Genomic DNA, 54,650 nt, shown 5'->3' with positions numbered 1-54,650 from the left:
GGTCTATAACCTGCATTTGCTCACGGGAAAGATTTCCGAGCCGGGCAACAGCCCGTTTTCGCTGACGGGACAGCCGTCGGCCTGCGGCACGGCCCGCGAGGTCGGCACGTTTTGCGCACCGCCTGCCGGCCGACATGGTCGTCACCAATCCCGAGCATCGCAAGCATGCCGAGGAAATCTGGAAGGTGCCGGAGGGGCTGCTGCCGGACAAGCCCGGTTATCACGCCGTCGAGCAGGACCGCATGCTGCATGACGGGAAGCTGAATTTCTACTGGGTGCAGGTCAACAACAACGTCCAGGCAGCCCCGAACACCAGCAACGAGACCTACAAGGGCTATCGCAACCCGGACAATTTCATCGTCGTCTCGGATGCCTATCCGACAGTGACAGCCATGAGCGCCGATTTGATTCTGCCGGCGGCCATGTGGGTGGAGAAGGAGGGTGCCTACGGCAATGCCGAGCGGCGCACGCATGTCTGGCACCAGCTGGTCAATGCGCCGGGCGATGCTCGCTCCGATCTCTGGCAGCTGGTGGAATTTTCCAAGCGCTTTACCACCGACGAGGTCTGGCCCGCCGACATCCTCGACAAGAACCCGGACTACAAGGGCAAGACGCTCTACCAGGTGCTCTACCAGAACGGAAATGTGGACGAATTCCCGCTGACGGACGTCTCGCCAGACTATGAGAACCGCGAGGCCAAGGCCTTCGGTTTCTACATCCAGAAGGGTCTGTTCGAGGAATATGCCCATTTCGGCCGCGGGCATGGACATGATCTGGCACCCTACGACATGTACCATCAGGTGCGCGGCATGCGCTGGCCCGTCGTCGACGGCAAGGAGACGCGGTGGCGCTACCGCGAAGGTTACGACCCCTACGTCAAGCCGGGCGAGGGGCTGAAGTTCTACGGGCAGAAGGACGGCCGCGCGGTCATCCTGGCGGTGCCTTACGAGCCGCCCGCCGAGTCGCCCGATGACGAGTTCAATTTCTGGCTCGTGACGGGCCGTGTTCTTGAACATTGGCATTCCGGCTCGATGACGATGCGTGTTCCCGAGCTCTACCGAGCCTTTCCCGGTGCGCGCTGCTTCATGAACGGCGACGACGCCAGGAAGCTGGGCTTCAACCAGGGGGCGGAGGTGCGCATCCAGTCACGGCGCGGCGAGATCATCAGCCGCGTGGAAATCCGCGGGCGCAATCGCATGCCGCATGGCGTGATCTTCGTGCCGTGGTTCGACGCCAGCCAGCTGATCAACAAGGTCACGCTCGACGCCACCGACCCCATCTCCAAGCAGACGGATTTCAAAAAATGCGCAGTCAAGCTTCTTCCGGTCGCCTAATCTCCAGGCGCGCTCGGGCGATCGCGGCCGTCGCCCTTCTCCTGCTCACCGGCACCGTCACGCTCGCGCAGATGGTGCCCTCGTTGTCCGGCAACGAGAATCCGATGGAGAGCAAGGAGGCGAAGCCCGTACCCAAATGGGTGATCGATGACATGAGGAAGATGCGGAACTATCCGGACCAGCCTCCGATCATCCCGCATTCGATCGAGGGCTACCAGCTGACGGTGAACGCCAATCGCTGTCTCTCCTGCCATCGGCGCGAGTTGACGGAAGGCTCCGGTGCGCCGATGATCAGCGTCACCCATTACATGACCCGCGAAGGGCAGATGCTCGCCGATGTCTCGCCGCGGCGATATTTCTGCACCGCCTGCCACGTGCCGCAGGCGGATGCGAAGCCGCTGGTGCCGAACACCTTCAAGGATATGAGCGAGCTGGGCTTCAAGCCTGCGGGAAGCGAGCAATGATCGGCAGGATCAAAACGATAGTCCTGTGGTGCTGGCGCCTGTTGCGCTCGCCGGCAACGACACTCAGCCTGGCATTCCTGACGCTCGGCGGCTTTGTCGGCGGGGTCATGTTCTGGGGTGCCTTCAATACTGCGCTCGAAGTGACCAATACCGAGGCCTTCTGCACCGGCTGCCATGAAATGAAAACGAACGTCTATGAGGAGCTGAGCCGCACCGTTCACTTCTCGAACCGTTCGGGCGTTCGCGCCACGTGCCCGGACTGCCACGTGCCGCACCAGTGGACCGACAAGATCGCGCGCAAGATGCAGGCTTCGAAGGAAGTCTGGGGCAAGATATTCGGGACGATCAACACGCGCGAAAAATTCCTCGACAAGCGGCTGGAACTCGCCGAGCACGAATGGGCGCGGCTGAAGGCCAATGACAGCCTGGAATGCCGCAACTGCCACTCGATGGGCGCCATGGACCTGACGAAACAGACCGTGCGCGCCGCCGAGATCCACACGCGATACCTGCTGCCGGGCAAGGCGACCTGCATCGATTGCCACAAGGGAATCGCGCATGAGCTTCCGAACATGGAAGGCGTCGATCCGGGCTGGAAGGTCCCGGCGGAGCTGATGGGCAGGAATGCCGATCCCGGCTGGCATGAGCGGGCCAAGCTCGCGGCCTATCTCGGCACGGCCGATGCGGTGGCCATCGACAACTGACGGCTGCGGCGCCTCTGCCTGGTGTCGCATGAAGGGCAGGGCATGCGTGTGAAGGTCCGCAGCTCCAAGCCTCTGAAAGCGGCAGGCTTCCGGGGCTTGGAACGTTTGCCGGGGCATCCGCGTTTTCGCCGTCATGATGTACGTGCAGCCCGTTCCTTCGCCGCTTGTCTCCCCGCGGGTCGGCAAGATCGTTCAGACCGGCCGCGAGCAGATCCATATGCTCGAAAGCGGCAGCGCGGGTGCGGATCCCGTCGTGCTGCTGCATGGTTGCGGCAGTATCGCCGAGGAGGTGATGATGCCGTTTTCGGGCAGCGGCCTCCATATCATCGCGCCCGACAGGCCGGGTTATGGTTTCAGCGCGGCACTGCCTGCCGGCGAGCGCGGGCCGCTTGGCCAGTCCTTCTGGCTGGAGCGTTTGCTGGAGGCGCTGGCGTTTGAGCGTGTGGTGCTCGCTGCCCACTCGATCGGCTGCGCGGCGGCCCTGCATCTGGCCGCCCGCCGGCCGGATCTGCTGAAAGGCCTGTTTCTCATCTCGCCCTGCTGCCGGCCCGTTCCCTTCAAGCCGCTGATCGTGCTGCGCAGCGCCGTCGCTCCCTTCGTCGGCCCCGTCATCCGCCAGCATGTGATTGCCCGCTGGTCGTCCTATTTCCTCGAGCGCGGCCTGCGCACCTCGTCCCATCCCAATCCCGTCGCCGCAGGGCTTTTCGCGCTGCCGGCCATGCATGTGGTCAATGCCGCCTCGATCGCCACCATGGCCGAGGAACTGTGGGCCTTCAACGGCGACATGCAGCCGCTCCGGAGCCTGCCGGCCGATCTGCCGGTTTCCGTTCTCTTCGGCCGTGAGGACCGGATCATCGGACCGCGCTGGCATCTCGACTGGCTTCAGGAGAGGCATCCGGCGGCCCGGGTCGAACTGCTGGATGGCATCGGCCATATGCCGCATCATGTCGCCTCCGATCTGGCGGTGACGATGCTGGGCGATCTTGCAGGCAAGACGCCGGGCGATCTTGCGGACAAGACGTCGGGCGAAACCAGTGAGGGGAGCCAGTCCACAATCGCGGTCGCCTAAGGGCGTCGCGCAAAAAAAAAGCCCGCCTGGCTAAGGCGAGCCGAAAGTTGCTGCCCTTGTCGGGCATGGGGAAGTCAAGCGGTGGTAAGGGCCTCGCTGGATCGGGCCTCCGGAACTGCGGGCCGCGGAGCAGTGTTCTCGCCGGCGCGGCGGGCCAGCTGCCGGCTGGCGGTATCGAGCAGGGTTGCGAAGGCGGCAAGGCTGATCCTGTCGGCGCGCAGCATCTGGCGGATCAGCGGATCCCTCAGCATATCCGATGCGGTCATCTCATTCATAGCTGGTCCTCCTTGTCCGAACCTATGGTAGGCGTTGTTTGTAAAGAATACATGTCAAGGTGGTGACAAAAGCAAGGCGGAGGCGGCGAACCTTCGAAGGCGGTCGTGGTCATCGTCATCGCTGTTCTCCTTGACCTCCCTGGCAAGATGACGCGCGAGCAGGCGCGAATTCGACATCCGGTGCCAATTTTCGCCATCGGTCATGCTGCAGAATGGGCGTCAGTGCGGGCGCCAAGCCGGCTCGCGGTGCCTACGGCTCTGGCCGGATGGGCGTTTTGACGGTGGTGAGCCTGTCGCGGTATAGAAGACGGGTCTTCCGAAAATCCCTTCGGGGTTTTCGTTCCGCCGGCAAGGCCGCGGCCGCCATCTGCCGTCGGCCTCGCAGAATTTCCAACCGAGGGAGACGGGCATGAGCAGGTTGAACAGCAGTGCGTTGGCTCTGGCAGGTGCGGTGCTTGTGATGAGCCTTTCGCCGGCATTTGCCGAGGACAAGGCGGCGGTAATCTATCGCTGCGATGACGGCGAAGGCGCCACCGCAAGCTTCGTGACCGAGCCGAGCGCGGTGCTGCTGACCACGGGCGGGAAGAGCTTCCGTCTGCCGCAGGGCATGTCCGGTTCCGGCGCGCGTTACACCGACGGCACCGTGCTGTTCTGGATCAAGGGCAACGATGCGCAGCTGGAGGCGCCCGGGCGATCCACCAGCTGCCACGTGCAGTAAGCCGGCGCCTTCGGGCCGGTTGCATCGAGAGGCCTGATTTCGCGACAAGCGGAACTTTTGCGGCTGCGCATTGTTCGTTTCGTGGCGCCTCAATCAGGAGAAACAATCATGAAGCCTTTTCTCATCGCCGGTCTTGCCATGCTCATCGCATCGCCCGTGCTTGCGCAGACAGCCGCAGAGAAAACCGGTGTCAATTCCGCCCTCGGGGTTGCACCGAAGACAGAGGATTTCGTTGCGGAGGCGGCGACATCGGACATGTTCGAGATCGATTCCAGCAAGCTTGCCATCGCGCGCTCGGACGCAGCGACCAAGGCTTTCGCCGAGCAGATGGTGAAGGATCATCAGAAGACGTCGCAGGAGCTGAAGGCGCTGGTCTCCGGCGGCAAGGTGCAGGCGAAGATCCCGCAGACGATGACATCGGCCCAGAAGGAGATGCTCGACAAGCTCAGCAGCCTGCAGGGCGAGGATTTCACCAAGCAGTATCATGCCGACCAGGAGGAGGCGCATGAGGATGCCGTCGATCTCTTCAAGCGCTACGGCGATGAAGGCGACAATCCGGATCTGAAGGCCTGGGCCGCAAAGACCCGGCCGGCGCTCGAGCATCACCTGCAGATGGCTAAGGACCTGAACAAGTAGGCCATTCGGTCGCCGGCAGCGCGCTGCGGTGCTTTTCAGGTCAGGCACCCGGGCATCGCAGGCGGCCGCACTACGTCAAAACGCGCTCTTCAGCGCCTCCATCACCACTCTCACGGCGGGCACGTCCCTGATCTCGGCGTGAACCACCAGCCAGATCTCCCGCGTCAGTGCGTTTTCGTCCCCGATGCGCTGAAGGCCGTCCGCATCCGTGACAGCAAAATCCGGCAGCAGCACCACGCCGCCGCCGAGCCTTGCGGCGGCGGCCTGAAATTCCAGCACCGAAGAGCGGATTGCGATCGGACGGCCGGCGGCGAGTTCGGTCAGGCGCAATTGCTGCGGCGAGGCGTTCATGCCCTCGTCATAGCCGATGAAGGTCCATTGCGCCTCCGGCACGCTGTCGAGATAGCTCTTCGCGGCATAGAGGTGGAAGGCCATGTCGCCGAGCCTGGTGATGGCATAATCGCCATCTTCGGGGCGTGACATGCGCACGGCAATATCGGCCTCGCGGCGGTTCAGCGAGGCGAGGCGTTTTTCGCCGACAAGCGTGATCTCCACGCCCGGATGCTCGCGCCTGAGGGCGGCGACGGGTTTTGCCAGCAGCACGCTCGAGAGCGCCGGCGGGGCGCTGATCCTCACATGGCCGCGCGTCTCCGTGGCGCTTGCGCGGCCGAGCTGCTCGATGACAGCCATCTGCTGGGCCACGAGGGCCGCATGTTTCGCAACCTGCTCGCCATCGCCGGTCAGGATGATGCGCCGACCGCGGCGGTCGACGAGCTTGCGGCCGAGATTTTTCTCGAGCGCAGCAATGCGCCGGCTGATCGTCGCGTGCTCGACGCCGATCTGCCTTGCCGCGCCGAGAAAGGTTCCCGCCTGCGCCAGCGCCAGGAAATGCCTGAGATCATCCCAGTCTATATGTGTGAATTCCTTCCCAGTCATTGTGCGACGATAGGGAATTTTCACACACAGGGCTAGCGGCTAGTTTGCCCCCATCCGCAAACCCCATGAAGGAGAATGACCGATGCCCGACCAGATCGTCCTGCTCGACGCCCCCGGCGATGTCACCCGGTTCCGGCTGCAGGATCAGCCGCCACAAAGTCCCGGCGCCGGCGAGATCAGGATCCGCCATCAGGCCGTCGGCACCAATTTTCTCGATGTCTATCACCGCAAGGGGATCTATGCGCTGCCTTCCTATCCCGCCGTCATCGGCGTGGAGGCGGCCGGCGTGGTCGAGGAGATCGGCCCTGATGTCTCCGGCTTCCGGCCGGGTGAGCGCGTCGCCTATGCCGGCCCGCCTGCCGGCGCCTATGCCTCCACCCGCATCGTCGCGACGGAGAGGGTGATGGCGCTTCCCGACGCCGTCTCCGCAAAGGTCGCCGCAAGCTCGATGCTCAAGGGCATGACGGCCTATATGCTGCTGAGGAAAGTCACCGATGTCGGGCAGGGCAGCACCGTGCTTGTCCACGCCGCTGCCGGCGGGCTCGGCAGCATCCTGGTGCGGTGGGCGAAATCGCTCGGCGCCACCGTCATCGGCTCTGTCAGCTCGCCGGAAAAGGCTGCCCTTGCCGCTTCCTATGGCGCCGATCACCTGATCGTCGGGCGAGGGGCCGATATCGTGGCAGAGGTCAAGCGGCTGACCGGCGGGAACGGCGTCGATGCCGCCTATGACGGCATCGGCGGCGATATGCTGCTGCAAACCATCCGCGCCGTGCGCCCCTTCGGCACCGCCGTTACCATCGGACAGGCCGCAGGTCCCATCCCGCCCGTTGCGGTCGAGGAGCTGCGGCCCGGCAAATCGCTCTCGCATCCGAGCATCATGGCCTGGTGCGCCGATCCCGGCCGATATCGCGAGGCTGCGGAAGCTGCGATCGCCGCCATGGGACGGGGCATCGTCTGCGAGATATCAGCCGAATATGCGCTGGCGGAGGTGGCCCGCGCGCATGAGGAGATGGAAAGCGGGCGGTCGGCCGGGAGTATTCTTCTGCTGCCGTGATCGGGCTGGGGCAGGAGGCTGCCGCGGCTGATGGCGCTGTTTTGAGGCGACGAAAAACCCCACCCCGACCCCTCCCGACAAGGAGGAGGGGCTTAACGTGCGGCAGCTGCTTCTCCACGCAACGTTGCGGAAGAGGCGAGGCGGTACGCCCGGGCTTAGCCCCTCCCACCTGTGGGGAGGGGTTTTTCATGGACACCTGCCGCACCGCGCCTTGCGCGCCGCCGATCCATAGGCTATATACTGAACCACATGGTTCAGTATTCACAAACCCGTCTCGATACCTCGTTTGCCGCGCTGTCGGACGCCACAAGGCGCGGCATTCTGGAGCAGCTCGGGCGTGCAGACGCGTCGATCACGGACCTTGCCGAGACGTTCCGCATGACGCTGACCGGCATGAAGAAGCATGTCGGCGTTCTGGAGCGGGCGGGGCTCGTCATCACACAGAAGGTCGGGCGCGTGCGCACCTGCAAGCTCGGTGTGCGCCGTCTGGAGGAAGAGGCGGCATGGCTCGAGAGCTACCGCCAGCTCTGGGACGCACGCTTCGATGCATTGGACAAGCTTGTCGAGGAACTGAAACAGAAGGAGAAGGACGATGGAGAGTAAGCCTACCCCCATGAAGAACCCCACGACGGTGGAACGGACGTCCGAGCGTGAACTCGTCGTGAGGCGAACCTTCAACGGCCCGGCACATATCCTGTTTCAAGCGTGGACCAAGCCCGAGCTGTTCATGCGGTGGTGGGCGCCGAAGTCGATGGGCGTGCCCATGCTTTCCTGCGAGATGGATGTGCGCGTCGGAGGCGGCTACCGTATTGCGTTTGGCCACGATGCCGCGAGCGCGATGGAATTCTTCGGCAAATATCTCGACGTGATACCGAACGCGCGCCTGGTCTGGACGAATGAGGAAAGCGATGACGCTGCCGTGACCACGGTGACCTTCGAGGAAAAAGACGGCAAGACGCTGCTGGTCCTGCGCGAAGTCTATCCCTCGAAGGAAGCCTTCGAGGCCAATTCCGGGGCGGAGGGCGGGCTGCCCGAACAGTTCGAACAGCTGGACGAGCTGCTTCTTACCCTCGGTGCGGAAGGGGCGTAAATCGCCGGTTTCCCAGACCGGCCGCCTGGCGCGGCCGGTCCCGGTGCCGCAAGGCGCGGCCATGCCGGCAAGGCGGACTAGAGGCGGCTTGCGAAATTTCCCAGGAGCGCCAGACCTTCCGGCCACTCGCCGAGGTCGCTTTGGCCGTTGATATGGCCCGCCGCTCCGATCACCTTCAGTTCGCTTCCCCATTGCTCTGCCCGCCTCTCGGCATAGGGCAGCGAGCCATAGGGATCATCGGTGCTTGCCACGATGAGCGACGGAAATCGAAACCGCTTGCCGGGTACGTCGGCAAAGCCTGCCGCCTGTGACGGAAAGGCCGGAGAGGCCGGATCCGGCACCGCCACCAGCATTGCGCCCTTTACCGGAAGATCGGACACGTCATGCCAATGAGCGACGAGCAGGCAGGCGAGGCTGTGAGCCACGAGTAGAGGTGGCGTTTGCGCCGCACGCACGGCCTCTTCCAGCGCCGCAATCCAGTCGGAAAGATCAGGCTCGTCCCAGCTCGCAGGGCTGAAGCGGCGGATGGAGGGATCGGTATTCTCCCAATGGCTCTGCCAATGGGTCGTTCCGGAATTGCCGATGCCCGGCAGATGGATGATCGCGGTCATGCTTCGCCTTTCGTGGTTATCGCGCGAACATGACCGTTTACTCAGATTGGATAAATTGGCATTCATCGGAAAAACCCGCGGCAAACCGATGGATTCAAAGTCGATGGCGAAATATTTCGATAGTCGTGCCGAGCTCGATCCAACCGATATTGCCATGATCGAAATTCTGCAGGGCGACGGGCGCATCAGCGTTTCCGAACTTGGAAGAAAAGTCGGCCTCTCGCAGCCGGCAACATCGGAGCGCCTGAAGCGGCTTGAAGAACGCGGCATCGTCAGCGGCTACAGGGCTGTCGTCGATCCGGCTTCGGTCGGGCTAGGAATGATGGCGATCATCCGCCTGCGCACCACGCACGAACATATCAAGACCTGCCTGAAGCAGTTTTCCGAAATGCCCGAGGTCATCGAGGTTCTCCGGCTGACGGGCGAGGACTGCTTCCATCTGAAGGTCATCGTGCCGTCGCCGGCCGAGCTCGAAGGCATCGTCGATGCCGTTGCCCGCTATGGCTCGGTCAACACTGCGATCGTGTTACGCAGCGAGCCTCCCAAACGGATCGGGCGCGAGCTCATCATTAAGGGCTGATTTCGCGATCATCGCGACAGGGGTGCCATGGGATTTTCTCCCTGGCTCAAACAGCGGCGTCGTATCGCAGCGCGATACGACCAACTCGCCGTTCGTCTCTTTGTTCTCATCACGCTCGAAAGCATGATGATCCGGCTTGCATGACGAATGCGTCACGACAGCCTAATTAGATCGCACCGTCTTGCTCGCGATCAGCATCACAAGCTCTTCGGAGGCATCGGCAAGGGCCAGTGCCAATTCAGCTGCCGACCATCCGTGTTTCTGCAGATTGCCGAGCATTGCCATCATTGCGATTTCGACTTCCTTGCGGCAGTTCGAAGTCACTTTCAATTCGACGTAGTTCTGGTTTTCCGTAGTGATCATCTTAGCCTCCGTTTGCCCATGACCGGGCAGCTCGCATCAGAATTCTCAAGGTTCGATAGAATGGGGTTGCGCGTCAGCGTCAGGCTCATACGCATAGACTCAAGCGCCTGAGCTTGCGCGCAACCCCTCACTTCGCCTCACATGGCCTTGCCAGCGATCGCCTCGATCCTCCCCCAGTCGAGTGATCAAGGAAGACTCCGTAGCCGGTTATAAGTATTCTTTTTGACGGCTGCGGGTTGTGTGACGAAGAGTTTCCGCAATGGCCGAAGCCTATGCAGAACGCGCACGAATATTTCCCGGGCAGTTCATGACTGCCTCTTCATATCCTTGTGTTTTTACTTGGGTTCTTGCCGCTTCACCTGGAGCTGCTCCGTCCCTGTCGGGCGCTGTCAGGTGAAATATTCCGGTCTATTCCGTCTCCATCAGGGAATTGACCGTGCTTATTTAAATACAGCCATGGGGCGCAATTGTCGTTATCCGCCCGTCCTGAAAATTATCGTTGCGTACATTTCTGCTCCAAAGGGATTATGATAAACAACTTAAAGGGGTGACCGCGCGCCGATTCCCGGCCAGGGCGGTTTCCGGTGGCGATCTTGCTGTAAATAAGCGATTGTTCATTTTCGATTTCAACGGCCCGGTCGGATCGGTTGGCACGCTGGAGGGATTGGATGGCTACGGGTTCTGGATCTGGAGATGACCCCGCTGCGGGGCAGGCGTGGCCGGCCCATCTGGAGCGGCGGCGGTGGCCGCGCGAGCCGGCCGCGGAGAAGGAGCTGCGTGCGGATGTCGCGCCTGCGCTGGTACCCTTGCGTTTCTCGACGAAAGATCTGCCGGCGAAAGACCAGTTCCAGGCTTGGCGCGCGCATATGGCGCCGCTCGTGGATGTGCGTCTGCCGGACGGAAAATCGCCCGAGGATGGGTTTCTTGCCGAACAGACCGGCTGGCATCTCGGCAGCATGCTGATCGTGCAGCAGCATACACAGGCGCATGGCTATATCCGCGATCAATCCATGCTGCGTTCAAGCCCGATCGACCACTGGAATGTCGGCCTGCTTCGCAGCGGCCGGATCTGGACCGAGGTCAGCCGTCACGTCACGGAAACGGCTGCCGGCGAGGTGTTTTTCAGATCTCTCGGTTATCCCTATCGCGGGCGCATGACCGATAGCGTCGCCGTGCTCGTCTTCCTGCCCTATGAACTGCTGGCCGTCGATGCAAGCATCCTCCAGGGCGCCAACAACACGCTTCTGTCCGGCAGCCTGGCTGAATTGCTCGTCAGTTATATCGCCGGCCTGGAAACGAAGCTCAGCAGCCTGACGACCGGGGAGGTGCCGCGCATCATCCAGACGATCGCCGACATGGTCGTCGCATGTGCTGCCGCGTCCATGAGGTCGGATGCGGGGCAGATGCAGACCGGCATGGGAATAATGGAGCGGGCGCATCGCTACATTCATCTCAACCTGCAATCGGAGAATCTGACGCCCGACGCCATCTGCCGCGCCGTGGGCATCTCGCGCACACGGCTCTACCAGCTGTTCGAAGCGAGCGGCGGAGTGCTGAACTATATCCGCAAGCGGCGGCTGCTGCAGGCCTATGCGGACCTGAGCAACCCGGCCGACAGCAGGCCGATCTCCGAGATTGCGGAGGCCGCAGGTTTTGCCGTCGCCGCCAATTTCACGCGCGCCTTCAGCCACGAATTCGGAGTGAGCCCGCGTGAAATCCGCAAGACCGTGGCAACCGAGCGCCCGGCTGTTCCGGCCCAGCGTTCCACGCGGCATCATGGGACAACGATCGGCGACTGGCTGACGCTTGCAGGCTGATCCCTGACACAAAGCTGCCGCTCAATCGTCAGCAAATTGCCCCGCCACCGCCGCACCGTGCCCTCTTGGCGGTCCATCGTTGCGACCTCGCCGGCCCCCAGCGGCTGAGCGATCGACCGAGGCGGTCCTGCTGCCGATCAAATCATGCACGTGAAAAGGAATGACTATGATCACTCGTTACACACCCGTCGCAACGATGACCGCTGTGGTCTTCAGCCTGCTTGCTCTCAGCCCGGCATCCGCCGAGGAGATGGCCCAGGCGCAACAGCAGCCGTCGGCACAGGGCCAGGCGCCGATGCAGGGGCAGAGCGGCGACAATGGTGCAGCCGCACCCGTCAGCGATCAGAAAATCGAGGCCTTTGCCGTTGCCTATCTGCAGGTCGACAAGGTCAGGAAGGAATATTCGGCCAAGATCGGCGCGACGAAGGACGAGGCTTCGAAGCAGAAGCTGCAGGAAGAAGCCAAGAAGCAGATGGTCGACACCGTCGAAGCCTCCAAGGACATCTCTGTCGAGGAATACTCGTCGATCCTGACGGCCGCACAGAGCGACCCGGCTCTCGCCAAGAAGGTTCTGGAAAAGATCGGCACCCCGCCGCCGGCGCAGCAGCAGCAATAGGGCTGCGCGTTTCTGCATAATCCTTGAATTGCAGAGGATTACGTCGAGGAATACACCTCGATCTGGGGCGAGGTCAGCACCATCCTGGCCTGTCTCCCTCCATCGCCGCTGAGCAAAGGGAGGATCGACATCCTGTCTGGCGGCCCAGCGGCTATAGACTCTCCATGTATTGATCGAGATGGTTCGCCCATAATGCCGGCTTGAACATCAGGGCATGGCCCGCGGCCGCTGCGATGAATTTCCCTTGTCCGCCCGCCGAGCGGAACCTTTCGAAATTTCCCCGGCAGTGCTCGATCCGATAGTACTGGTCATGGGTGCCGTGCAGCCAGAGCGTCGAAATCCCGGCCGGTGCTCCGCGTTCGAAGATCGCCGGGTTGACGATCTCATGATTGGCGCAGCCTCTGCCGAGCCAGCCGCCGTTGAAATTGACGGCACCCCGGAAGATCCCCGGGCGCATGCCCGCATAGGCGATCGACAGGATGCCGCCGCGCGAGACGCCGGCGATGACAAGCCGGCTCTGCTCCACATCGGGCCGCTCGCGCAGATGGCGCACGACAGCATCCATATCCTCGACGGCGCGCTCGAAGCCGGCAATGGCGATTTCGACATTGCAGGAATAGCCGGAACCGTCAGGAGCAAGTCCCTCGCCATAGGCTCCGCCCGATTTGCCTCTGCCCCGACGCTGCGGAAAGAGGATCATCCAGCCCCGTTCGACGAAATGGTTCGCCACGACAGCCGGGCTAGCGGTTCTCGTATAGAAGGACTTGTTGTGGCCGCGTCCGGTTGAGCCATGGTTGAAGACGATGGTCGGATATGGTCCTTCGCGCCGGGCCCTTGCCGCGACAATCTCCAGTCGGGCATCCGGCTCGCCGGAGGGAATGAAGTATTTCTCAAGCTTGGTGAGACCTGCCGCCATCTGGATTCGCGCCCGATTTCCACTGACGCAAACTCCCACACGCCAACCGAAAACTGCAATGAATTTCGCAAGGCATGAGCCATGGCCGACCGGTGCGCATCGACCTAAAGCGCGTCGCGATCCTCCAGATCCGCCTGCCGCGTTTCAGGTCTTTGTTTTTACGCATGTCGTTGCCGCAAAACCGCTGCACAGTTTTGCGCGACATGCTTTAGTCTTCGGGATCGATGAGTTCGAAGCGGGAGAATTTTCGAATGGAGGACGACGGCTGGACGGTGATCAAATCCACGGCGATCCTGCAGGATCGGTGGCTGAATTTGCGGGCCGACGACTGCCTGACGTCGGGCGGCGTGAGGATTTCTCCCTATTACGTGCTGTCCTATCCCGACTGGATCAACATCGTCGCGATCACCACCGACGATCGCCTCCTGCTTGTTCGCCAGTATCGGCATGCGGCAGGCAGGTTCTTCCTGGAAATACCGGGCGGCGGCCTCGACGAGCAGGATATCGACAGTGAAAAGGCAGCCCGCCGCGAACTGGAAGAGGAGACCGGCTACATTGCCGAGAACTGGCAATTGGTCAGCACGCTTTATCCGAACCCGGCCTCACACACGAACCGTCTTCACACCTTTCTCGCGACCGGCGCCGAGCCCAGATATCAGCAAAGGCTCGATGCCGGCGAGGAGGGCCTGACCGTTCATGCCCTTCCGATACCAGAGGTGCTGGACGGATTGCAGTCCGGCCTGATCGGGCAGGCCCTTCATGTCTCGTCGATCCTTCTGGCGCTGCGGGCTGCCGGCCGGCTCGGATAATCATCGGGCAGGCCGGGGCCGGTGCCTTGAAAGGATCGGCAAAGCAGGCCTTTCCGGCTTGTTGACAATTGCGGGGCGGCAGGTAGTAATTTCGCCAAGGCCTTGTGTTGCCAGCCGCTCACGCCAAACCTGGTATGGTGAAAACACTTTTGATACCCCCTTCGACTTCCAGCCCTTCGGCAGTCGGTCAGCAATGTGAGCTCTGACGTTTTGATTGCCCTGGAGGAACTGGAATGCTCAGGACACTTGGTATCAAGGGCATGGCGAAAGCCCTGCGGCAGGCTCTCAGCGATCGCAAGATCGAGCTGTCTCACAGCGATTGCCTGGAACTGATTGCAAAGCAATTCGGCGTGAAGGATTGGAACACCCTTTCTGCTGCGGTCGGGCAGGATGCGGGCGACAAGCCGCTGCTCTTCTCGGTCGTCGGCGACGAGATTATGCTGCATCGGACGACGCAAAGGCTCGATGTCAATGACACCGACCTGTCGGGATCACGTTTCAACGATGCCAATCTCACGGGAACATGGTTCAACCAGATCAATTTTTCCGGTGCGAAATTCAACGACAGCAACATGACCGGCTGGTACGTGAACGACGTCAATCTGTCGGGATCACAGTTCCAGAACATCAATCTCTCAGGCGTCACCTTTTCGAACTGCCGCATGCCTGGCGCCATGCTCGACGGGGTGCCGCTCGAAGAGATCGTTGCGGCCTACAGAAAATCGCAGGCGTCCTGATCCTGCCATGGGACATTCGAAAAGCGGTTTTCCTCTGCTCCTCACAGACAGGTTGAAGTTGCGCTCGCCCGATATGGGCGACTGCGACGATTTCCACGAGCTTATCCTGATCCCGGAGGTTACCCGCTTTTCGAATTGGCCGGATGCCCCGAAAATAGCCCAGACCCGACGCTCGATAAAATGGATGTGCGAGGCCCATGCCAAGGGAAAGGGCTGCGCCTGGATCATGGAGGATCGCGTCTCGGGCCGGCTTCTCGGCGCCATCAGGTTCAACACTATCGACAAGCATTGGAAATGGGCCGAGCTCGGCTACGAATTGCACCCTTCGGTCTGGGGAAACGGGCTGATGACCGAAGCGGTGAGGGCCGTCACGAGATGCGGATTTGATCACTTCTCCCTGAACCGGATCGAGGCATGGACCTTGCCCGGCAATACGGCATCGGACCGTGTTCTGGAAAAGGCCGGGTTCCGCTATGAGGGGACGCTCCGCCAGAAAGCGTGGTTCAAAAACGCGTTTCACGATTTCAGGATGTTCGGCTGCATCGCCGGTCAGGCCATGTGAGACGCCGATTTCAGGAGTGCCCGCATCGATAGTCCCCTGGTGCGATCGCCCTTGGACGAAGCCGGGGCAGGGTGCGTGCCCGTGAAAGGGCACGCCCGCTATCAACAGGCGATCAGTGGAAACCGCCGGCGGCGACCAATTTTTCGCCGGTCAGCCAGCCGGCATCATCGGAAGCGAGGAAGGTCGTGATCGTGGCGATGTCGTTGGGCTGGCCGATACGACCGAGCGGGGTCTGGGCGACCGCGTTGCTCTCGAAATCCGATCCGATGACGCCTGCGGTGTGCGTGCCCTCGGTCTCGACGATGCCGGGGAGGACGGCGTTGACACGGATCTTGCGCGGGCCGAGCTCCTTGGCAAGCACGCCGGTGATGGCGTCCACGGCGCCCTTGGTGCCGGTATAGACGGCCGAGGCAGGCGGAGTGAGGCTTGTTACCACGGAGGAGATGTTGATGATGCTGCCGCCCTCGCCAATATGCTTGACGGCGGCCTGGGTGGTCAGCAGCAGGCCGAGAACGTTCACGTTGAACTGGCGGTGATAGTGTTCCTCGGTGATCTCTTCGATCGCGCCGAATTCGTAGACGCCGGAATTGTTGACCAATACGTCGAGACGGCCATATTCCCTGACCGCGGCGTCGATCAATCCCTTTGCCTGTTCCGCCTTGGAAACATCGCCCTGCACCGCGACTGCCTTGCCGCCGGCGGCAGCGATCGCCTCGACGACTGCGTCTGCACCCGCCTTGCTCGAGGCGTAGTTCACCACCACTTTTGCACCTTCAGCGGCGAGTGCCTTGGCAATCGCAGCGCCGATCCCCTTGGAGGCTCCCGTCACGACGGCGACTTTTCCAGCAAGCTTAGACATATCAGTTCCTTTCGACCTGGATTGCCGCCGGGTTTGACGGCATTGTTCCATAGTTCAGAAATTCGGAACTGTTGATCTCGATTTCAAGTAGCCCTATATCAAATTCATGAGACCGCTCTTTCATCCAGCCATCGAGGACTTGAAGCCGGAAGCGATCCTTTATGCGCTCTCCGATCCGGAGCGCGTGGCGATCTTCGCACAGATCGCGGGGCTCGGCTCCAGCGGCACCTGCGCTGCGCTTTCCAAACTCGGCGGGCGCGTCATCCCCAAATCATCGCTGTCGCAACATATGAAGGTGCTGCGCGAGGCTGGCCTCATCCGCGGCGAACGTCAGGGCGTGGAGATGCGCAACCACTCGCGCTGCCAGGAAGTGGAGGAACGCTTCCCCGGCCTCGTCAGGGCCATCCTGAGCGCCTACGGACAGCCCACCGATGTCGCGAACGTAGGCTGATTTCCCTGGCCGTTGCTGTCTGGCCTTCGCCTGACGGGTGTGCTGGACGGTTGCACGGCTGCCAGCCGGCGAGGGCGCCCAAACCCATCGAGATCAGATCCTCTTCATCGAAGGTCGTCACATTAACGTAGGCCGGATGGCATATTAGTGACGTCTGATTTTTCGGTCGACTGATGCCCGGGATCGGGTCAGTATGTGCCGGAGGTTGTGCGACGTTGGGGGACGCGCCATGTCCAATTTGCTGCTGAGGGAACTTTCTCTGGTCGGGCACGGCTGCCCTGTCATCACTGCGGACCATCAGGATTACGAACGCTACCGCAAGGTATGGAATGGCGTCGCCGATCGGCGGCCTGCCGCGATCGTCCGCCCGCGAAGCGTCGATGACGTCAGGAAAGCGGTACATGCGGCGGCTGCATCGCGCGCTCTGCTTGCGGTGCGCGGCGGCGGCCACAGTCTTCCGGGATTTTCGACCTGCGATGACGGACTTGTCCTCGATCTTTCCGAACTGGCGGCGATCACGATCGATCGGGAGGCGCGCACGATCGAGGTCGGCGGCGGGGCATTGCTTGGTGATCTCGATCGCGCCACTGTTCCTGAAGGGTATGTGGTGCCGGCCGGCGTGATTTCACATACGGGTGTGGCGGGCCTGACCCTCGGCGGCGGCATGGGATGGATGAGCAGGAAATATGGCCTGACCATCGACAGCCTGCTCGGCGCGGAGATCGTGACCGCTGCCGGCGATGTCGTCTGGGCCAGCGAAACGTCCGACCCCGAACTCTTCTGGGGCATTCGCGGCGGCGGCGGCAACTTTGGCGTCGTGACGCGGTTCAAGTTCAGGATGCATCCGCTTGCTTCCATCGCGGTCGGCCGATGGGATTATCCTGCGGCCAGCATGCGGCAAGCCCTGCTGGCGCTGCGCGACCGGACGCATGGTCAGCCGCGCGACTTTACCCTCAGCTTCACCGTCACCGCCACGGGTCTGAACGTGACGACGGTCTGGTCGGGAGATGATGCCCTTGCCCACGCGGCCCTGTCGCCTTTCGGCGTGCTGGCCGATGGCGGCGTCGGGAGCATCGACAGGCTGCCCTATCTTACCCTCCAGAGCCGCAACGACGAGCACTTCGCCTGGTCGCGGCGATATTATTGCAAGGGCGGCTTCTGGTCCGATGTCAGCGATGAAGCAATCGATACGATGCTGCTCTCGGTCGCCGATGCGCCAACGCCGGATTCCGAGGTCTATGCGATCCAACTCGGCGGAGCCATCTCCGACATCGCGGACGACGCAACGGCCTATACGGGAAGAGGAGCAGGCTATTACTGGATTGCAGAGCCGGTCTGGGACGACGCTGCCGATGACGAGCGCTGCATTGCCTGGGGGCGGACCACCGGTAAATCGCTTTCGAAACTCTCGATGGCGGGCAACTACGTCAACGAGCAGGCCGATGCCGGCTCGGTCGTCGCCCTGGATGCCTATGGCGCGGAAAAGTACCAGCGTCTTGCGCGCCTGAAGACGCGGCTCGATCCGCACAACCTGTTTCGTCTCAACCAGAACATCACGCCGCAGGCGTGAGTTTCTGTTCGCAACGGCAATGAAAACACGAAGGCTGTTGTCTGACACCGAAATCCGGAAAATGCGGGATTGTCTGGGATTTTCCGGGAAGCTGCGCGAATAGCATGAAAATCAGGGGCTGTAGGCCAAAGGATCGATCACGAGCGAGGCTTATCTTTTGTCAGTACCAAAAGAAAATATCCACCATTTCGCGAAACCGCGGCTGCGTGGGTCGGTTTCTTCGAAGTGTCTTCGAAAAGAGCAGCGACGGTCTTCAGGATGCCTTCAAACGCCCGTGGATCGAGGTATTCTCTCTATTTTTATTTTTGGGCGACCAGCCATTCATCGACAAAAAGGTGCCTGAATCTAAAGAAGATTTCCACATGGCGATGGGAATTTGCAGTAACGAGACAATATGGAGAATTATCAATCGGTTAGCGATAATCCGGCTCCCAAACGACTTCCATGGGGGAGTTTCTCATGTGGTCATGCCGTGCGTCAGGCTCTACGGCCAACTTTCGCGAAGCGAGGTCCGTTGACGTCAGGCTCAAGTCATGCGCGTACACGCCGAGACGCGTTCCCCAGCCGCGTACGAAGACGCCGATGCCGGGTGACAGGCGTGATCTAACGTCATCCGGGACGTTGCACACTTGGCCAATAAGAAAAGGCGTGTCCTCCAATATCACTGCAGAATAGCAGTTCTTTCCCAAGCGATCCGCTAGTCGAAGTACCGTGAACGGAAGCGCAACTTCATGGCCTGCGATCAGTGGGAGCAGCAATGGCCAGATGAACAGGATATTACTTGCCATAAAGTAACCCATGAACGGGCCGACTATGACACCGATGACGCGCTTATGTTTACTCACACCGGCGCCTTTCCAAAAAATCCAGACAAAAAGCGCGGCGGATAGGGAGCCTACAATGACACGCAGAGGACTTGTCCATGCCAACCACTCGGCCGACGGAATGAAATTGGAACCGACCACCACGGCCGACGAAACAAAGCCGAGCAATAACCAGGAGCAAACAAAATCACGATGAACACCCGCAATTTTTCCGGCTTAGTCGAACCTTCCATGAATGCCCCGTGAAATAATTAGCTTTGATTCTTAGAACGATACCGCGATTGACCTGCCGTGAAATTTTCATCCAGCGGCGCCAGGGCGGGCGCACTTGTCTCACGTACGGCGTACCGCGCAGCCGGTTAGCTGATCATAAAACATCTGGCCTCGCCATCTGATGAGCGGCAAGAGCCACCACACCAGCGCGAACACGCTCAAGACTGCACTCACCACTATTTGAATAGTGATAGATGCGTCGCCGTCATGTGCAGAACGGAGCATGGCATCAAAGCCTTGCGAGGTAGATGCGGCAACGATTGTGTCAACGCCCACAAAGGCAATCCACGGTGATAACTTCAACAGTTCTCTTCTCAAAGCTCTGCGAAAATGCGGCGGGGCACCCTCGACAGTGACCACCCGTATCGCCAGGATCTTTTTGCCCAGCGTTCTTCGACCGTTCGCACTCAAGGATGAAAAAGCAAGTGATACAAGGAAAACGCCGACCAGCGGTCCCACAATATCCCCGATCCCTTCGACCGGGTCACCGTTTTGATCCAGCGCCACCGATACCGAGCGCCAAGAAGCAGAAGCGCCGCCGGCATTGTCAGTGATGACCGTCGTCTGGAAGTACCGCCTCTCCAGGCCCAAGATTTCGCGGGTTAGGCAGATTTGGTTGCCTCTTGTCTCTGCTGGCTTCAGGGGCCATTCGCGCTCGACTTTTTCCACCAACGGACCGGAAGTAACTTCTTCACACTGTGTGCTCTCGAAGAGGGGTGTCCCGAAGTTCAATGGAACGACGAGCATTGCCGCCCCAAGCACTATTTCAAAAATCGTCATGTCGATCAGATAGGCGATTGCACGCCTCCAAAAGAGTCGCGGTTGCAACGTTCTCTGATGAGCCTGCGTGATGTTGATGTCCACGTTTACTCTGCCCCCAATGCGATCCGAATGAAGAAAACAGTCGCGTTCCCATTAGGCGTCGTATTATTTCTGCCTAAGCGTGTAAATATTGGTGTGAGCGAGAGACAGTTAAGTTGTTTCCGAAAACTGTCGTTTTTTCTCGGTCCAGAGAGATTTCGACAAGGCCAGCAACTTAAAGCGGCTCAAAGATGACGACAACCCCACGGTGAGGTATACAGACGCGATGCTGCTCTTGAGAGAATCAAATGCCGTCGGAAAAAAGCTGGAATCGACTGTCCGTCGCCCTTACAAATCTTGAATACGATCTTACTCATCTTGAAACCGGCAGTGATAAAGCGCTCGCGGCTCGCGACGTTGCGTTGGTAACAATCCGCGACTTTCACGAACGGTTCAAGCAGCAGCGGTCTCAAAGCAGCGGATCATTCGCTATAGATTTCGATGCGTTCGACCGGATCGAAAGCGATGTGAGTGACTTCGCAAATTCCGCGACAATGGCGGTCCTCGCTCCACTTGGAAGCGTTCGTGAAAATGGATCGATTGTGCTCGTACGCGATGCTTACGAGGCGGTCACTCGCGCGGCGACCAAGCGAGCTGCCGGGTATGAGGCGGCGCTACACTTCGAGACGATCCGAGATCTGTTAGAGCAACTTGCCGCCGATGTCTCGGTGATTGCCAAAGAGATTAGTGAATCGACGACAGCCCAAGCCCAACCTGGGGTTCGTCGCGGAGCAAACCTGTTGGACAATATAGCGTTATTTCTGCAAGAATTCGAGGTGGACGAAAACGATCACCGCACGAAGTCCTTCGTCGAGAGCACCGTCGGTCGCGTGAGAACAATTGTGATGGAAGCGAATTATCCTTCCATCGAACAGGCCTGCACAACAATCGAAACGAGCCTGACCCTGCTCGGAGGTTATGTAGACCAGCGAATAGCCGCTTTATTGACTGAAGATACGGATGATATTGGCGACGCCGTCACAAGCGATGCCTCGACTGCATCTATCGATATTGGTGACCAGGCATTGCCGCCGGAGTTTGTTGGGGCGGTCAGCGATGTATTGGAAGTGGTCTCTGGGCTCGAGACAGCGGTCGCTCGAATTGTCAACGAACATCCTGAACAGCAAGCACGTGGCCAAAATATTCTCGACCGACTGCGCATGATCAGAGATCCGCTCTCTGAGGCGTTGCACCAAGGAAGCCTAGACCATGCGATCGCAGTCCTCGCGGTCGGATGGCAAAGTGCAGTCGAAATTGACGCGTCTGCGGTTGCACAGTTGGGAGAGGCCGCGAATGTGCTGGCTATGGACCTCCGAGTGGTCGAATTGGTCACCAAACTCGGCCGACTGTCAAACTGGCCAGCAAAGATCGATGGTTACCAGTCAGAGGCGTTACCGTCAGCACAGCTTCGAGAGCGGCTCGAAGAGCTTACTGGAGACCAGGAGCCTGCTCCCTTCCATTATCAGCTGACAGAAAATGCGCTAAAGGTTGTTGAGCTCGAAACCGGCCCTCAGGTCGGGCAGGCAAAGTTCGCCACCGCGCAGAAAGAGTACTTGGTCAATCAAGGCGCTCGGATAGCGAAGGTGCTCGAGGGGGCAAATTGCAGCCCAACGTTAAAGGGCGTGTTCGCGGATATAGCGAAAGTGCTTGGTGACGAAAGGAACATCCTGCAACTCGGGCAAGAGTTTTGGACAGGACAGAAAGTGCTTGCGGAAGAAGAAGAGACCCTCATGGGACCACTTCTGGCAGATCTGAAAGCGCATCTTGAGGCGGTCGATAAATATCTTTCCCGGTTCCAAGACTGGCGAGACTTCGTCAAGGATGGCGTCGGAGTGAGGGTCTCGGATGAACAGGAGCAGGCACTTGACACAACAACGTCGATAGTTGCCGAGGGGATCGCCGAGATCCCAATAGTTGATCCGGAAGTCCCCGATACTTTGAACCAATCTGCGCGATGGCCGACACTTCACAATGAGGCTCGGGGAGGTCGAATTTTGGCGAAAGCCAGAACGTTCGCAAACCTTTTTTCCGCTGTCTTCAAGCATCCACATCAGTGGGCTACTGATGATCTAAAAAAGAGGATCGGGTACACAATCGTGTCTTTGATTGGTTACACCGCACTGACCGTTTTTTCTCACATTCCTGGCCTGGAATGGGTTCCTGCCGCTGTGAACGCCGCTCGTGCGTTCTTTGGTTTGTGAAGAAATAAAGCGAACTGGTTTGTTGTCCGGGAACCGTCGCGGCGATGGTCGAATTCGCCGTGAGCATTCGGCTAGTTCGGTGGCTGTCTTAAAACATGGATCCTTCGAGAGCACCTTGAACAGCCTTCAAAGGCTGACGACAGTGATCTTTTCATAGCTGAAAATTCCGGAACCTAGTGTCAAAATACCGATTTCTCTCGTCCGGCTACAAAGGCGATGCCACTTCGGGCCGGGATCGATACCTAATCGGCCATGGACCGGTTCAGCCAGTCCGCGAGCCTGACAGGACCGACATGGGCGGGCTGGCGCGGCAGCAATGTGTCGTCGTTCAGTTCGACGCCATAGTAGCGCGCGGTCTCGTCGGTGATCACCTCGCGCATGTCTTCGTTCGCGGCGACGAGTATGCGGGCGATTTCATCGAGGGCGAACCGCTCCGGCCCGGCTATTTCCACCGTATCATTCACCGGAGGTTTCAGCGCCAGCCGGGTGAGGACGTCGGCGACGTCGTCGGCCGCGATGGGCCGCATGGAGGCGGAGGGAAGGCGGATATCGCTGCCATCAGCGGCCATGTCGATCACGCCGCTGATGAATTCGAAGAACTGCGTCGAATGGACGATCGTATAGGGCCGGCGCGCCGCCCTGATCAGGTTCTCCTGCACCATCTTTGCGCGGAAATAATCGCTCTCGACAAGGTGCGGGGTTCCGACGATCGACAGCGCGAGATAGTGCCCGACCCCTGCATCTGCAGAGGCGGCCAGCAGATTTCGGGTGGATGTCCGGAAGAATTCCAGCGCGGAATCGTCTCCGAAGGATGCCGCGTTCGTCACGTCGATGACAGTGTCCGCGCCGGTGAGCGAGGCCCTCAGGCCTTCCCTCGTCACGCTGTTCACGCCGAACGTCGGGGATGCGAGGACGACTTCAGCCCCCGCCTGCCTGAGGCTTTCCACGAGGCGCGTTCCGATGCGCCCGCTTGCTCCCATGACCGTCACCTTCATCGATCCGCTCCCTGTTTCCAAGTATCTGCAATCCACGCATCAGGCCTTCCGGGCTTCCGGCCGGCGCTGTCGCGCTGTCATTTGACGGGCAACACCACCGGAGCGCCCTTTTTCTTGACCAGCACGACGATGAACTTTGCCGGTTTCGTCTTGCTGGCGTTACGGCTGACCAGGTGAATGTCGGAAGGACTTTCGTAGAACGTATCGCCCGGATGCAGGGTCACTTCCTTTTCGCCTTTGACCTGCATCACGATCGAGCCTTCCAGCACGTAGACGAATGCGTCCGCCTCATGCTTGTGAATGGGCGAGGAGCCTCCGGGCCCGTAATCGACCGAGATCATGAGACCTTCCTTGCCCGGATAGTCGGGAAGATCCTTGCTCATGAGCGATTTTACCTTCGCCGTGTCCTCGGCGGCGATAGCCAGAGTGCCAGAGAGGCAGATGCCGGCTGCCACCAGCAATGCGGATAGGGCAGAATTCATCGTCGTAACCCTCTTCGTTGCCGTGCAAAAATGCGTGTCGGGAGCCCCGGCTAGCGGGGCTGCCCGGACAGGCGAAACCAGTCTGCAAAACCGATCTTGCCGAGCCTCGCGCCCGCGTCCGGCACGAGCGAGCGATCGTCGAGCTCCGAGCCGAAATAGCGCGCGTGGACATCCGCCTCGACCGTGCGCGGATCGTTGATCGCCTTCAGGTAACGGCCGATGATCTCGTTCATGCCGAAGCGTTCCGGGCCTGCGATCTCGATCATCCCGTTGATCGGCTTTGCAAGGGCGACATCCGCCACGATGTCGGCAACGTCGTCAGAGGCTATCGGCTGGAAGGCCGCGGGCGAGAGCCGGGCGACAGTGCCGACGGTCGCTTCATCGGCGATGCCCTTGAGGAACTCCATGAACTGGGTGGAATGAATGATCGTGTAGGGAACGGCGGATGCCTTGATGAGTCTTTCCTGGGCAAGCTTGGCCCTGAAATAGCCGTTCTGCGGCAGTCGTTCCGATCCGACGATGGAGAGCGCGATATGGTGTTTTACGCCGGCGTCGCGTTCTGCGGCGAGCAGGTTGCGGCTCGATGTTTCGAAGAAGTCCAGCACCGCCTGATCTTCCCAAGACGGCGAGTTCGAGAGATCGACGACCACGTCGGCCCCGGCCAGCGCGCTTGCCAATCCTTCCCCGGTGATGGTGTTGACGCCGGTTTTCGGGGAAGCGGCCAGCACCTCGTGGCCCTTCTCGCGCAGACGCGCCGCAGTCTTCGATCCGATGAGGCCGGTGCCTCCGATAAGAACGATTTTCATAACAGGTTCTCCTCCCGCGGCCCTCTTGGGCCGGAGTTCCAGGTTAGGATCGCAAGACCGACACAGCCGCGAGAATTTCAATGTCTGGATAGGTGGAACACATCGACTGTCGTCGCCTCGGTCGGCTTCGGCCGAGGGGCAATCTCGCATCGCGGAGGTATATTGTTCCCATATGCGATCGGGGGCAACCATATTTGGCGGAACCCGCCGCTCGCTTGCGGTCCGGGCACGACAGCAGGTCGAAAGCGGCGGAAGGGAAGCTCAACCATCATATAAACTATGATGTGTAGTGCTTTGCTTCTACTGCTTTTTCGGCGGCTCGAACAATTCGATCGCATTGCCGGCCGGGTCTTCGACGAGGACCTGCTTGCCCCCGATCCCGGCGACGATGTCGTTGCGAAAGCCCGCGCCTGATGCCTTCAGGCGTGCGACCTCGTTCTCGATGTTTTCGACCTCCAACTGGATGCGGTTCCATCCGCCGGGCTCGGGCCGTCGCCCGTCCGGCATCGGCTGGGAGGCGCCGCCGGGGCCCGTCGTGCCGTTCACCAGCAGGCGCAGGTCACCCCTGGTCAGCATGGCGAAGCTCGGAGCCGGGTGCATGGTGAGCGCGAAGCCGAGCGACTGCGTATAGAATGCAATCGCTGCATCGACGTCGTCGACGATATATCGAACGCTGACGGTAGCCATATCAAATCCTCCTTCGGATAGGCTTGGCGGTAGCGGACAAGGCAGGACATGGCATCGGATATAGCGTCCCGGACGGGACCTTGTAGCCGTGGTGCGCGATATCGGGAACCGGGACCGGTGGTCGAAGGTTTGGCTGGCAGAGCCCCAGGAGATTGCCGATGGACAGCAAAGCCGATCGCGAGCCGCGACACCATACGCAGAAAATGCAGATGCGCCTTCAGGAAATGATGGACCATCTGCGCGAAGACATCGTCGATGTCGACGAGCCGCAGCTGAAGGCCATGTTCGAGACCGCAGCCGAAGTGCTGGGCGGGTTGAAGAAGGCGTTTGGCGACTACGAGAAGAAAAACGAGCCCGCCTGGAAATAGGGCGCCGGAGATATCAGCTTGCAATGACCGTCCCTGGCGCCAGGCCGAGCGACGGCCTTACTTCACCGAGATGCTCATGCCGCTGATATCGGCGTTGATCTGCAGGCCTACCTGCTTGCCTGTCAGTTCCAGTTGAGCGCCCTTGTCATTGGTCATGACGATCACCTGGGCTCCTTTGCCGAGCGCGCCGCCGCCGCCCGCTGCGCCGTACACACCCGTCACATCCTGAGCGCGGCGTATGTGGCTCACGGTACCCTGGAAATAGGTCTTGGAAGCGCCGAAGGCGAGGCCGCCCGAGATGCCGCCGATCGAAATTGGATATCGGTGACCATGGAAGGTCAGCGTGCCGTCGCCTCCGGAGCCGCCGACGAAGAAGGCGGCCTTGTAGACGGAGAAGCGGATCGTACCGCTATCGGCATGCGCGGTGCCGGCAACGCCAACTCCCGCAGTGGCGATGACGGCAACGGCGACCGAACGAAATCTGGACGAAATCTTCATGATGACAGGCTCCTCAAAAATCACCGCTTACCCAATCAGCCGGGCACGTCAGCGTCGTCTCAACGTCATAGCTTGAACAGTCTCGCAGGTCATTAGTTCCAAGGCAGTTTCAGGGCGCGGGGAGATGACGCACCCGACCGTTTCCGTTGGTGAAGAGCTTTCGAGAGCCAAAGGTCGCGTGTTTCGCAATAGCGGCCGGGAATTGCTGGCATGGATGGAAAACGACAACGACCTCGACAGCCTGCGCCCGCTGCCGCGGTTTTCCGAGATCATGCTCGCGGCGAGGGCGCAGCTTCGGGATCAGGCCTCGCCGATTGCGCAGTGACCGAAGACCTCGCCCATTCTGTCGCTGTCGCTTGCCGCATCGCTGACGGGCACGGCGATGATTGCAGCAGGTCAGTTTTCAGGGCATCTCATCCAATAACGTTTGAAGGCCGCGGGCCCAGTGCCGTAGCTGGAAGCCTGGCTCCATGGGTTCTTCGGGGTTTCAATAAACGTGTCGTCGTCGATCGAAACAAGCGTCACCGGCGATACGAAGGACAATGTCGCCTGACGGTAGCGCTCAATGGCTGCCTGCTGGAGGCGTTTGGCCACCAGGTCGTTTTTCGCAGCGGGTGGAGCGCGAAAACGTTCGGGATCCTGCTTCACCTCGGCAAGCGGATCATGCAGGGCCACCCGCAACAATTCACCGTCACCGGCGAGCCGCAATTCGAATTCATCCTGCAATGCCGGCACCGGGCGATCCTGCTCGGAAGAGGTGTCGGCGACATGCGCGGTCAGGATCGGCAGAGGCTGATGGTCCGGCCGCATCTCGATGCGGCGGATATGACATAGGTCAGCGAGTGTTTTGTTTTGCACCTCGGGGCGGGCGGCTTCATCGACCAATGTCCAGCTGCCCTGCATCTTGCTGACAAAGGGGACCGACCCATCCGGGCCATATGAGAAAAACGCGGCACGTTGCGCTAGCGTTTCCGCGATCGTGCTCACGGTCTGGATATTTCGTTCGGTCCTTGCCGTATCCTCGGGCTCACCCGGGCATCGAACGAGAAAAGTCGGCGTGGTGGAGGCGGCTGGATTGATAAAGCCGACCACATCATCGTTTACCGGAAAGACCTCGCCTTGCTGAACGCTGTTCTTTATGACCAGGTTGCGCCGCATGCCGGCCATTTCAGTGGCTTCGGGCTTGTCATAACCCAGCACATGCATCTCATCCTGAACATTGGAGATCCAGTAGATGGCTGCACCGACAGACAGGCGCAATTCAAATCGCCTGGCGATGCCCTCCGGGCCCCTCTGACCGTCAAAGATCGGATAGCGTGGATCGGTTTGCTTGAGATTGATGCTGTTGAACTTGCACCACGTCTTCAGTTTGTTTGCCGGCAGGCCGTGATCCGGCGGCAATATCGCCCAGTCGCCAGGCAAGGTATCGATGAGCGTTTTCGGGCTCAGATCCGCACCGAAATCGAACATCTGCACCAGCGCCTCGGTGGCGGCCTGCACGCGTTCGCCGACGGTTCCGGCGTTATCAGTGACTGGGGCAGGAGCTGTGCCCTGCGCCCCAAGCGGCGATGATCCGACCGCGAAGAAGGCCAGTCCCGCCAATATGCCAAGCGTCCTGTAGGCCAGCTTTGAGCCCGGAGATTTGCAATCAGTATTTGGCTGCATGCTCTAATCCATCATTGCGATGGTGGCGGGTGTTAACAGCCTGGCATTAAGAATTCACCAGTCGGCTCGTTAAAGTTGCCAATTGTCGCAAAAACACATCCATCGGTCACGGGTTGAGGAAGGGTCTTTCGAGGCGGCGGCATTGCTGGCGTTCAATCCACCGGCTGCGGAGCCGGGAATTTCCAGCTTCCGTCCAGTATGGTCTGATGTGGCCGGTAAAGGCGGACCGTGTAGTTCCAGCCGGCCTCGATCGGCAGGCAGTTCGCAAGCTTGCCGTCGCAGCCCCCGAACTGGATGTCGACGGAGCCGTCCGCGCCCTTGGCGGCGGTGATATTGTTGACCGAATAGGCGTTGAACGGGTTCTCGACGAAATAGCCTGCCGCGTCGTAGCGGCTGATCGACCAGAAACCGTCCACCGGCACGTCACCGGGAACATGCAGCCTGTAGAGGGTCTTGCCATCGTTCCTCTCGGGCGTGACGCTCAGATAGGTCGCTTCGCTGTCGGGATTGCCGCCCCAGGCGGCGGCCGTTGCGATCAGGTGATGAACCGGATCGACCTCGCTCTTCCTGCCGAAGGCCTTGTTGAAACTTTCCATTGTCGTATTGAGCGCCAGCAGCGCATTGCGCACCGTATCCTGGCTCGTCTTGTCCCATGCGGGCATGTCCAGCGTACCAGGCCCGCCTGGTTGATCGAGCTTGATGGCATCCTGCAGCCTGTGCACCTCGTCGGCGTCGCCTGATTTGGTCGGGTCGATCAGGGTGCGTACGGCAATCAGGACGTAACGCGTGCCCACGCCATCCCTTGTGAATGTGTGGCTGCCGGCCCCGTGAAAGACATCGGTGACATAGTGGTCTTCATTGACAACCATCAGCGACATGAAGCGCTTTCCCGCATCCGGCATTGATATCGTCACTGGTCCGGCATCGAGATCGAAGACACCGCTGGAATAGAGCGTGTCGCGATTGCCGCGAACGACCGTCTGGTGTTTCACATCGAAGGGTTCGCGGCGGTGGAAGAGCTTTCCGAGACCGGCTTCCCCTGACGATGCCGCCATGTACATGTCGCTCTCGGCGCGCACGAAATTATCCGGCGTGACCTTGATGGGATCGGCGCCGGATGCTGCGCCCGACATGAGGAGCAGAGCCACCGACGCGGCAGTGAGAGTTGTCTTCTTCGCGGCCATAACCTTGCTCTCCTCACATCGGTTCGACATCCGCCAGCGTCCAGGCCTTGTCGAACAGGCGCTGCGTTGGCCCGTAGAGGCGGAACATCAGCTCGAACTGGCGGCCGGGAATGGTCGGCACCCAGTTCGTTTCCATGCCTTCGGGCGCATTCGGCCCGAAATAGATGTCCACCGATCCGTCGGCATTCTTCTTGATCTCGGCGGCATTGGAGGCGCGGCTGGCGCGATCGGCACCCTTCAGAAGCGCGTGCGTCTCACGGTCGTAGACGGTGACGGACCAATATTGCTTTACCGGTACATCGGCCGGCACATGCAGCTTGTAGGCGCGGGCGCCGTCATAGCTCTTGCCGGTCTTGTCCTTGATGTTGATCAGGTAGAACTGGCCGACGCCAAGCCGCTTGATCGCGATATAGGCGTAGCTATAGCCGATGCCGCGTGCATCCACGGCATATTTGTCCGGTTCGGCATAAGTGGTGGACTGGCCTTGAACAGCATCCGGCAGGGCCGGTATGGTCCAGTGCGTGCCTTCGAAAAAGGCCGGAAAGCCCGCATCATAACGCGCCTCGAGCCAGGCCCTGGCATCGGCGATGCCTTCCTCCTGGGCTTTCCTTGCTGCGGCATCGGGCGCGTAAGGCTTGCCCCTTTCGATGCCGATCGAGCGCAGCTGGTCGATCATCGCCCGGTCGCGCGGCAGCCAGGGCTCGCTCTGGACGACACGGTCAAGCAGCGTGAAGAAGCTCGGGTCGTATTTGATGGTGGAATCGAAGTCGGCGTCCTTGATGTCGCGGTAGACCGTCTGCGGCGGCGCCTTTGCCTCGGACAGGGGGTAGAACCTGACGCGCTTGCCATAGGCGATCGATTTCTCGACATCTGCCTCGCCATGGCTCCTGAGGTTGGAGCGCATCAGGAAATAGCCGGTATTGGTGTCGGCGGCGAGCCGCTGGAGGCCCCTGGGCAGCTTGCCTTCGAAGCCTGGCGGCGTAATCACGAACTTGACGCCGACGCCCTTGTCGATGCCGAGCAGGCCAGCATCTTCGAGCGAGGTCTGCCACAGGGTCACGAAATTGGCGTTGAGCGAGCCGTCGTCGCCGGCCGGCGGAATCTCCACCACAACAGGGCCGCTCTTGCCGAGATCGTAGAAGCCCATGAAATAGAGCGTATCGGGATTGGGCGTCAGCGTCTGATTGTGCCAGTCGAGCGGCCGGCCCCAGTAGATGATCTCGCCGGCCTTGCCGCCGGCCGCGATCATCTGGTCGTACATGAGCAGGGTATTGACCGCCGGCATGCCCCAGATCACCGCTTCCGTCGCCCGGCTGCGCGCCAGGCGCTCTTCCACTTCCTGCGCCGCGGAATGGTCCTGCGCGGCAGCCGCACCCGCCGACAGCAGGCCGATCGTCAATGCAAACACCAGGCGCAACATGCGTCACCTCCAGCCCAGAGCTCCGGGGCCGAAGGGTGCCACGGCTGAAACTGCCGGCGGAAGTACGCAACCGTAAATGCCGGTGTAAATCGGGGCGTAAGCGTGCGGACCACCCATGCTCGACAAGTGGACGGGCAGGGCCGGCCGCAACAGCTCGCCATTGCAGCCACGGGCGGCAAATGCGATGATCGTCCAGGCAATCGCATGCATCATTTCGGGGGGAGTGGCATGGCTGATTTCAACATTGGTTTCGTGATCTTTCCCGGCATCACCCAGCTCGATTTCACCGGGCCGTTCGAGGTGCTCAGCCGGCTTTCAACACCGCCGTCGCTGACGGCTCCATCACGCTTTCCCAACGTCAAGACGCATGTCATCGCCAAGAACCTGGAGCCGGTGGCGAGCGATCGGGGTTTGAGCTTCCTTCCGGGGCAGAGTTTCGAGACCTGCCCGGCGCTCGACCTGATCTGCATTCCGGGCGGCGCCGGTGTCGTCGATGCACTCGACGATGCCGAGACGGTGGATTTCATCGGCCATCAGGGACGGCAGGCGCAATATGCGACATCCGTGTGCGTCGGGGCCTTCCTGCTTGGCGCCGCCGGCCTGCTCCGGGGACGGCGGGCGACGACGCATTGGGCCTATACGGATCTGCTGCCGCTCGTCGGTGCGACACATGAGAAGGCGCGCACCGTGCGCGATGGCAATATCATCACCTCGGGCGGGGTCACGGCCGGCATCGATTTCGCCTTCACGATCATCGCCGAACTTGCCGGCGGCGATGTCGCCCGGGCAATCCAGCTCGGTATCGAATATGATCCCGCACCACCCTTCGATGGCGGCCATCCCGACAAGGCGAGCGAGGCAGCGAAGGCGCTGATGCTGCAGCGCAATGGTGCCGCGCATGGCGAGATGCGGGCGGCGCTGGAGGCGCTGGCTTTGCGGTGAGTGGGGGCTACCGCCCCTTCTTCCCGGCGAGAGAAGGGGCACGCAGTCTTTTATGCCCCTCTGGCCAGCCCATGCTCCACCAGCTTGTCGATGACCTCGGCATAGGCCACGCCGCTTGCGGCCATCGCCTTGGAATACATGCTGATATCGGTGAAGCCCGGAATGGTATTCACCTCGTTGACGACGAAGCGCATGTCTTCCATCAGGAAGAAATCGACGCGGGCCATGCCGTCGCAGCCGAGCGCGCGGAAGGCGCGGGCGGCCATGTCGCGGATCTTCGCTTCGACATCGGCGGGAAGCTCGGCCGGCACTTTCAGGGCAGCGCCATTCTCGTCGAGATATTTGGCGGTGTAGCTGTAGAAGCCGTGGCTTTCGGCGGGCGCGATCTCGCCGGGGCGTGAGACGAAGAGGCCGCCTTTCGTATCCTCCAGCACGCTGCATTCGATCTCGCGGCCGGCGATGAATTCCTCGGCGATCAGCTTGCGGTCATGGCTGAAGGCATCAGCAAGGGCAGGGGCGAATTCCTGGCTGCCGGAGACTTTTCGCACGCCGACCGAGGAGCCCTGGCGGGCCGGCTTGATGAAGACCGGCAGGCCGAGCGCGGCTTCGAGGGTTTCGAGCGAAGGCGGGCTGTCCTGATCGAGCGTCACGGAGCGGGCCACCGGCAGGCCGGCCGCCTTCAGGAGCTGCTTGGCGATATCCTTGTCGAGTGCTGTTGCCGAGCCGAGGATGCCGCAGCCGGCGAGCGGCACGCGCGCCACCTGGCAGAGGCCCTGAACCGCGCCATCCTCTCCATGCAGGCCGTGCAGCACCGGGAAGACGATGTCGATCTTGCCGGTTTCGGTCGCCTTTCCGTCGGGACCGATCGCCAGCAGGCGGCCGTGGCCGCCCGGCAGGAGGCAGAGTTCGGTGCCGGAAGAGGGCTTGGCGAGTTCGCCATCGGCAAAGCGGCTTTGCAGCCAGCGTCCATCCCTGGTGACGAAGACGGGCAGGGCATCGTATCTCTCCGGGTCGAGCGCACGCATGACATTGGTGGCCGACATGACGGAGACGTCGTGTTCGCTGGAACGGCCGCCGAAGAGCACGGCGATGCGCAGCCTGGATGGGGAAGGGCTCATTGGAATTCTCCTGAAAAGTAAGCAATTCCGGCAAGAGTGTGCAGCGGTTCTGCGTCCGGAATTGCGCGAAAACAAAACCTCTAGAAGCTGACCGCGATGCCTCGGTTGGCGAAGAAGCGGTCGAAGGTTGCGAGCGGCAGGGTGACATCGGCCTGCGTGGCGCGCTCATGGCCGGAAGGGTTGTGGAAGCGCACGCTGTCTTCATTGGCGGCCGTTACCAGCACCAGGTGGCCGCCCTTGCCTGGCGGCTCGCGCTCCGGCCAGCGGATGGAGCTGCTGACCGAGGCGATGAAGAAGCGATGGGTCGCGAGGATTTCGGGGATGGTTTGCGTCGGGAGCTCGGTGCGCACCTCGGCGACAAGCCCGAAGCGCTCGCGCACGAAGGTGACGAATGGCGCATAGATCAGCCCCTTGATCGAGGCATCGGCCTCGTTGACGACATAGCCGCCATAGCGGGTGCAGGCCCTCGCCAGCGAGAGGATCGGATGCGCCTCGCCGCGGGCAGCCAGGATCATCTTCAGGCAGGCCATGCCGCAGACGTTGACCGCCCAGCGCGCATATTCCTCGATCGTTTCTGCGCCCGAGTTTTTCCAGTTGGCATCGCGGTGCAGCGCAACGGCACCTTCGGCCAGCACCGGCAGTGTCATGTCGGGCGTTTCCCACTGGCTGAAATAGGGCACGTCGAGTTCTCGATGATCCATGTCGTCTCCGTCAGGCACTGCAATGCGAATCCCGTTAGAAAGTGGCTCATACTAGATGCAATTCCGATGTATTTGACAGGGCCACTTTGTCGTGTTCCTGTGGACCACTTGGATCGCGTCAGGCGAGATGAACCACGGGAATAAGTGCATGGCTGCAGGAGAGCCGATGACTGCTGTGAGAAGACGTGAGGGGCCATCGGCAGCATTCCGGCCTGACATCGATCCCTCGTCATCGGCGCCCTTGCCGCGCCAGCTCTACCTTGCGTTACGGAATGCCGTTGCGGAAGGGCGGCTTTCGGGCGGGCAGCGGCTGCCATCGACGCGGCTTGCCGCTACGGAATGGGCGGTCTCGCGCGGCGTGATCGCGGAAGCCTACGAGATCCTGATTGCCGAGGGTTTTGCGGTCGCCCGCCACGGCTCCGGCACCTATATCGCCTCGTCCATTCCCGAGGGGGCGGCGCGCATCGATCCGCCGGGCGCAGGCAGCAGCCAGCCGATCCGCCGCGGCGTGTCGGCCGCCGCCACGGCAATCCTCACGCGCGGGCCGAGCCTGGAGCCGCAGAAGGCGCTGCCCTTCGTCACCGGCCGCATCGCCCATGACGAGCGCACGGCGCGGCTTTTGAACCGCATCGCGACACGGCATATGAACTATGCCTTCGAAGGCTATGGCGATATCCAGGGCGAATATTCGCTGCGGGCGGCGATCAGCGCCCATCTCGCCGTCTCGCGCGGGGTGCGCTGCAGCCCGGAGCAGATCTTCATCACGGCGGGTACGCAGCAGGCGCTCGACCTTGCCTTTCGCGTGCTGATGACGCCGGGTGACCGGGCCGTCGTCGAAGATCCCTGTTATCCGCCGGCCCGGCAATGCCTGGCTCTGAACGGAATCGAAGTCACCGGTCTGCCGGTCGACGGTGACGGGATCGATATTGCCCGGCTGCTCGACGGCACGATCGCGCCTCCCGCCGCCTTCTACGTCACGCCTTCCAACCAGTATCCGGTCGGTTCGGTGCTGTCGCTCTCGCGCCGGCTCGGGCTGCTTTCCTATGCCGAGGAGAACGACTGCTGGATCATCGAGGACGATTACGACAGCGAATTCCGCTATCAGGGCCACCCGATCGCCTCGCTGCACGGGCTCGATAAGGCGAGCCGCGTTCTCTATACCGGCACTTTCAGCAAGGCGCTGCTGCCGAGCCTGCGCATCGGCTATCTCGTCGTCCCCGCCGACCTCGTGCCCGCCTTCCGCGCCGTGCGCCCCGCCGTCGACCGCTGCCCGCCAAGCTTCCAGCAGCGGGTGATCGCCGATTTCCTGGAGGAGGGCTATTTCCCGGCGCATCTGCGGCGGCTCAGGGAGCGGCTGCGGGCCTCGCGCGACATGCTGGCCGGGTTTCTGAGGGAGCGGTTGGCGGACCATGCGACGGTGCTGCTGCCGGATCAGGGGATCAATCTGACGGTGCGGAGCACGGGCAGTTGGGATGATGACACCGCCGTCTCTGCTGCAGTGCTGAAGAAGGGCGTGGTGGTGATGCCGCTGTCGCGCATGAATGTGGTTTCGAAGGATCGGTCGCGGCTGCTGCTCGGATTCTCCGGGCTTTCGGAGGCGGAGGCGGATATGGGGACGCGGGTGCTTGCCGAGGTTTTCGAGGATGGGACGTTTTTGGCGGGAGGGTGAGGGGCCGCAGAACCGGCCGTCTATTAGGGTTGTGGCCCCATCACCTTGCCAGGTCTGAAAATGGGCAAGGGAGTGCGTCCGCGGCCCCCTCATCCGCCCTTCGGGCACCTTCTCCCCGATGGGTAGAAGGGGGAGCACGCGGCACGGCTTGCAACGAGAGACGCTTTGAGACGAGCGAGAGGCTTTGCAACGACACCCCTTCGCCCCATCGGGGAGAAGGTGCCCGAAGGGCGGATGAGGGGGCCGCGTGCTCACCGCCTTGTTCGTTTTCTGACTTGACGGAGGAGCGGTGCGGGCAGCCACCTATATCCCGTCCGGGGAGGCGGCGCGTTCTTCGCCTGCAGCACTGCGACAAACGCTATCGGCTCTTTCCGCGTGGGGTCGTTCACATCAGAATTGCAACTGCCCATTGCGGCCATCGGCCTGCTCTTCTAGATTGCGCGCAATGTTCCTCTTGCGTGCAAGAATCCCATGAGTTCCCCCCGTACGAAAATCAATGTGAAAGCTCTTGGTCTCCATTGGCGCAACGGCTGTCTTCTGGCGGCCGAGGTCTATGACAATAAGGGGCGGGTAGCCGGCGTGCGTCCGCTCGGCGGCAGTGTTGAATTCGGCGAGGACTCGGAAGCGGCCTTGAGGCGCGAATTCAGGGAAGAGCTCGGTATCGAGGTCGAGGTTTTCTCAGGGCCGCTTGTCATGGAAAACATATATGTCTTCGAAGGCGAGAGCGGCCACGAGATCATGTTCATCTTCAAGATCGGCTTTGTCTCCGATGACTATCAGGGTCAGGATGTGATCAACTTCCAGGAAAGCGATGGAACGTTCGGGGTCGCTCGATGGTATGACCCGAAAACGCTCGATCTCGACGGCTCGCCAGGCCTCTATCCAAAAGGCCTGAAAGCGCTACTGGCGTCCGATATGCTGGCCGAATGAGCAAGGGTCATCGGCCAGCACGACATGCGTTCCCGTCTGCACGGGCTGGCCGGCCTTGATGGCTGCCAATGCCTCACTGCTCGTCAGCATCTGCTCGCGGGAACGCCGCGGCGGACGGTCGTGTCTTGAACCAGCTGGTCGAGAGGCGGAAAGGTCACCGCATTTGCGTCGGCGAGGGCAGGCGATGGAGGGGATGCGAGCGGGCCGGCACCAAGCACGAGGAGGCCTGTAATCGCAGCAATCGCCAATTCGGGAGAGGATCTTCATAGCTGCGAATCCTCTTGAAGCCGGGTTTCTCGGCGGCCTGACGGAGAATGGCCATCGTCGAAACGATGGCCGGTGACCGCGCCGATCAGCGAGAGTGCGAACCAGTCGACGACGGCTTCTACGTGCCCCGAACAGGCCTGGAACCACGCATGCCACGGTGTCGACGCCTGTCGTTGGTGCTTCATTGACGATCCCTCGTTGCGTAACGGTCGGGCATGCGGGAACTGAAGAGCCCCTGATGGAAGGGCTCTCCGTGCGTTCAAAACCACGACTGGCGGAGGGATCAGGCGAGGTGCAAGTCGAAGAAGCCGGCCAGCTTGTCGAACGGGATCAGGTCCACGCGGTCATAGAGGTCGACATGGCCGGCACCCTTGACCCAAACGAGCTCCTTCGGCTCGGAGGCGCGCCTGTAGGCGTCTTCACTGAATTCCCTCGAATGCGCCTGGTCGCCGGAGATGAAGAGCATCGGGCGCGGGGAGATCGTCTCGATATCGTTGAACGGGTAGAAGTTCGCGAATTTGACGACGCTGGTCAGCGTCGGCTTGGTGGTCGTTTCCCTTGTCGCGCCGGCGGGGGTGAATTCGCCGCGCGGGGTGCGGTAGAAATCATAGAATTCGCGCTGCACCGGGTCGGTCTCAGCCGTCAATTCCAGGGTCGTGCCGCCGACATACCGGATTGCGCCGCCATCGAATTCCGACCAGCGCTGTTCGGCCGCCGTGGCGATCAGCTGCTTGCGCTGCTCCACACTCTGCGACTTGTTCAAGGCGTCGCGGAAGGCCGCGCCCATATCGTACATGCTGACGGTTGCGACCGCCCGGATGCGCGGGTCGATCTTGGCGGCGCTGATGATGAAGCTGCCGCTGCCGCAGATACCGATGCCGCCGATGCGCTGACGATCGACATAGGCCTGGCTGCCGAGGAAATCGACGCCGGCGCTGAAGGCTTCGGCATAGATATCGGGAGAAACGAGGTTTCGCGACTGGCCCTCGCTTTCACCCCAGAAGGGCAGGTCGATGGACATGGCGACGAAACCTTGTTCCGCCATCCTGGTGGCATAGAGATTGGCGCTCTGCTCCTTCACCGCGCCCATTGGATGGCCGACAATGATTGCCGGGTGCTTCGCGGCGCGGTCGAGGTCGCTGGGCAGGAACAGATTGCCCGCGACATTCATCTGGTAGAGCGATTTATAGGTCACCTTCTGAAGCGTGACCTTGTCGCTGGTATAGAAATTGGCTGCGCCGTTGGACATGTCCTGAGCCCTTGCATTGGTGATGTCGAAGATGGAAGCTGCCCCGAGCGCGACGACGCCGGCTCCGGTCATTTTCAGCAGCTGGCGCCGGTCAACGGCGGCGGTGGCGGAAGAGGGGTCTTTGGTTTCGGTCATCTGCGGTCTCCTTGTGGGGATTTGCATATCGCCGCGCGCGGCGGGTGGACGCATCGTTCAGGCGGGATCGATGCGGAGCGGGTAATCGCCGCGTGTGAGGAGCGGCTTGATATCGTCATCGAAGCGGCCGAGGCGGATCAGGCCTTTCGAAAAGCGATAGCTGGCATAGTAGAAGACGAGGTTGCCCCAGGGCGCGTAGTAGGCGATGTCACCGGGGCGTTCGTTGCCGAAGGGTTCGTCACGCAGTTGCGTCAGCTTGCGCGGCAGGTAGGCGATTTTCTCGTTGGTCGAATAGTCGCCGATCGTGAGGTCGAGAGGCAGCATTCCGGCGAGTTCCCGCGCCGGGGGAATGTCGTCGAGCGTTGCCGTCATGGCGTGCCCGTCGAAGGTAATCCTGAACTTCATCGCGGATGGCTCCTGTCTTGGTGATTGCGCCGAGGACAATGACGGCAGGCAGGCGGTGGCCAGCGCCGCGCCGATGAAATGGCGGCGACCGATCATCGAGCGGCCCTCAGCGTCGAATGCCATGCAGCCAGGGCGAGCAAGGACGAGCCCGCCAGCAGGATGGCGGCGAACAGGAACGTCGTCCACCAGCCGGTATTGTCGAAAAGCAGGCCTCCCAGCGATGCCCCGGCAGTGATTGCGAGCTGGATGACCGCAACCTGCAGACCGCCACCCGCCTCGGCATCGTCGGCCATCGTCCGGGATAGCCAGGTGCCCCATCCGACGGGTGCTGCTGTCCCGAACAGGCCCCAGCCGACGAGAAGGAGGGCGGTGGCTGTCGGCGAGGAGCCGAAGAGGATCAAGCCTACCGCAATCCCGGCCATGATCAGCGGGATGGCGCCGAGGATGCTGAACAGCCGGGTCTGGAGAAGACGGCTGATCCAATAGGTTCCCGCGACCCCGGCAAGCCCCATCAGCAGAAGCAGAAGGGACAATGTGGAAATCGAGACTGATGTCACCGTTTCCAGGAAAGGACGAAGGTAGGTGAACAGCGCGAACTGCCCCGCAAACAGGAACAGAATGGACGTCATGCCGATCGCGACCTGCGGACGGAGCAGGAGCCGAAATGCGTTCGTCGATCCCTTTGCGCGCATGCCTGGCGGCAGCGAAGGAAGGCTGACCCACTGCCACACCAGGGAAATCAGCGCCAAGGGGACGACCGCGAAAAAGGCCCCGCGCCAGCCGATGTAGCTTCCCAGCATGCTTCCGAGCGGAGCGGCGACGGTCGCGGCAATGGCGTTCCCGGCGTTCAGCATCGCCAGGCCCCTGGGGACCGAATTCGTCGGGACGAGGCGCATGACAATGGCTGTAGACATCGACCAGAAACCGCCGATGGCGACACCCAGCATGGCGCGCCCAGCCATGAGCACGAGGTAATCGGGCGCGAAGGTGACGATGGTGCCGGAGATGACGAGCATCAGCGAGAAGGATGTCAGGACGAGACGGCGGTCGATGTTGCGGGTCACGTTCGAGACGAAAAGGCTGGTCAGGACCGCAAAGATGCCGGAGATCGAGATCGCCTGGCCCGTACGCCCTTCCGAGACGCCGAGATCGCTTGCGATTGGCGACAGAAGGCTGACCGGCATGAACTCCGATGCGATGAGCACGGCCACGCAGAGAGCCATCGCCAGCACCGCGCCCCACGCGGCGGGAGCCGGGAGAGGGTAGGTGCGGGCATCGGGTTGAGTGAGAGGTTTCTGATCCATGACAGAAACATAATCCCGGCCGACTACGAAGATTAGCTATTGCAATCCGCTTGGACTTATCGATTTCTGACATGAATGGATGAGCGTATGAGGCGTTGCGAATGAAACGGGAAGACCTGAACGACATGCTGTGGTTTCTGGCTGTCGCCGAAGAGCGGAGCTTCACGAAGGCGGCGGCGAAGCTCGGGACGTCACAATCGACGATCAGCCACACGATCAAGAAGCTCGAGGCGCGAATGGGGCTGCGGCTTCTGACGCGCACCACACGGAGCGTCTCGCCGACGGAGGCGGGCGAAAGGCTCATCCGTTCGCTGGCGCCCCGCATCGAGGAACTGGAGTCCGAGATCGACGAGCTGATGGAGATCAGGGACAAGCCGTCCGGTACGGTCCGGATCACCCTGTCGGATCACGCATTGGAGAGCGTGGTCTGGCCGAAACTGCGTCCCCTGCTGAGCGAGTATCCTGATATCACGGTGGAGCTGAACAGCGACAACGGCTTCCGCAATATCGTGGAAGAGAAGTTCGATGCGGGCGTCCGTCTCGGCGAGAGCCTAGACAAGGACATGATCGCCGTCCGGATCGGACCCGACTGGCGCCTCGTCGCCGTGGCGTCCCCCGAATATCTGGCGATGCACCCTGCGCCGGAGACGCCCCCGGACCTCGTCGGGCATGACTGCATCAACCACCGGCAGGCGCGATCGGGAGGGTTATATGCATGGGAATTCGAGAAGGACGGCCGCGAACTCCGCGTCCGCGTGGAAGGACAACTGATCTTCAATACGTCCTACGCGATGATCGACGCTGCGGTCGGCGGATACGGGATCGCCTATGTTCCGGAAAATCTGGTCGCGGAGGATATCGCGGCAGGACGTCTCGTCCGGCTTCTCGACGATTGGTCGCCATTCTTCCCGGGCTACTACATCTATTACCCCAGCCGACGGCAGAATTCGCCCGCCTTCAGGATCATCATCGAGGCCCTGCGGCAATCGTAGGCGCGCTGCCAATCTCCCATCCGGATGGTGCTTTCCGGTTCCGTCATCGCGCTCTCTTCCATCGCGCTGTTGTGGTGACCCCGATCCGGCGATCTGCGGCAGCAGTGTATGCGGTCAGGACACTGCCGGTCCTCGAGGGCGACCTTGGCCGGCAAGGTCATTTCCGCTCATGACGTCCGGATAGACGCTTTCGGTCTGGTCATCGGCCGGAAACATCGTTTCGATGCGTATTTCCTCGGCGGTTACCGTCTGCGGGGTTCCGACCGTTGATATCATCGAGAAGAGGTTGAGCGTATGGCGTCCGGCCCGGAACCTGAGCGGGATCATCGGCAGGGCATCCGGGGCGGGTCCGGAATGCGGGTCCTGCGGGACATCGGGATAGGCGATCAGTTCGGCGATAAGCGTCTGTGTGCGTTCGTCGGGGACATGGCCGATCGCTTCCCTTCTGACCCGCCCCAGAAGACTGCGGGCTGTTTCCTCCCAGTGCAACAGGAAGGGCCGCATGCCCTTGGGATCGAACATCAGGTGCAGGAGATTGCGCGGCCGGGGGTGCCGCGAAAGATCGATGAACCGGTTGAAGAAGGCAGGGGCCGATACGTTCGTCTCGATCACGTTCCAATAGCGATCCATGGCGATTGCCGGAAATGGCTCGTGCTGCTGCAACATTCGCCTGACCGCGCGATGGATGCCCTGCATCGAGGCGGCGTCGAGCGGATCGTCGCGGTAAACCGGCGCGTATCCCGCGGCAAGGAAGATGGCATTGCGCTCGCGTAAGGGTATCTGCAAAGCGTCGGCAAGATCGATGATCATCTGCCGGCTCGGCGTCGATCGTCCGGTTTCGACGAAGCTCACATGCTTTTGCGAGATGCCGGTATCGAGAGCGAGTTCCAGCTGTGGTTTGCCGCGGATTTCCCGCCACTGGCGCAGCAGCATGCCTGCTGACGTGGGATGGAAAGGCCGTGAGGCGTTGGAAGCTGTGGTCATGGCGTGCGATCGATCCTGACGGAAGGCCGGCCGCCGGGGCGGCCGAGCCCATTCTATATCAGGGCTTTATCCAGGCGTAGGCATCAAAGGGCGGCTCCAGGGCAGGGCGGGTGACGCTGCCGGCATAGTTGGTGATGGCAGAAGCGGCGATGACTGCGATCACCTCGAGCAGCCTGCTCTCGTCGAAGCCGGCCTGAAGAAACGCGCCCACGTCCGCCTCGGTCAATCGTCCGCGGGTCTCGATCAAGGTGCGGGCAAGGTTTGAAAGCGCTGCCGACTTCGGCTCAGCCGGCAATCCGCCGTTTCTGATGGCGTCGACATCGCTGGCCGCAATGCCGTTCTCGATTGCCAGGAACGAATGAAAGCCGACAGCCCATTCGCAGGCATTGGTGACGGCGTTGGTCAGCAGCAGCACCTGGATCTGCGGCTCGGTGAAGCCGCCGCCATGCACATTCTGGAAAAGCGCTGCCAGGCAGTTGATGAGAACGGGCGATGTCGACATGGCGCCCGCGACATTTGGGATGAAGCCGAATGCATCCTCTAGGCCGCGCAGGGCGGCTTGCGATGCGGCAGGCGCCGTTTCGAGGCTATGGATCGGAAAACGAGTCATTGCATGACCTTTCAGATGTCAGGTTGAGGATCGCGGCTCCCGTGGCCGCACCTGACCCGAACATCTGAAAAACCCGGTATGGCAGCAATTAACAGGGAGGTAATAGCCGCCCGCAAGCTGCATTCAAACCTTGCCGGTCCCGACGCCGAGGCCGGCCGGCAGGATCGTGCGCCTTGACGAATACCCTATGTTTGAGGTACGTACGTCATAGTCAAGGGTGAGCGATCGTCCGACAAGAGGATGCTGTGGGAGGCAGATGCGATGACGGAATTCAGTGTCGATCCAAGGTTTGTCGTGGGGGACGAGGAGGCGCTTCGGAAGCTGTTTCAGCCGACGCATGCGCTGGCGGCGCAGAAATGCATGGGTGCGCTCGACAAACATGCCCAGGAATTCATCCGGCGATCGCCGTTCATCTGTATCGGCACCCAGAACCGGGATGGCAAGGCCGATGTCAGCCCGCGCGGCGACCCGGTCGGCTTCGTGAAGATCCTCGATCCGCACACGCTGGCGATCCCGGACCGGCCGGGGAACAATCGGCTGGATACGCTGGCGAATATTCTCACCAATCCGAGCGTCGGTCTGCTCTTCATCATCCCCGGATTTGACGACACGCTTCGCGTCAACGGCGAGGCGAGGCTCGTGACCGACCCTGATATACTCGCGGACATGGGCGTCGGCGAACGCGTGCCGAAGCTTGCGATCCTGGTCAGGGTGGGCGAGGTGTTCCTGCATTGCGCCAAGGCATTCCGGCGCTCGCATCTGTGGGATCCGGAGCACTTCCAGGATCGCAACGAGATGCCCTCGCTCTCGAAGATCATCCTGGACCAGACGTCCGGCGCTCCGGCCGATGACGGCGAAATGCGCAAGATAGATGACGCGCTCGAAGAGGCTTACAGGACGTCGCTCTATTGACGGGGAAGCGTTCGGCGTGGCGAACGTGAAAGGAATGCGGGGGAGCGCCTAGCGATGAGCCGTCGCGAGCTTTGCTGCGAGCCCGACGAAGACGAGGCCGGCAACGCGATTGAGAATGACCTGGCTTCTGTCGGAGCGCTTCAGCCAGGCGCTGATCGAGCCCGCAAGCAGCGAGATGACGGCGAAAGAGGTAAAGGCGCAGAGGATGAAGATGCCGCCGAGCTGGAGCATCTGGAAAACGATGCTGCCATTGGCGGTGGAGGTAAACTGGGGCAGAAATGCCAGGAAGAAGATCGCGACTTTCGGGTTCGTGACATTCATGACGACGCCGCGCGCCATCATCTGCCACATGGGCTTGGCTTTCGCGGTCCCGGCTTCGAGTTCATCCGGCACGGCCCGGAAGGCCTTGTAGGCGAGGTAGACAAGATAGCCGGCGCCGATGAACTTCAGTGCATCGAAGGCCAGTTGCGACGTCTGGAAAATTGCCGCGACACCGAGCGACACGGCGACGGTGTGAAAGATGAGGCCGACGCATAGGCCCGCCGTCACCGACAGTCCGACACCCCGGCCATAGATCGCCGACTGCATCAGCACGAACAGATTATCGGGGCCGGGTACCCAGCAAAGGACAGTGGCTGCGGCGGCAAACGTGATGACGGTCTCAAGCGAAAGCAATGTCGGAAACTCCCTCGGCTGATGCCCAATAGCACGCGAGCGTGGGTTAAACCATCGGCGGAGGCGTGGACACAGCGTTATCCGAAACAGGTCCGCGCCGGTGAGGCTATCCGCCTGTCGATCTGCCGAAACGGTTCAGATCGCGCGAACCTCGGCAAGCCGACTGACTGCGTACTCGTCCCGCCAGCAGACGGCGGCCTCCCATGCGGCTGATGCCTGCGCGGCAATGTCATGCGCGCCGTCGTCGAGACCGGCGGCATTGCCGGGCAGTACCAGGTCGAGGTCGGACACGTCGACGTGGGACTCGTCCCAGTCGATCAAGGCGACCCGTTCGCCGGTCATGCGGATGTTGCCAGGGTTGTTCGGGTTGCCGTGGACGACGCAAGTCCGGCGTCCGGCCAGGCGCGCCCATGCGGCCCGGCATCGGATGACGGCCTCGGGCGGCATTGCGGAGAGGTTGATCCTCGTTCCGGTTTCGGCATGCAGGAGATCGGTCGACGACCGCCAGCCCGGACGCTGCGGCCAGCCCTGCGTCGACCGGTGCAGCTCGCGGAGCGTGTCGGCGACGCGACGCCAGTCGGAATGCGTCTCCGGAGGTCCGCCTTCCATGTATTTCATCACCACCAGACCATTGGCAAACAGCCGGCCGTCAGTCGTCGGGATCGGCACCGGGACGGCCATGCCTTCCCGGTCGAGATGTTGGAGCAGCGCGGTTTCCCATGCGAGATCGGCGTCACTCCTGGAGCCGAGACGGCCGACCGCGATCTGGCCGCGGATGCGGACCCTCCACACGTCGTTGGCAACTCCACCCGCAAGCGGTTCGATGCGAACGGCGTCTTCTCCCCATTTTCCGAGCACTTCCCATCCCATCGGCGCTGTTCCTGGCGGTCATGATTGAATGACCTGAGACATGGCGAAAGTTTACGACGTCACGATGTACTCGCAAGCGGCCTTCAATCGTGGCCCTTGAGCGGGATCAGCGAAAGCAGCGCAAGCATCGAGATTGCCGCGCCGGCCATCGCCAGCGGCCAGAGGCCGACGGAAATGTAGGGAGCGACGGCAGTCGTTCCGAGCGCTGCTATGCCGAGGATCGCGGCGATGACGATTGCGGCTGCGCGCGAATGATCGCCGCGGGCAGCCGATATTGCCCGATGAAAACCGATCGGCCCGCGGATGCCGAAGCCGAAATTCAAGGCGGCCCAAAGCGGGACCAGAACGAAAAGGCTGGACGCGCCTGTCAGAGCATAGGCGAGGATGGCGAGAAAGGCGCAGGGCATGATCGCCGTGCCGATGCGGATCGTTCTCAGCGTTCCGAATTTCGCGCCGAGCCAGGCGGAGGAATTCGCGGCCAGGATGAACATGGTTATGCCGCAGACCTGCAGGATGACGAAATCCCCGATTCCCCTGTCGAGCGGGCCGGTCAGCACAGCCGGCAGGCCGAAGACGAAGACCAGGAGCGCGCCGAGCGACAGGGCCTGGCTTGCCGCATAGAGGAGGAATTCGCCATTCTTCAATATGGCGAGATAGCTGTGATGCTCTTCCATCTGCTGCGGGTGCGGGAAGGCGGCGCGCTGCCAGAAGACGGCTGCCGCTATCAGCGCCGCGGATGCCGCCAGAAGCACGAAGGAAATCTCCCAGCCTCCGAACTCCAGCAGCCAGGCACCCGCAATCGGGGCCAGCGCCGGCGCCAAGGACTCGACCGAGCCGAGCCGCCCCATGGCGGCGGCGGCCTTGTCATGCGGATAGAGGCCGTGGATGAAACCGGGCGCAAAGACGGCGGGACCGGAGCCGAAGGCCCCCTGGGCAAAGCGCAGGGCAATCAACCATTCGATCGAGGGAGATTCCGCGGCGGCCAGCGACGCGATGCCGAAGAGCGCAAGCGACCAGATCAGCAGCTTGCGCGGATCGAAGCGTGCGCCGAGCTCGCCAAAAGTGATGAGCCCCACCAGAGTGCCGAAGGCATAGGCGGCCAGCACGAGCTGGGCAATCTCGATGCTTCCGCCGAGCTGCCCCGGCAGGCTCGGAACGGCCGGAAGCACCAGATCGGTGCCGGCGATACCGAGTACGGTTCCGCTGGCGATCAGGGTGAACAGGAATGAGGTCTTCGGGCGTGCGGTCATCCGCTCTCTGGTATCAGAGCCCGATCCTGCGACCAATCGTCTCCGATCGATGTGTGCCATTCAATCATTTGATCTTTTGAGCTGCTTCAGCACGCGGCACAGGTGCGGACAGGATCGATGGAAGCAGGCGACGCGGCGCGCTGATGGCCGCCGCGTCGCCGCATCGATCAATGCGTTGCGGGTTCGAGATAGCGGCGCAGATTGTCGCTGATCTGTTCGATCGCGGCTTGCGTGGAAGGCACGTTGCGGATCGCGTTCAACAGGACGAAGTCATGGATCGTGCCGTTTGTAGCGGGCCGCGGCCACGGTCACGCCGGCTTCCTTCAGTTTGCGGGCATAGGCCTCGCCCTCGTCGCGCAGCGGATCGTTCTCGGCAGTGATGACGAGTGCCGGCGGCAGGCCCTTCAGCTGATCGATGCTGGCGCGCAGCGGCGATACATAGGGGTTGTCGCGGGTCTTGGCGTCGGGCGCGTAGAGATCCCAGCCGTATTTCATGAAGGCGCGCGCCAGGAAACGCTGTTCTCCGTATTCGTGATAGGAGCCGGTATCGACGCTGGCATCGGTCGCCGGGATCATCAGAACCTGCAAGCTGATCTTCGGTCCGTTGCGGTCCTTGGCCATGATCGACAGGGCGGCGGCCATGTTACCGCCGACCGAATTGCCGGCGACCGCGATGCGGCTGCCGTCGGCCCCGAATTCATCGGCATGGGCCGCGACCCATTTCAGCGCGGCATAGGATTGATCGAGCTGCGTGGGAAAACGTGCCTCGGGCAGGGACGTATATTCGACGAAGACGCCGACCTGGCCGGAGCCGACCACGAGATCGCGCAGCAGGCGCTGATGATTTTCATAATTGCCGACGATCCAGACGCCGCCGTGAATGAAGAGCAGCACGCCGGGTTTGCCGGTGATGTGCTCGGGCTTCATGATGTAGATCTTCACGCTCTGACCATCCTGGGTGATGGTCTGCTCGGTCGTGGTCACGCCCGACATGTCGACCGGCGTCATGTTCTGAAGCCCGGTCAGGATCTCCTGGGGCTTGGGCTGCGGCAGTTCCCAGAACGGGCTTGGATCCTTGTTGATCTCGGCAAGGAAGGCGCGGACCTGGGGGTCGATCCGCGGGTCGGTGGCAGCGTCCGGCGCCGCTTGAGCGGGCTGAATCATGAGATTTACTCCAAGGCTGAGGGTTGCGAGTAGGGGCAAGAGTTTCACGGTCTTTCTCTCCGGGAAGGTTGCACGCAGCCGCATTGGTAGCCCCCGGCCAGGAGCTTTCGCTTCTGTCAAATGACCAGTCCGGTGACAGGTCGGTGGTCAGCTTTCAGGCGTGATGGCGTCGGTCAGAATGGGACGCAGCGCCGAGCGCGACGTGACGCCGGTCTTCGCAAAGATGCGATGAAGGTGGTAGCCGACCGTGCGATGCGACAGATAGAGCCTCGCGCCGATTTCCTTGTTCGACAGGCCTTCGGCGGCAAGCTGGGCGATGTGCAGCTCCTGTGGGGTCAGCATTTCCCAGACATATTCGGTCCGCTTGCGGCTCGCTTCTCCCGAAGCGCGCAGTTCCTCGCGCGCACACGCTCGCTCCAGGGCAGGGCGCTCAGCGCATCGAAGATGTCGCGGGCCTCGCGCAAAGGCGCTCCTCGCGCATCGGCGGACCGGCGCTGGCGGCGCAGCCATATGCCATAGGCCAGCAGAAGACGTCCTCTCAGGAAAGGCCATTTGCCTGCGCCCGGCCCGAGACCCTGCAGATAGAACCGCTCGGCCTCCTCGGGTGTTGCGAGCAGCGCCCTGCCGTAGGACAGCATCGTTTCGACCCAGGGCACTGGCGACGGACCGGCGACACGCTGCATCTGCTCGATTACCTCCTCGGCCGTTTCGGCATGCCCGGAGAAGACTGCGGCCATCGACGAAATCGGCGAGACCGAAGAATTGCAGACCGGAATTGAAGGCAGGATCGGCAGGGATGAAAAGACGCCGCAGATGCTCATAGGCCTCCCAATGCCGGCCCGCGCCGATGGCGGCCGTGCCGCGCGCAATCTGCAGCATCGCCAGCAGGAAGCTCGCGCCGACAGAGACGACCAGGCGTTCGGCCTGGGCCGCAAAGGCTTGCGACTGGTCCAGATTGCCCATCATGCCCGCAAGCCTTGCCTTGACGATCGTGGCCGCGGCAATCCAGAGCGTGCCTCCCGTTTCTTCGGCGAAGCGAACGGATTCTTCGGCCTCCCGCATCGCGCCCGTCCAGTCGCCGACTTCCATTTCTGCCCAGGCCTGAGCAAAGAGCACGCGCGCGAGATCGCCGAGCCGTCCCTGATCGCGCAAGGCGGCAGCCGAGTAGGTCAGCAAACCGACGCCGAGGTCGAAGACGCCGATGACATTGGCCGTACTGCCGAGAATGCGCGCCGCGACCGGGTTGCCGCTGCTCGTGCCTGCAAGCTGCTGGAGCCTGCCCGATATCGCGCTCCCGAGGTGAAGCGGCTCGACGTAAGCGGATATGGCGATCAGGCGTGGATCGGTGTCGGGCAAGTCGAGCCTGTTTGCGGCCATCAGGATGCTTTTGCGAAGATCCGCCTGCGCATTGCTCCACCAGCAGCGCTGGGCAGCGCGCCAGAGCAGGTTGCTTGCCAGATCCGTGGCGCCGGCAGCATGGGCCTCGGCGGCGAGGCCAACCAGACTGGGGATTTTCGTGGGGTCGTTGACCATCGGAGGCTGGCCCATCTCGCGGCACCAGCCGATCCGCGCCGATGCGACGGGATCAGCCTCGCTGACATTGGCCTGGCGCAGCAGACGCTCCAGCAGCTCCGGCTGGCCGAGATCGGCGGCAAGCTCGGCGGCACGCAGGAAACGGTCGCTCCTGGCTTTCGGCGTGCCGCTCAGCGCCGCCGCCCTTTCGAGAACCTCGATTGCCATGGCGACGGCACCTTTGCGCAAGGCGCGGCCGGCCATCGCATCATATTCGCCCGCCAGCTCTTCATCCGGTCCGATCGTCGCCGCCGCTCGATGCCATAAATGCCGGTCCAGCTCCTGATGAACGATCGCGGCAAGGGCGGCATGGATCCTGTGCCGCGTCGCCAGATCTGCCGCCTGGTGCATTGCCGAGCGCACCAGCGGATGCCGGAACCGCACCTCCGTTTCGTCAAGGTCGATCAGCCTGGCGGCAATGGCAGGCGTCAGGGCACTGACATCCACTTCTGCGCCCAATACGGCTTTGCCGGCGCGCAGGATTTCGTGGAGCGATGTCCCGTCGTTTTCCGCCGCGACGAACAGCAGCATCCGGGTTGCAGCGGGAAGATCTGCCAGACGGGACGAGAAGGCGCGTTCCAGGCGTTCCGTCAGCGGAAGCCATGTCGGATCCCTGATATCAGCCGCTCGCCTGTCGCGTGGCAGTTCCAGGAGGGCGAGGGGATTGCCCGCGGCCTCCTGGAGGAAGCGGCTGCGCAGATCGGCCGAAAGATCAGGAGCATGGGCGTCCAGCAGGTGTTCGGCGTCGGCCTCGCCGAGCCCCGAAAGCCGAAGCCGCAGGTGGGAGGGATCGTCGAACAGGCGGTCGAAGCCGTCGCGCATGGCCACGAACAGAACGATAGGATCCGAACTCAGCCTGCGGGAGATGAAGGCCAGCACCTCATAGGTCGCCTCGTCCAGCCACTGGGCGTCATCGGCAATGAGCAGGATGGGGCTTCGCGCCGCACTTTCCGTCAGAAGGGACAGTGCCGCGAGCGCCACGAGGAAGATGTCGGGTGGGCCTGTGTCATCATGCATGCCGAAGGCGGAGAACAGGGCAGATCGCTGACGGGGGACCAGGTTGACGGCCTCCTTCATCAGCGGGCGGAGCGCCTGCTCGAGCGCTGCGAAGGGCAGATGAACCTCGGCCAGAACGCCGGTCATGCTCAGGACCGTCAGATCGCGCTCGCGGGCCTGATGCCTGGCCTGCTCGAGGAGGGCGGATTTTCCGATCCCGGGCTCGCCGCTGATCACGAGCGTCGACCCGCCCTGGTCGATCCGCGCGATCATCCTGTCGATCAGGGCAATGTCGCGATCCCGGCCCTGCAGGAATTCGGGGCCGGAGACGCGTGCAGACCGGGCGGGCGCGCCCTTGCCTTGTCTGCGCCGCGGCGCCCCGATCTTTTCCGACTGCTTGGCCATCAATCTAACGCTGCCTGCTCTGATCCGCGCGCAGGAATGCAAACGAATCGAATCCCGGACCATGGTTCGGCAACTGCCGAAGCGTCGCCTTGTCATGGAGCGTGCCATTCGCGGGCATGTCCGTAAAGCAGCTTCGATACGGGCAAGGGAACCCGGATTGCACGAGGAAGAAAGAGCGCCGCCGTTGCGATCAAATCGTGCCGACGCGCAGCGACGTTCGCAAATTTGTCATATCCGCTGGTTAGAAGCGGCGGCCTGCGCGCAGCCTGTCGAGGGACTCAGCTGCTGCGCCTTCCTTTTCCTGGAACGAGAGCCATGCAGCAAAACAATCCGGCAGTGATCATCGAGGGTGCAACCGTGGTTTTCGGCGACCGTCTGGAGAGCGCCTCCGTGCGTATCGAAGACGGCCGGATCACCGGTATCGACGGCGCGCGCGACGGCGCTGATGTCATCGACGGACGCGGCCATCTGCTCAGCCCGGCCTTCGTTGACATTCACGGCGATGCCTTCGAGCGGCAGGTCATGCCGCGGCCCGGCACCATGCTGCCGGTCGCGGCCGCGCTGCTCGAGACCGACCGCCAGCTTGCCGCCAACGGCATCGCAACGGCCTATCACGCGCTGACGCTCAGCTGGGAGCCCGGGCTGCGCTCGGTCGAAACCGGTTATGCGATCGTGCGTGCGCTCGACACGCTCACGCCGCGGCTGACGGTGGACAATCGCGTGCAGCTGCGCTGGGAAACCTTCTGCTTCGAGGCGATCGATCTCATTCGCGAGGCGCTTGCCGGTCCGCGCCTGCCGTCGATTGCCTTCAACGACCATACGTCGATGGTGATGCTGCATCCGTCGATCCCGCTGCAGGAGCGGCCGTTCGACCTCGATCCGGCCTTCCCGACCGTGGATCCCGAAACGCCCAGCTTCACCGAGAAGATGGCCGAACGCGCCAAACGGGCAAAAATTCCGGTGGCCGACATGGTCGCGCTCGTGCGCAGCATGTGGGAACGCCGTCCTGAAGTGCCCGGCGCGATCGAGGAAGTCGCGGCCCTCGGCAAGGCCGCGGGCGCGCCGATGCTGTCGCATGACGACAGCCAGATCGAAACGCGCGATTTCTTCCGCCTGCGCGGCGCGCGGATCTGCGAATTCCCGATGAACCGTAGGGTGGCGCGGGCGGCCCGCGATGCCGGCGACTTCATCGTCTTCGGCGCACCGAACGCGACGCGCGGCGGCAGCCATCTCGCCTCGATCGGTGCGGCCGACATGATCCGCGAGGGGCTCTGCGACATTCTCGCCTCGGACTATTACTATCCGGCGATGCTGCTCGGCCTCGCAAGGCTGAAGGCCGACGGCGTGGCACCGCTCCATGCGCTCTGGCCGCTCGTGTCAGGCAACCCGGCACAGGCCTCCGGCCTTGCCGATCGCGGCGTCATCGAGATCGGCAAGCGGGCGGATCTCGTGCTGGTCGACTGGCCCGAGGGCGGAGCACCCGCCGTTCGCCGCACCTGGGTCGGCGGCCGCGAAGCCTATCGCGCGGCACCCGCGGGCGAGCTGGTAACGGCCTGACAGCGGCGGGATATCACCCGGAACTGTCCGATCCATATCTGCGCGCTACATCGCAGATATGGAAACGCTCTATGTCCTGCTCATATTCGCTGTAGCCGTTGCCGCCATCTATCTGGCCGGCAAGTGGAATACATCCGACGCCGACCACTATATGGGCTTCGACAACCTGCGTTCGCGCGGCAAGCCCAAGACCTCTGATGGCGACAGGGATGCGGAAAAGGAATGAAGCCCTCATGGGGATGCGACAGGCGGGCCTGATCGGGAAGGCGCGCTGTTTTAGCTGAACATTCTCGCCTTTAAACCAGCCACAACTTCGTCCGACACCTGGCGCAATTCGTCTCTCGAAGCACCATCATAGGCCTGGACGGACAGGCCCTGCAGGACGGCGACAAGATAGCGGGCCAGCGAGAGGGCGCGGTCGCGGTCCAGCCAGTGCCCGAGCGTTGCTGCGATCATGTCGCGCATCGTGTCTCGGCGTTCCGCCAGTTCGCGCGCGAGTTCCGCGTGGTCGGGGCCGCACTGGATCATGCCGCTCGAAATCATGCAGCCCCGCTCTCCGGCCGGGTCGATGACGGCGTCGATTGCCTTGTGGAGCAGGGTTTCGACGGTCTCCTGAAGGGTCTTGGTGGGTTTGATATCCCAGACCGGCCCGCGCAAGCCGAAATAGCGTTCGAGCGCCTCGCGGTAGAGGCCGGCTTTGCTGCCGAAGGCAGAATAGAGGCTCGGGGGCGCGACCCCGATTGCCGCCGTCAGGTCGTTCAGCGAGACACCTTCGTATCCATGCCGCCAGAAGAGCCGCATGGCGATGTCGATCGCCTCGTCCCGGTCGAAGGTTCGCGGGCCGCCGCGGCGTGTTTTCACAACCTTATCCATAGCGATCACTAAAGACTGCTTGACAGTAAAAGGCAAGCGTTTAGTTTGTAGTGATCACTAAAAATAAGGATTTTGGCATGATGAGAATAATGCGCGGTATCTGGGTGGTGGTCCTGCTGGCGGGACTGTCTTCCGTGGCGATGGCCGCGGAGAAGAATTACACGGTGAAGGCGCCCGATGGCGTCGAGATCGCGGTTCAGGAAGCGGGCGATCCCGCCGGGCCGGCGATCGTTTTCATCCACGGCCTGCTCGGCAGCCATCTCAACTGGGACATGCAGGTCGGCAGCCCCGAGCTGCAGAAGTTTCGGCTGATCAGCTACGACATGCGCGGCCACGGCCTGTCGGGCAAGCCTGACGATGCCGAGGCCTATCGCGACGGGAGCCGCTGGGCCGACGATCTCTCGGCGGTTCTCAAGGAGACGGGTGTTCGCAAGCCCGTCCTCGTCGGCTGGTCGCTCGGCGGCGTCGTCATCTCGAACTATCTTGCCGCCCATGGCGACGGCGCCATTGCCGGCGTCGTCTATGTCGACGGGGTGATTGAACTCAATGCTGCGCTGATCACCGCGCATCCCGATGTCTATGCCGGCATGGCCTCGGATGAGCTGAAGGTGCATCTCGATGCGGTGAAAACCTTCCTGGCCCTGTGTTTTGCAACGCAGCCGGATGCGGCAACCTTCGAGCGCCTGCTCTCCAATGCCGCGATGGCCTCATGGATCATGACGCGGACAGTGCCGTCGATGACCGTTTCGGCTGCCGAGGGCCTGGGCAAAGCGCACGTTCCGGTTCTGCTGCTCTATGGCGGCAAGGACGATCTGGTGAATGTCGAGCCGAGCATCGCGCGCGCCCGGGCGCTCAATCCCGCCGTTCGGGAAAAGATCTATGCGCAGTCTGGCCACGCGCCATTCCTGGAGGAAGCGCCGCGCTTCAACCGCGACCTGGCGGAGTTCCGGGACTCGGTTTCCGGCAAGTGAATTTGGTAAAGGGAGCGGGCAGGGTGCTCGCTCCCTTTCTGCTTCTGTCGCGACATCTTCTCTCGGCGCAAGGCACGCCTCAATATATGGCCCCACGCCCGAGTGCCGCCGATTGCTCCAACGTAATGGCATGGCCGAGCGGATCGGCGTGGCGATGGGCAAGCCGCCACTCTCCGTCCTCGCGCCGATAGACGAGCGTCACCCGCAACGCCCAATCCTGTGCGGGCAGGCCGCCGACTTCGACGTGGGCGCGCTCGATGACGGCGAGCACGATCATGTCGGTGCCAGCATAGGTTTGGACGACTTCCTGTTTCAGCGTGCCGTTCCTGAAGAACTGCCGCATGCCATCCCAGGTCTTTTCGGTGAAGCCGGCCTCGTGGGACGGTGTGCCGCCGAAGGGCGACATCAGCGTGAAGTCCTGCGTGCGCGGCACGAGCGCCCGGTAGGTGTCGACATCGCCGCGCATCAGCGCGGCATTGGCCTCCTCCGATATCCGGGCGAGATCGGCTGCCGGCATATCGGCCTTGATGTCGCGGACATTGCCGGCAAGGGAGGCAAGACCGGCGGTGCCGGCAACGAGAAGGGATCGTCTTGAAGGTGACATGAGATTTCCTTTGCTAGCCTGGTCCTTTGCTAGTCTGGTCCTTTGCCGGCCTGGGGTTCAGAAGCGCTGCTGCGGAGCCTGCATGTTCAGACAATGCCGGTTTTCGGATGCTGAAGCCAATGATATGATTTCAGCGATATGCTGAATGAAACTGATCTCTCGCGCGCCGATCTCAATCTCCTCGTGCTTTTCGAAGCCGTCATCGAGGAGGGCCATGTCGGCCGCGCCGCCGACCGGCTGAACATCTCACCGTCAGCCGTCAGCCACGGGCTTCAGCGCCTGCGGCGAATGCTCAACGATCCGCTGTTCGTGAGGACGCCGAGAGGCGTGGTGGCGACGGCGCGCGCGATGGAGCTTGCAGCACCTGTTGCCGAGATTCTCGCCAGGGTGCGAAGCGTGATAGCGACGGCCGAGCCCTTCGATCCGGCGAGGTCTAGCCGCCGCTTCACGCTGGGGGCGCCGGATGGTGTTTCCGCGGTCTTCCTGTCCGCGCTGCTCTCGGGATTGGAAAGGACGGCGCCTGAGATCGATATCAGCATACGCCAGCTGCTGCCGGAGCAGGGCGAAAGCGCGCCTGCGCGGGCCTGGCGCAATGCGTTTGGCGAGCTGGAAGCGCGCGCCATGGACATTGCGATCGTGCCTTCCGATGACATTCCGGCGCGCTTCCACAGCCTGACGCTCTATGAGGAGGACTTCGTCATTGCCATGCGCGCCGGTCATCCTTTCGCTGAGGAACCGACGCTCGACCGCTATGTCGGGATGCGCCACCTCGTCGTTTCACTTGGTGGCGATCCGCACGGTTTCGTCGACACGGCCCTCGAACAGTTGGGCTTGAGCAGGCGGATGGCGCTGACTGTGCCAAACTTCATGTTCGCGCTCGCCATCGCCGGCGAGAGCGACATGCTGGTCGCAGTTCCCCGGCGCTTTGCCGCAATATACGCCCCGCGCTTTGGCCTTGTGACGGTGGATGCGCCTTTGCCTTTGCCGCGTTTCCGGCTGAGCGCGGTCGCCCCGCGCGCCGCGATGATGGATGCGGGCCTCAGCTGGCTGTTCGGGATGC

The 54,650-nt window shown here is 61.9% G+C and carries 58 protein-coding genes and 2 pseudogenes (2 of these 60 cut by a window edge); 30 read left to right on the top strand and 30 right to left on the bottom strand.

All coding sequences use genetic code 11. The features are described from left to right. The 4 genes and pseudogenes from napA to LVY75_21895 form a co-directional block, all read left to right on the top strand. A pseudogene (gene napA / locus LVY75_21910) lies at positions 1-1,334 on the top strand (periplasmic nitrate reductase subunit alpha); it begins 1,172 nt to the left of the window's first position. Positions 1,335-1,405: 71 nt separating this feature from the next. Next, entirely contained in the window at positions 1,406-1,798 is a 393-nt protein-coding gene (locus tag LVY75_21905; protein XAZ25798.1) for a nitrate reductase cytochrome c-type subunit, read from the top strand. Further along, positions 1,795-2,412 (top strand): annotated as a pseudogene (locus LVY75_21900) (NapC/NirT family cytochrome c). Before LVY75_21905 ends, LVY75_21900 begins: the two are co-directional and overlap by 4 nt. Positions 2,413-2,635: 223 nt before the next feature. Then, positions 2,636-3,571: an alpha/beta hydrolase gene (locus tag LVY75_21895; GenBank protein ID XAZ21482.1), complete on the top strand. Its 936-nt coding sequence runs from the start codon at positions 2,636-2,638 to the stop codon at positions 3,569-3,571. Positions 3,572-3,645: 74 nt separating this feature from the next. Here LVY75_21895 and LVY75_21890 read toward each other — a convergent pair whose 3' ends face one another. Beyond that, entirely contained in the window at positions 3,646-3,846 is a 201-nt protein-coding gene (locus LVY75_21890) for a hypothetical protein (GenBank protein XAZ21481.1), read from the bottom strand. Positions 3,847-4,255: 409 nt separating this feature from the next. On the opposite strand from LVY75_21890, the gene LVY75_21885 reads away from it, so the two are divergent. Beyond that, entirely contained in the window at positions 4,256-4,564 is a 309-nt protein-coding gene (locus tag LVY75_21885; protein XAZ21480.1) for an MliC family protein, read from the top strand. Between the two features lie 108 nt (positions 4,565-4,672). Continuing rightward, complete coding sequence (locus LVY75_21880) at positions 4,673-5,200, top strand: DUF4142 domain-containing protein (GenBank protein XAZ21479.1); 528 nt, start codon at positions 4,673-4,675, stop codon at positions 5,198-5,200. 75 nt (positions 5,201-5,275) lie between these two features. Here the strand turns inward: LVY75_21880 and LVY75_21875 are convergent, their stop codons facing one another. After that, positions 5,276-6,136 carry a LysR family transcriptional regulator gene (locus LVY75_21875; protein XAZ21478.1) on the bottom strand — a complete coding sequence of 287 codons (861 nt, stop codon included), beginning with the start codon at positions 6,134-6,136 and terminating at the stop codon, positions 5,276-5,278. A gap of 82 nt (positions 6,137-6,218) precedes the next feature. Here LVY75_21875 and LVY75_21870 point away from each other — a divergent pair, with 82 nt between their 5' ends. From LVY75_21870 to LVY75_21860, 3 genes are all read left to right on the top strand, one after another. Continuing rightward, positions 6,219-7,190 carry a quinone oxidoreductase gene (locus LVY75_21870; GenBank protein ID XAZ21477.1) on the top strand — a complete coding sequence of 324 codons (972 nt, stop codon included), beginning with the start codon at positions 6,219-6,221 and terminating at the stop codon, positions 7,188-7,190. 249 nt (positions 7,191-7,439) lie between these two features. Then, positions 7,440-7,793: a helix-turn-helix domain-containing protein gene (locus tag LVY75_21865; GenBank protein XAZ21476.1), complete on the top strand. Its 354-nt coding sequence runs from the start codon at positions 7,440-7,442 to the stop codon at positions 7,791-7,793. Beyond that, entirely contained in the window at positions 7,783-8,280 is a 498-nt protein-coding gene (locus LVY75_21860; GenBank protein ID XAZ21475.1) for an SRPBCC family protein, read from the top strand. Before LVY75_21865 ends, LVY75_21860 begins: the two co-directional genes overlap by 11 nt. Positions 8,281-8,357: 77 nt before the next feature. On the opposite strand, the gene LVY75_21855 is transcribed toward LVY75_21860, so the two are convergent. Continuing rightward, positions 8,358-8,891, bottom strand: coding sequence for an alpha/beta hydrolase (locus tag LVY75_21855; protein ID XAZ21474.1), 534 nt, complete (start codon positions 8,889-8,891; stop codon positions 8,358-8,360). A 103-nt stretch (positions 8,892-8,994) separates the two neighbouring features. Between LVY75_21855 and LVY75_21850 the strand changes: the two genes are divergently transcribed. Then, positions 8,995-9,471 (top strand): Lrp/AsnC family transcriptional regulator, encoded by a 477-nt coding sequence (locus LVY75_21850; GenBank protein ID XAZ21473.1) that lies wholly within the window; start codon positions 8,995-8,997, stop codon positions 9,469-9,471. Positions 9,472-9,633: 162 nt separating this feature from the next. On the opposite strand, the gene LVY75_21845 is transcribed toward LVY75_21850, so the two are convergent. Continuing rightward, on the bottom strand, positions 9,634-9,834 hold the full coding sequence (locus LVY75_21845; GenBank protein XAZ21472.1) for a hypothetical protein: 201 nt from the start codon (positions 9,832-9,834) through the stop codon (positions 9,634-9,636). Positions 9,835-10,502: 668 nt separating this feature from the next. Here LVY75_21845 and LVY75_21840 point away from each other — a divergent pair. Both LVY75_21840 and LVY75_21835 read left to right on the top strand, forming a co-directional pair. Further along, positions 10,503-11,651 (top strand): AraC family transcriptional regulator, encoded by a 1,149-nt coding sequence (locus tag LVY75_21840; protein ID XAZ21471.1) that lies wholly within the window; start codon positions 10,503-10,505, stop codon positions 11,649-11,651. 166 nt (positions 11,652-11,817) lie between these two features. Next, positions 11,818-12,267, top strand: a complete 450-nt coding sequence (locus LVY75_21835) for a DUF4168 domain-containing protein (GenBank protein ID XAZ25797.1) — start codon at positions 11,818-11,820, stop codon at positions 12,265-12,267. A 151-nt stretch (positions 12,268-12,418) separates the two neighbouring features. On the opposite strand, the gene LVY75_21830 is transcribed toward LVY75_21835, so the two are convergent. Continuing rightward, the gene (locus LVY75_21830; protein ID XAZ21470.1) at positions 12,419-13,183 is read right to left on the bottom strand and encodes a lysophospholipase; all 765 of its coding nucleotides are present in this window, start codon (positions 13,181-13,183) and stop codon (positions 12,419-12,421) included. A 251-nt stretch (positions 13,184-13,434) separates the two neighbouring features. Here LVY75_21830 and LVY75_21825 point away from each other — a divergent pair, with 251 nt between their 5' ends. The 3 genes from LVY75_21825 to LVY75_21815 all read left to right on the top strand — a co-directional run bounded on the left by LVY75_21825 (position 13,435) and on the right by LVY75_21815 (position 15,291). Beyond that, the gene (locus LVY75_21825; protein ID XAZ21469.1) at positions 13,435-13,992 is read left to right on the top strand and encodes an NUDIX hydrolase; all 558 of its coding nucleotides are present in this window, start codon (positions 13,435-13,437) and stop codon (positions 13,990-13,992) included. Between the two features lie 233 nt (positions 13,993-14,225). Further along, positions 14,226-14,729: a pentapeptide repeat-containing protein gene (locus tag LVY75_21820; GenBank protein ID XAZ21468.1), complete on the top strand. Its 504-nt coding sequence runs from the start codon at positions 14,226-14,228 to the stop codon at positions 14,727-14,729. Between the two features lie 7 nt (positions 14,730-14,736). After that, complete coding sequence (locus LVY75_21815; GenBank protein ID XAZ21467.1) at positions 14,737-15,291, top strand: GNAT family N-acetyltransferase; 555 nt, start codon at positions 14,737-14,739, stop codon at positions 15,289-15,291. A 112-nt stretch (positions 15,292-15,403) separates the two neighbouring features. On the opposite strand, the gene LVY75_21810 is transcribed toward LVY75_21815, so the two are convergent. Beyond that, complete coding sequence (locus tag LVY75_21810; GenBank protein ID XAZ21466.1) at positions 15,404-16,150, bottom strand: glucose 1-dehydrogenase; 747 nt, start codon at positions 16,148-16,150, stop codon at positions 15,404-15,406. A 106-nt stretch (positions 16,151-16,256) separates the two neighbouring features. Between LVY75_21810 and LVY75_21805 the strand changes: the two genes are divergently transcribed. From LVY75_21805 to LVY75_21795, 3 genes are all read left to right on the top strand, one after another. Then, positions 16,257-16,601: a helix-turn-helix domain-containing protein gene (locus LVY75_21805; GenBank protein XAZ21465.1), complete on the top strand. Its 345-nt coding sequence runs from the start codon at positions 16,257-16,259 to the stop codon at positions 16,599-16,601. A 229-nt stretch (positions 16,602-16,830) separates the two neighbouring features. Continuing rightward, positions 16,831-18,171: an FAD-binding oxidoreductase gene (locus LVY75_21800; GenBank protein XAZ21464.1), complete on the top strand. Its 1,341-nt coding sequence runs from the start codon at positions 16,831-16,833 to the stop codon at positions 18,169-18,171. Positions 18,172-18,902: 731 nt separating this feature from the next. Then, the gene (locus tag LVY75_21795) at positions 18,903-19,061 is read left to right on the top strand and encodes a hypothetical protein (GenBank protein ID XAZ21463.1); all 159 of its coding nucleotides are present in this window, start codon (positions 18,903-18,905) and stop codon (positions 19,059-19,061) included. Positions 19,062-19,328: 267 nt separating this feature from the next. Here LVY75_21795 and LVY75_21790 read toward each other — a convergent pair whose 3' ends face one another. Then, on the bottom strand, positions 19,329-20,132 hold the full coding sequence (locus LVY75_21790) for an RDD family protein (GenBank protein XAZ21462.1): 804 nt from the start codon (positions 20,130-20,132) through the stop codon (positions 19,329-19,331). Between the two features lie 245 nt (positions 20,133-20,377). Between LVY75_21790 and LVY75_21785 the strand changes: the two genes are divergently transcribed. Continuing rightward, positions 20,378-22,330, top strand: coding sequence for a hypothetical protein (locus LVY75_21785; GenBank protein XAZ21461.1), 1,953 nt, complete (start codon positions 20,378-20,380; stop codon positions 22,328-22,330). 242 nt (positions 22,331-22,572) lie between these two features. On the opposite strand, the gene LVY75_21780 is transcribed toward LVY75_21785, so the two are convergent. The 4 genes from LVY75_21780 to LVY75_21765 all read right to left on the bottom strand — a co-directional run bounded on the left by LVY75_21780 (position 22,573) and on the right by LVY75_21765 (position 25,300). Beyond that, a complete protein-coding gene (locus tag LVY75_21780; protein XAZ21460.1) occupies positions 22,573-23,325 on the bottom strand; it encodes an SDR family oxidoreductase in 753 nt (250 codons plus the stop codon). 77 nt (positions 23,326-23,402) lie between these two features. Further along, positions 23,403-23,807 carry a cupin domain-containing protein gene (locus LVY75_21775; GenBank protein XAZ21459.1) on the bottom strand — a complete coding sequence of 135 codons (405 nt, stop codon included), beginning with the start codon at positions 23,805-23,807 and terminating at the stop codon, positions 23,403-23,405. Between the two features lie 50 nt (positions 23,808-23,857). After that, entirely contained in the window at positions 23,858-24,613 is a 756-nt protein-coding gene (locus LVY75_21770) for an SDR family oxidoreductase (GenBank protein XAZ21458.1), read from the bottom strand. A 300-nt stretch (positions 24,614-24,913) separates the two neighbouring features. Then, the gene (locus tag LVY75_21765) at positions 24,914-25,300 is read right to left on the bottom strand and encodes a VOC family protein (protein ID XAZ21457.1); all 387 of its coding nucleotides are present in this window, start codon (positions 25,298-25,300) and stop codon (positions 24,914-24,916) included. A 158-nt stretch (positions 25,301-25,458) separates the two neighbouring features. Between LVY75_21765 and LVY75_21760 the strand changes: the two genes are divergently transcribed. Next, complete coding sequence (locus LVY75_21760; protein ID XAZ21456.1) at positions 25,459-25,668, top strand: hypothetical protein; 210 nt, start codon at positions 25,459-25,461, stop codon at positions 25,666-25,668. A gap of 57 nt (positions 25,669-25,725) precedes the next feature. Here the strand turns inward: LVY75_21760 and LVY75_21755 are convergent, their stop codons facing one another. Next, on the bottom strand, positions 25,726-26,166 hold the full coding sequence (locus tag LVY75_21755) for a hypothetical protein (GenBank protein XAZ21455.1): 441 nt from the start codon (positions 26,164-26,166) through the stop codon (positions 25,726-25,728). 124 nt (positions 26,167-26,290) lie between these two features. Between LVY75_21755 and LVY75_21750 the strand changes: the two genes are divergently transcribed. Then, the gene (locus tag LVY75_21750) at positions 26,291-26,491 is read left to right on the top strand and encodes a hypothetical protein (GenBank protein ID XAZ21454.1); all 201 of its coding nucleotides are present in this window, start codon (positions 26,291-26,293) and stop codon (positions 26,489-26,491) included. Between the two features lie 71 nt (positions 26,492-26,562). On the opposite strand, the gene LVY75_21745 is transcribed toward LVY75_21750, so the two are convergent. From LVY75_21745 to LVY75_21735, 3 genes are all read right to left on the bottom strand, one after another. Further along, positions 26,563-27,831 carry a hypothetical protein gene (locus LVY75_21745; protein XAZ21453.1) on the bottom strand — a complete coding sequence of 423 codons (1,269 nt, stop codon included), beginning with the start codon at positions 27,829-27,831 and terminating at the stop codon, positions 26,563-26,565. A gap of 152 nt (positions 27,832-27,983) precedes the next feature. Next, a complete protein-coding gene (locus tag LVY75_21740) occupies positions 27,984-29,015 on the bottom strand; it encodes a DUF1214 domain-containing protein (GenBank protein XAZ21452.1) in 1,032 nt (343 codons plus the stop codon). 13 nt (positions 29,016-29,028) lie between these two features. Beyond that, positions 29,029-30,435, bottom strand: coding sequence for a DUF1254 domain-containing protein (locus LVY75_21735; GenBank protein XAZ21451.1), 1,407 nt, complete (start codon positions 30,433-30,435; stop codon positions 29,029-29,031). Positions 30,436-30,663: 228 nt separating this feature from the next. Between LVY75_21735 and LVY75_21730 the strand changes: the two genes are divergently transcribed. Next, positions 30,664-31,377: a DJ-1/PfpI family protein gene (locus tag LVY75_21730; GenBank protein XAZ21450.1), complete on the top strand. Its 714-nt coding sequence runs from the start codon at positions 30,664-30,666 to the stop codon at positions 31,375-31,377. A 50-nt stretch (positions 31,378-31,427) separates the two neighbouring features. Here LVY75_21730 and LVY75_21725 read toward each other — a convergent pair whose 3' ends face one another. After that, positions 31,428-32,495 (bottom strand): D-alanine--D-alanine ligase, encoded by a 1,068-nt coding sequence (locus LVY75_21725; GenBank protein XAZ21449.1) that lies wholly within the window; start codon positions 32,493-32,495, stop codon positions 31,428-31,430. Between the two features lie 80 nt (positions 32,496-32,575). Next, positions 32,576-33,196, bottom strand: coding sequence for a C39 family peptidase (locus LVY75_21720; protein XAZ21448.1), 621 nt, complete (start codon positions 33,194-33,196; stop codon positions 32,576-32,578). 166 nt (positions 33,197-33,362) lie between these two features. Between LVY75_21720 and LVY75_21715 the strand changes: the two genes are divergently transcribed. Further along, a complete protein-coding gene (locus tag LVY75_21715; protein ID XAZ21447.1) occupies positions 33,363-34,865 on the top strand; it encodes a PLP-dependent aminotransferase family protein in 1,503 nt (500 codons plus the stop codon). A gap of 471 nt (positions 34,866-35,336) precedes the next feature. Further along, positions 35,337-35,795 (top strand): NUDIX domain-containing protein, encoded by a 459-nt coding sequence (locus tag LVY75_21710; GenBank protein XAZ21446.1) that lies wholly within the window; start codon positions 35,337-35,339, stop codon positions 35,793-35,795. Positions 35,796-36,058: 263 nt separating this feature from the next. Here the strand turns inward: LVY75_21710 and LVY75_21705 are convergent, their stop codons facing one another. From LVY75_21705 to LVY75_21690, 4 genes are all read right to left on the bottom strand, one after another. After that, on the bottom strand, positions 36,059-36,247 hold the full coding sequence (locus tag LVY75_21705; GenBank protein ID XAZ21445.1) for a hypothetical protein: 189 nt from the start codon (positions 36,245-36,247) through the stop codon (positions 36,059-36,061). Positions 36,248-36,345: 98 nt separating this feature from the next. Further along, a complete protein-coding gene (locus LVY75_21700) occupies positions 36,346-37,446 on the bottom strand; it encodes an alpha/beta hydrolase (protein ID XAZ21444.1) in 1,101 nt (366 codons plus the stop codon). Between the two features lie 57 nt (positions 37,447-37,503). After that, complete coding sequence (locus LVY75_21695) at positions 37,504-37,947, bottom strand: MFS transporter (GenBank protein ID XAZ21443.1); 444 nt, start codon at positions 37,945-37,947, stop codon at positions 37,504-37,506. Next, the gene (locus tag LVY75_21690; GenBank protein ID XAZ21442.1) at positions 37,944-39,155 is read right to left on the bottom strand and encodes an MFS transporter; all 1,212 of its coding nucleotides are present in this window, start codon (positions 39,153-39,155) and stop codon (positions 37,944-37,946) included. Before LVY75_21690 ends, LVY75_21695 begins: the two co-directional genes overlap by 4 nt. Positions 39,156-39,256: 101 nt before the next feature. Here LVY75_21690 and LVY75_21685 point away from each other — a divergent pair, with 101 nt between their 5' ends. Then, positions 39,257-40,147: a LysR family transcriptional regulator gene (locus LVY75_21685; GenBank protein XAZ21441.1), complete on the top strand. Its 891-nt coding sequence runs from the start codon at positions 39,257-39,259 to the stop codon at positions 40,145-40,147. Between the two features lie 114 nt (positions 40,148-40,261). On the opposite strand, the gene LVY75_21680 is transcribed toward LVY75_21685, so the two are convergent. Both LVY75_21680 and LVY75_21675 read right to left on the bottom strand, forming a co-directional pair. After that, on the bottom strand, positions 40,262-41,131 hold the full coding sequence (locus LVY75_21680) for a helix-turn-helix domain-containing protein (protein ID XAZ21440.1): 870 nt from the start codon (positions 41,129-41,131) through the stop codon (positions 40,262-40,264). A 58-nt stretch (positions 41,132-41,189) separates the two neighbouring features. After that, on the bottom strand, positions 41,190-41,741 hold the full coding sequence (locus tag LVY75_21675) for a carboxymuconolactone decarboxylase family protein (protein XAZ21439.1): 552 nt from the start codon (positions 41,739-41,741) through the stop codon (positions 41,190-41,192). Between the two features lie 261 nt (positions 41,742-42,002). Between LVY75_21675 and LVY75_21670 the strand changes: the two genes are divergently transcribed. After that, entirely contained in the window at positions 42,003-42,653 is a 651-nt protein-coding gene (locus LVY75_21670; protein ID XAZ21438.1) for a pyridoxamine 5'-phosphate oxidase family protein, read from the top strand. Positions 42,654-42,701: 48 nt separating this feature from the next. Here LVY75_21670 and LVY75_21665 read toward each other — a convergent pair whose 3' ends face one another. The 5 genes from LVY75_21665 to LVY75_21645 form a co-directional block, all read right to left on the bottom strand. Then, the gene (locus LVY75_21665) at positions 42,702-43,328 is read right to left on the bottom strand and encodes a LysE family translocator (protein ID XAZ21437.1); all 627 of its coding nucleotides are present in this window, start codon (positions 43,326-43,328) and stop codon (positions 42,702-42,704) included. A gap of 135 nt (positions 43,329-43,463) precedes the next feature. Further along, entirely contained in the window at positions 43,464-44,198 is a 735-nt protein-coding gene (locus tag LVY75_21660) for a phosphotransferase (protein ID XAZ21436.1), read from the bottom strand. Between the two features lie 83 nt (positions 44,199-44,281). Further along, entirely contained in the window at positions 44,282-45,448 is a 1,167-nt protein-coding gene (locus LVY75_21655) for an MFS transporter (GenBank protein XAZ21435.1), read from the bottom strand. A 270-nt stretch (positions 45,449-45,718) separates the two neighbouring features. Beyond that, positions 45,719-46,612, bottom strand: coding sequence for an alpha/beta hydrolase (locus LVY75_21650; GenBank protein ID XAZ21434.1), 894 nt, complete (start codon positions 46,610-46,612; stop codon positions 45,719-45,721). Between the two features lie 147 nt (positions 46,613-46,759). Then, complete coding sequence (locus LVY75_21645; protein ID XAZ21433.1) at positions 46,760-49,585, bottom strand: AAA family ATPase; 2,826 nt, start codon at positions 49,583-49,585, stop codon at positions 46,760-46,762. Between the two features lie 315 nt (positions 49,586-49,900). Between LVY75_21645 and LVY75_21640 the strand changes: the two genes are divergently transcribed. Beyond that, positions 49,901-51,142 (top strand): alpha-D-ribose 1-methylphosphonate 5-triphosphate diphosphatase, encoded by a 1,242-nt coding sequence (locus LVY75_21640; protein ID XAZ21432.1) that lies wholly within the window; start codon positions 49,901-49,903, stop codon positions 51,140-51,142. A 58-nt stretch (positions 51,143-51,200) separates the two neighbouring features. Then, positions 51,201-51,368, top strand: a complete 168-nt coding sequence (locus tag LVY75_21635; protein ID XAZ21431.1) for a hypothetical protein — start codon at positions 51,201-51,203, stop codon at positions 51,366-51,368. A 50-nt stretch (positions 51,369-51,418) separates the two neighbouring features. Here LVY75_21635 and LVY75_21630 read toward each other — a convergent pair whose 3' ends face one another. Then, entirely contained in the window at positions 51,419-52,015 is a 597-nt protein-coding gene (locus tag LVY75_21630; protein XAZ21430.1) for a TetR/AcrR family transcriptional regulator, read from the bottom strand. A 77-nt stretch (positions 52,016-52,092) separates the two neighbouring features. Here LVY75_21630 and LVY75_21625 point away from each other — a divergent pair, with 77 nt between their 5' ends. Beyond that, complete coding sequence (locus tag LVY75_21625) at positions 52,093-52,986, top strand: alpha/beta hydrolase (protein XAZ21429.1); 894 nt, start codon at positions 52,093-52,095, stop codon at positions 52,984-52,986. A 79-nt stretch (positions 52,987-53,065) separates the two neighbouring features. Here LVY75_21625 and LVY75_21620 read toward each other — a convergent pair whose 3' ends face one another. Beyond that, the gene (locus LVY75_21620; GenBank protein ID XAZ21428.1) at positions 53,066-53,590 is read right to left on the bottom strand and encodes a nuclear transport factor 2 family protein; all 525 of its coding nucleotides are present in this window, start codon (positions 53,588-53,590) and stop codon (positions 53,066-53,068) included. Between the two features lie 138 nt (positions 53,591-53,728). On the opposite strand from LVY75_21620, the gene LVY75_21615 reads away from it, so the two are divergent. Continuing rightward, on the top strand, positions 53,729-54,650 hold the 5' portion of the coding sequence (locus LVY75_21615; GenBank protein XAZ21427.1) for a LysR family transcriptional regulator. 38 nt of this gene lie beyond the right edge of the window; only the first 922 of its 960 coding nucleotides appear in the window; its start codon is at positions 53,729-53,731; the stop codon falls past the right edge of the window.

It is taken from the genome of Sinorhizobium sp. B11 (assembly GCA_039725955.1).
Lineage (GTDB): Bacteria > Pseudomonadota > Alphaproteobacteria > Rhizobiales > Rhizobiaceae > Rhizobium.
Note: the sequence above shows the minus strand (reverse complement) of the source record. Positions and strands in the feature narration are given on the sequence as shown.

Excerpts from the sequence above, each read along its gene's own strand:
- LVY75_21905 (XAZ25798.1), top strand. The coding sequence starts at position 1,406 with ATGGTGCCCTCGTTGTCCGGCAACGAGAATCCGATGGAGAGCAAGGAG.
- LVY75_21895 (XAZ21482.1), top strand. The coding sequence starts at position 2,636 with ATGATGTACGTGCAGCCCGTTCCTTCGCCGCTTGTCTCCCCGCGGGTC.
- LVY75_21890 (XAZ21481.1), bottom strand. The coding sequence starts at position 3,846 with ATGAATGAGATGACCGCATCGGATATGCTGAGGGATCCGCTGATCCGC.
- LVY75_21885 (XAZ21480.1), top strand. The coding sequence starts at position 4,256 with ATGAGCAGGTTGAACAGCAGTGCGTTGGCTCTGGCAGGTGCGGTGCTT.
- LVY75_21880 (XAZ21479.1), top strand. The coding sequence starts at position 4,673 with ATGAAGCCTTTTCTCATCGCCGGTCTTGCCATGCTCATCGCATCGCCC.
- LVY75_21875 (XAZ21478.1), bottom strand. The coding sequence starts at position 6,136 with ATGACTGGGAAGGAATTCACACATATAGACTGGGATGATCTCAGGCAT.
- LVY75_21870 (XAZ21477.1), top strand. The coding sequence starts at position 6,219 with ATGCCCGACCAGATCGTCCTGCTCGACGCCCCCGGCGATGTCACCCGG.
- LVY75_21865 (XAZ21476.1), top strand. The coding sequence starts at position 7,440 with ATGGTTCAGTATTCACAAACCCGTCTCGATACCTCGTTTGCCGCGCTG.
- LVY75_21860 (XAZ21475.1), top strand. The coding sequence starts at position 7,783 with ATGGAGAGTAAGCCTACCCCCATGAAGAACCCCACGACGGTGGAACGG.
- LVY75_21855 (XAZ21474.1), bottom strand. The coding sequence starts at position 8,891 with ATGACCGCGATCATCCATCTGCCGGGCATCGGCAATTCCGGAACGACC.
- LVY75_21850 (XAZ21473.1), top strand. The coding sequence starts at position 8,995 with ATGGCGAAATATTTCGATAGTCGTGCCGAGCTCGATCCAACCGATATT.
- LVY75_21845 (XAZ21472.1), bottom strand. The coding sequence starts at position 9,834 with ATGATCACTACGGAAAACCAGAACTACGTCGAATTGAAAGTGACTTCG.
- LVY75_21840 (XAZ21471.1), top strand. The coding sequence starts at position 10,503 with ATGGCTACGGGTTCTGGATCTGGAGATGACCCCGCTGCGGGGCAGGCG.
- LVY75_21835 (XAZ25797.1), top strand. The coding sequence starts at position 11,818 with ATGATCACTCGTTACACACCCGTCGCAACGATGACCGCTGTGGTCTTC.
- LVY75_21830 (XAZ21470.1), bottom strand. The coding sequence starts at position 13,183 with ATGGCGGCAGGTCTCACCAAGCTTGAGAAATACTTCATTCCCTCCGGC.
- LVY75_21825 (XAZ21469.1), top strand. The coding sequence starts at position 13,435 with ATGGAGGACGACGGCTGGACGGTGATCAAATCCACGGCGATCCTGCAG.
- LVY75_21820 (XAZ21468.1), top strand. The coding sequence starts at position 14,226 with ATGCTCAGGACACTTGGTATCAAGGGCATGGCGAAAGCCCTGCGGCAG.
- LVY75_21815 (XAZ21467.1), top strand. The coding sequence starts at position 14,737 with ATGGGACATTCGAAAAGCGGTTTTCCTCTGCTCCTCACAGACAGGTTG.
- LVY75_21810 (XAZ21466.1), bottom strand. The coding sequence starts at position 16,150 with ATGTCTAAGCTTGCTGGAAAAGTCGCCGTCGTGACGGGAGCCTCCAAG.
- LVY75_21805 (XAZ21465.1), top strand. The coding sequence starts at position 16,257 with ATGAGACCGCTCTTTCATCCAGCCATCGAGGACTTGAAGCCGGAAGCG.
- LVY75_21800 (XAZ21464.1), top strand. The coding sequence starts at position 16,831 with ATGTCCAATTTGCTGCTGAGGGAACTTTCTCTGGTCGGGCACGGCTGC.
- LVY75_21795 (XAZ21463.1), top strand. The coding sequence starts at position 18,903 with ATGGCCTGCGATCAGTGGGAGCAGCAATGGCCAGATGAACAGGATATT.
- LVY75_21785 (XAZ21461.1), top strand. The coding sequence starts at position 20,378 with ATGCCGTCGGAAAAAAGCTGGAATCGACTGTCCGTCGCCCTTACAAAT.
- LVY75_21780 (XAZ21460.1), bottom strand. The coding sequence starts at position 23,325 with ATGAAGGTGACGGTCATGGGAGCAAGCGGGCGCATCGGAACGCGCCTC.
- LVY75_21775 (XAZ21459.1), bottom strand. The coding sequence starts at position 23,807 with ATGAATTCTGCCCTATCCGCATTGCTGGTGGCAGCCGGCATCTGCCTC.
- LVY75_21770 (XAZ21458.1), bottom strand. The coding sequence starts at position 24,613 with ATGAAAATCGTTCTTATCGGAGGCACCGGCCTCATCGGATCGAAGACT.
- LVY75_21765 (XAZ21457.1), bottom strand. The coding sequence starts at position 25,300 with ATGGCTACCGTCAGCGTTCGATATATCGTCGACGACGTCGATGCAGCG.
- LVY75_21760 (XAZ21456.1), top strand. The coding sequence starts at position 25,459 with ATGGACAGCAAAGCCGATCGCGAGCCGCGACACCATACGCAGAAAATG.
- LVY75_21755 (XAZ21455.1), bottom strand. The coding sequence starts at position 26,166 with ATGAAGATTTCGTCCAGATTTCGTTCGGTCGCCGTTGCCGTCATCGCC.
- LVY75_21750 (XAZ21454.1), top strand. The coding sequence starts at position 26,291 with ATGACGCACCCGACCGTTTCCGTTGGTGAAGAGCTTTCGAGAGCCAAA.
- LVY75_21745 (XAZ21453.1), bottom strand. The coding sequence starts at position 27,831 with ATGCAGCCAAATACTGATTGCAAATCTCCGGGCTCAAAGCTGGCCTAC.
- LVY75_21740 (XAZ21452.1), bottom strand. The coding sequence starts at position 29,015 with ATGGCCGCGAAGAAGACAACTCTCACTGCCGCGTCGGTGGCTCTGCTC.
- LVY75_21735 (XAZ21451.1), bottom strand. The coding sequence starts at position 30,435 with ATGTTGCGCCTGGTGTTTGCATTGACGATCGGCCTGCTGTCGGCGGGT.
- LVY75_21730 (XAZ21450.1), top strand. The coding sequence starts at position 30,664 with ATGGCTGATTTCAACATTGGTTTCGTGATCTTTCCCGGCATCACCCAG.
- LVY75_21725 (XAZ21449.1), bottom strand. The coding sequence starts at position 32,495 with ATGAGCCCTTCCCCATCCAGGCTGCGCATCGCCGTGCTCTTCGGCGGC.
- LVY75_21720 (XAZ21448.1), bottom strand. The coding sequence starts at position 33,196 with ATGGATCATCGAGAACTCGACGTGCCCTATTTCAGCCAGTGGGAAACG.
- LVY75_21715 (XAZ21447.1), top strand. The coding sequence starts at position 33,363 with ATGACTGCTGTGAGAAGACGTGAGGGGCCATCGGCAGCATTCCGGCCT.
- LVY75_21710 (XAZ21446.1), top strand. The coding sequence starts at position 35,337 with ATGAGTTCCCCCCGTACGAAAATCAATGTGAAAGCTCTTGGTCTCCAT.
- LVY75_21705 (XAZ21445.1), bottom strand. The coding sequence starts at position 36,247 with ATGAAGCACCAACGACAGGCGTCGACACCGTGGCATGCGTGGTTCCAG.
- LVY75_21700 (XAZ21444.1), bottom strand. The coding sequence starts at position 37,446 with ATGACCGAAACCAAAGACCCCTCTTCCGCCACCGCCGCCGTTGACCGG.
- LVY75_21695 (XAZ21443.1), bottom strand. The coding sequence starts at position 37,947 with ATGATCGGTCGCCGCCATTTCATCGGCGCGGCGCTGGCCACCGCCTGC.
- LVY75_21690 (XAZ21442.1), bottom strand. The coding sequence starts at position 39,155 with ATGGATCAGAAACCTCTCACTCAACCCGATGCCCGCACCTACCCTCTC.
- LVY75_21685 (XAZ21441.1), top strand. The coding sequence starts at position 39,257 with ATGAAACGGGAAGACCTGAACGACATGCTGTGGTTTCTGGCTGTCGCC.
- LVY75_21680 (XAZ21440.1), bottom strand. The coding sequence starts at position 41,131 with ATGACCACAGCTTCCAACGCCTCACGGCCTTTCCATCCCACGTCAGCA.
- LVY75_21675 (XAZ21439.1), bottom strand. The coding sequence starts at position 41,741 with ATGACTCGTTTTCCGATCCATAGCCTCGAAACGGCGCCTGCCGCATCG.
- LVY75_21670 (XAZ21438.1), top strand. The coding sequence starts at position 42,003 with ATGACGGAATTCAGTGTCGATCCAAGGTTTGTCGTGGGGGACGAGGAG.
- LVY75_21660 (XAZ21436.1), bottom strand. The coding sequence starts at position 44,198 with ATGGGATGGGAAGTGCTCGGAAAATGGGGAGAAGACGCCGTTCGCATC.
- LVY75_21655 (XAZ21435.1), bottom strand. The coding sequence starts at position 45,448 with ATGACCGCACGCCCGAAGACCTCATTCCTGTTCACCCTGATCGCCAGC.
- LVY75_21650 (XAZ21434.1), bottom strand. The coding sequence starts at position 46,612 with ATGATTCAGCCCGCTCAAGCGGCGCCGGACGCTGCCACCGACCCGCGG.
- LVY75_21645 (XAZ21433.1), bottom strand. The coding sequence starts at position 49,585 with ATGGCCAAGCAGTCGGAAAAGATCGGGGCGCCGCGGCGCAGACAAGGC.
- LVY75_21640 (XAZ21432.1), top strand. The coding sequence starts at position 49,901 with ATGCAGCAAAACAATCCGGCAGTGATCATCGAGGGTGCAACCGTGGTT.
- LVY75_21635 (XAZ21431.1), top strand. The coding sequence starts at position 51,201 with ATGGAAACGCTCTATGTCCTGCTCATATTCGCTGTAGCCGTTGCCGCC.
- LVY75_21630 (XAZ21430.1), bottom strand. The coding sequence starts at position 52,015 with ATGGATAAGGTTGTGAAAACACGCCGCGGCGGCCCGCGAACCTTCGAC.
- LVY75_21625 (XAZ21429.1), top strand. The coding sequence starts at position 52,093 with ATGATGAGAATAATGCGCGGTATCTGGGTGGTGGTCCTGCTGGCGGGA.
- LVY75_21620 (XAZ21428.1), bottom strand. The coding sequence starts at position 53,590 with ATGTCACCTTCAAGACGATCCCTTCTCGTTGCCGGCACCGCCGGTCTT.